The sequence below is a fragment of the Massilia frigida genome (assembly GCF_011682175.1).
Lineage (GTDB): Bacteria > Pseudomonadota > Gammaproteobacteria > Burkholderiales > Burkholderiaceae_D > Telluria_A > Telluria_A frigida.
Genome location: NZ_WHJG01000002.1, coordinates 114,491 through 171,882 on the forward strand (window position 1 = coordinate 114,491; position 57,392 = coordinate 171,882).

Annotated in this window: 53 protein-coding genes (2 of these 53 running past the window's edge); 25 read left to right on the forward strand and 28 right to left on the reverse strand. The window is 62.9% G+C overall.

Going from position 1 to position 57,392, the window contains the following annotated elements:
* The 3 genes from F2P44_RS02845 to apbC form a co-directional block, all read right to left on the reverse strand.
* On the reverse strand, window positions 1–636 hold the 5' portion of the coding sequence (locus F2P44_RS02845; RefSeq protein WP_167084851.1) for a substrate-binding periplasmic protein. The gene continues 141 nt to the left of window position 1, outside the view; 636 of the gene's 777 nt are visible here — the first part of the coding sequence; it begins with the start codon at window positions 634–636; its stop codon lies off the left edge, out of view.
* Between the two features lie 57 nt (window positions 637–693).
* The gene (locus F2P44_RS02850) at window positions 694–1,041 is read right to left on the reverse strand and encodes a DUF4399 domain-containing protein (RefSeq protein WP_167085196.1); all 348 of its coding nucleotides are present in this window, start codon (window positions 1,039–1,041) and stop codon (window positions 694–696) included.
* A gap of 139 nt (window positions 1,042–1,180) precedes the next feature.
* A complete protein-coding gene (gene apbC / locus F2P44_RS02855; RefSeq protein WP_167084852.1) occupies window positions 1,181–2,269 on the reverse strand; it encodes an iron-sulfur cluster carrier protein ApbC in 1,089 nt (362 codons plus the stop codon).
* 173 nt (window positions 2,270–2,442) lie between these two features.
* Between apbC and metG the strand changes: the two genes are divergently transcribed.
* From metG to panC, 6 genes are all read left to right on the forward strand, one after another.
* Window positions 2,443–4,593, forward strand: a complete 2,151-nt coding sequence (gene metG, locus F2P44_RS02860; RefSeq protein ID WP_167084854.1) for a methionine--tRNA ligase — start codon at window positions 2,443–2,445, stop codon at window positions 4,591–4,593.
* Between the two features lie 8 nt (window positions 4,594–4,601).
* A complete protein-coding gene (locus tag F2P44_RS02865; RefSeq protein WP_167084856.1) occupies window positions 4,602–5,081 on the forward strand; it encodes a GNAT family N-acetyltransferase in 480 nt (159 codons plus the stop codon).
* 187 nt (window positions 5,082–5,268) lie between these two features.
* Entirely contained in the window at window positions 5,269–6,585 is a 1,317-nt protein-coding gene (locus tag F2P44_RS02870) for an enoyl ACP reductase FabMG family protein (protein WP_167084858.1), read from the forward strand.
* A 104-nt stretch (window positions 6,586–6,689) separates the two neighbouring features.
* On the forward strand, window positions 6,690–6,899 hold the full coding sequence (locus tag F2P44_RS02875) for a DUF3460 family protein (RefSeq protein ID WP_099876892.1): 210 nt from the start codon (window positions 6,690–6,692) through the stop codon (window positions 6,897–6,899).
* Between the two features lie 17 nt (window positions 6,900–6,916).
* Window positions 6,917–7,840, forward strand: coding sequence for a segregation and condensation protein A (locus tag F2P44_RS02880; RefSeq protein WP_167084860.1), 924 nt, complete (start codon window positions 6,917–6,919; stop codon window positions 7,838–7,840).
* A 35-nt stretch (window positions 7,841–7,875) separates the two neighbouring features.
* A complete protein-coding gene (gene panC / locus F2P44_RS02885) occupies window positions 7,876–8,715 on the forward strand; it encodes a pantoate--beta-alanine ligase (protein ID WP_167084862.1) in 840 nt (279 codons plus the stop codon).
* A 227-nt stretch (window positions 8,716–8,942) separates the two neighbouring features.
* Here the strand turns inward: panC and F2P44_RS02890 are convergent, their stop codons facing one another.
* The 18 genes from F2P44_RS02890 to flhD form a co-directional block, all read right to left on the reverse strand.
* The gene (locus F2P44_RS02890; protein ID WP_167084864.1) at window positions 8,943–9,293 is read right to left on the reverse strand and encodes a hypothetical protein; all 351 of its coding nucleotides are present in this window, start codon (window positions 9,291–9,293) and stop codon (window positions 8,943–8,945) included.
* Window positions 9,294–9,303: 10 nt separating this feature from the next.
* Window positions 9,304–9,609, reverse strand: coding sequence for a cyclic-phosphate processing receiver domain-containing protein (locus tag F2P44_RS02895; protein WP_167084866.1), 306 nt, complete (start codon window positions 9,607–9,609; stop codon window positions 9,304–9,306).
* A gap of 147 nt (window positions 9,610–9,756) precedes the next feature.
* Window positions 9,757–10,965: an EAL and HDOD domain-containing protein gene (locus tag F2P44_RS02900; RefSeq protein WP_167084868.1), complete on the reverse strand. Its 1,209-nt coding sequence runs from the start codon at window positions 10,963–10,965 to the stop codon at window positions 9,757–9,759.
* A 75-nt stretch (window positions 10,966–11,040) separates the two neighbouring features.
* Window positions 11,041–11,706: a protein phosphatase CheZ gene (cheZ, locus tag F2P44_RS02905; protein WP_167084870.1), complete on the reverse strand. Its 666-nt coding sequence runs from the start codon at window positions 11,704–11,706 to the stop codon at window positions 11,041–11,043.
* Window positions 11,707–11,708: 2 nt separating this feature from the next.
* A complete protein-coding gene (gene cheY / locus F2P44_RS02910) occupies window positions 11,709–12,107 on the reverse strand; it encodes a chemotaxis response regulator CheY (RefSeq protein WP_054267179.1) in 399 nt (132 codons plus the stop codon).
* Between the two features lie 149 nt (window positions 12,108–12,256).
* Window positions 12,257–13,321, reverse strand: coding sequence for a protein-glutamate methylesterase/protein-glutamine glutaminase (locus F2P44_RS02915; RefSeq protein ID WP_167084872.1), 1,065 nt, complete (start codon window positions 13,319–13,321; stop codon window positions 12,257–12,259).
* 31 nt (window positions 13,322–13,352) lie between these two features.
* On the reverse strand, window positions 13,353–13,961 hold the full coding sequence (cheD, locus tag F2P44_RS02920) for a chemoreceptor glutamine deamidase CheD (protein WP_181002760.1): 609 nt from the start codon (window positions 13,959–13,961) through the stop codon (window positions 13,353–13,355).
* Window positions 13,962–13,990: 29 nt separating this feature from the next.
* Complete coding sequence (locus tag F2P44_RS02925) at window positions 13,991–14,833, reverse strand: CheR family methyltransferase (protein ID WP_187363223.1); 843 nt, start codon at window positions 14,831–14,833, stop codon at window positions 13,991–13,993.
* Window positions 14,834–14,893: 60 nt separating this feature from the next.
* On the reverse strand, window positions 14,894–16,591 hold the full coding sequence (locus F2P44_RS02930; protein WP_167084876.1) for a methyl-accepting chemotaxis protein: 1,698 nt from the start codon (window positions 16,589–16,591) through the stop codon (window positions 14,894–14,896).
* An 88-nt stretch (window positions 16,592–16,679) separates the two neighbouring features.
* Window positions 16,680–17,180, reverse strand: coding sequence for a chemotaxis protein CheW (locus F2P44_RS02935; RefSeq protein ID WP_167084878.1), 501 nt, complete (start codon window positions 17,178–17,180; stop codon window positions 16,680–16,682).
* A 29-nt stretch (window positions 17,181–17,209) separates the two neighbouring features.
* Complete coding sequence (gene cheA / locus F2P44_RS02940) at window positions 17,210–19,357, reverse strand: chemotaxis protein CheA (protein ID WP_167084880.1); 2,148 nt, start codon at window positions 19,355–19,357, stop codon at window positions 17,210–17,212.
* Window positions 19,358–19,412: 55 nt separating this feature from the next.
* Window positions 19,413–19,778, reverse strand: coding sequence for a response regulator (locus F2P44_RS02945; RefSeq protein WP_054267173.1), 366 nt, complete (start codon window positions 19,776–19,778; stop codon window positions 19,413–19,415).
* A gap of 58 nt (window positions 19,779–19,836) precedes the next feature.
* Window positions 19,837–20,385 (reverse strand): chemotaxis protein, encoded by a 549-nt coding sequence (locus F2P44_RS02950; RefSeq protein ID WP_167084882.1) that lies wholly within the window; start codon window positions 20,383–20,385, stop codon window positions 19,837–19,839.
* 28 nt (window positions 20,386–20,413) lie between these two features.
* The gene (motB, locus tag F2P44_RS02955; protein WP_167084884.1) at window positions 20,414–21,355 is read right to left on the reverse strand and encodes a flagellar motor protein MotB; all 942 of its coding nucleotides are present in this window, start codon (window positions 21,353–21,355) and stop codon (window positions 20,414–20,416) included.
* Window positions 21,356–21,411: 56 nt separating this feature from the next.
* Entirely contained in the window at window positions 21,412–22,272 is an 861-nt protein-coding gene (gene motA, locus F2P44_RS02960; RefSeq protein ID WP_167084886.1) for a flagellar motor stator protein MotA, read from the reverse strand.
* Window positions 22,273–22,458: 186 nt separating this feature from the next.
* The gene (locus F2P44_RS02965) at window positions 22,459–23,277 is read right to left on the reverse strand and encodes a class I SAM-dependent methyltransferase (protein ID WP_370662625.1); all 819 of its coding nucleotides are present in this window, start codon (window positions 23,275–23,277) and stop codon (window positions 22,459–22,461) included.
* Window positions 23,274–23,867, reverse strand: a complete 594-nt coding sequence (gene flhC, locus F2P44_RS02970) for a flagellar transcriptional regulator FlhC (RefSeq protein ID WP_167084889.1) — start codon at window positions 23,865–23,867, stop codon at window positions 23,274–23,276. The genes F2P44_RS02965 and flhC overlap by 4 nt, the downstream gene beginning before the upstream one ends.
* 57 nt (window positions 23,868–23,924) lie before the next feature.
* Window positions 23,925–24,242, reverse strand: coding sequence for a flagellar transcriptional regulator FlhD (gene flhD, locus F2P44_RS02975; RefSeq protein WP_054267168.1), 318 nt, complete (start codon window positions 24,240–24,242; stop codon window positions 23,925–23,927).
* A gap of 653 nt (window positions 24,243–24,895) precedes the next feature.
* Between flhD and kynU the strand changes: the two genes are divergently transcribed.
* Entirely contained in the window at window positions 24,896–26,134 is a 1,239-nt protein-coding gene (gene kynU / locus F2P44_RS02980) for a kynureninase (RefSeq protein WP_167084890.1), read from the forward strand.
* Window positions 26,135–26,157: 23 nt separating this feature from the next.
* Window positions 26,158–27,000, forward strand: coding sequence for a tryptophan 2,3-dioxygenase (gene kynA, locus F2P44_RS02985; RefSeq protein ID WP_167084892.1), 843 nt, complete (start codon window positions 26,158–26,160; stop codon window positions 26,998–27,000).
* 41 nt (window positions 27,001–27,041) lie between these two features.
* On the opposite strand, the gene F2P44_RS02990 is transcribed toward kynA, so the two are convergent.
* Window positions 27,042–27,692 carry an energy transducer TonB gene (locus F2P44_RS02990; RefSeq protein ID WP_167084894.1) on the reverse strand — a complete coding sequence of 217 codons (651 nt, stop codon included), beginning with the start codon at window positions 27,690–27,692 and terminating at the stop codon, window positions 27,042–27,044.
* A 391-nt stretch (window positions 27,693–28,083) separates the two neighbouring features.
* Here F2P44_RS02990 and F2P44_RS02995 point away from each other — a divergent pair, with 391 nt between their 5' ends.
* The 3 genes from F2P44_RS02995 (at window position 28,084) to F2P44_RS03005 (ending at window position 31,132) form a co-directional block, all read left to right on the forward strand.
* The gene (locus F2P44_RS02995) at window positions 28,084–29,892 is read left to right on the forward strand and encodes a cellulase family glycosylhydrolase (protein ID WP_223164988.1); all 1,809 of its coding nucleotides are present in this window, start codon (window positions 28,084–28,086) and stop codon (window positions 29,890–29,892) included.
* Window positions 29,893–30,030: 138 nt separating this feature from the next.
* Window positions 30,031–30,513, forward strand: a complete 483-nt coding sequence (locus F2P44_RS03000; protein ID WP_167084896.1) for a hypothetical protein — start codon at window positions 30,031–30,033, stop codon at window positions 30,511–30,513.
* A 73-nt stretch (window positions 30,514–30,586) separates the two neighbouring features.
* Window positions 30,587–31,132 (forward strand): RBBP9/YdeN family alpha/beta hydrolase, encoded by a 546-nt coding sequence (locus F2P44_RS03005; RefSeq protein ID WP_167084898.1) that lies wholly within the window; start codon window positions 30,587–30,589, stop codon window positions 31,130–31,132.
* Between the two features lie 96 nt (window positions 31,133–31,228).
* Here the strand turns inward: F2P44_RS03005 and htpG are convergent, their stop codons facing one another.
* Window positions 31,229–33,148 carry a molecular chaperone HtpG gene (gene htpG, locus F2P44_RS03010; protein ID WP_167084900.1) on the reverse strand — a complete coding sequence of 640 codons (1,920 nt, stop codon included), beginning with the start codon at window positions 33,146–33,148 and terminating at the stop codon, window positions 31,229–31,231.
* Window positions 33,149–33,226: 78 nt separating this feature from the next.
* Window positions 33,227–34,672, reverse strand: coding sequence for an aminotransferase-like domain-containing protein (locus F2P44_RS03015; protein ID WP_167084902.1), 1,446 nt, complete (start codon window positions 34,670–34,672; stop codon window positions 33,227–33,229).
* 111 nt (window positions 34,673–34,783) lie between these two features.
* On the opposite strand from F2P44_RS03015, the gene F2P44_RS03020 reads away from it, so the two are divergent.
* The 7 genes from F2P44_RS03020 to bluB all read left to right on the forward strand — a co-directional run bounded on the left by F2P44_RS03020 (window position 34,784) and on the right by bluB (window position 42,839).
* Window positions 34,784–35,752 (forward strand): threonine dehydratase, encoded by a 969-nt coding sequence (locus F2P44_RS03020; RefSeq protein ID WP_167084904.1) that lies wholly within the window; start codon window positions 34,784–34,786, stop codon window positions 35,750–35,752.
* Window positions 35,753–35,877: 125 nt separating this feature from the next.
* Window positions 35,878–36,756 (forward strand): DMT family transporter, encoded by an 879-nt coding sequence (locus tag F2P44_RS03025; RefSeq protein WP_229423345.1) that lies wholly within the window; start codon window positions 35,878–35,880, stop codon window positions 36,754–36,756.
* 360 nt (window positions 36,757–37,116) lie between these two features.
* Window positions 37,117–37,578, forward strand: coding sequence for a RidA family protein (locus F2P44_RS03030; RefSeq protein WP_167084906.1), 462 nt, complete (start codon window positions 37,117–37,119; stop codon window positions 37,576–37,578).
* A 114-nt stretch (window positions 37,579–37,692) separates the two neighbouring features.
* On the forward strand, window positions 37,693–38,886 hold the full coding sequence (locus F2P44_RS03035; protein WP_167084908.1) for an aminotransferase-like domain-containing protein: 1,194 nt from the start codon (window positions 37,693–37,695) through the stop codon (window positions 38,884–38,886).
* Between the two features lie 119 nt (window positions 38,887–39,005).
* Complete coding sequence (locus F2P44_RS03040) at window positions 39,006–41,120, forward strand: TonB-dependent receptor plug domain-containing protein (protein ID WP_167084910.1); 2,115 nt, start codon at window positions 39,006–39,008, stop codon at window positions 41,118–41,120.
* Window positions 41,121–41,265: 145 nt separating this feature from the next.
* The gene (locus F2P44_RS03045) at window positions 41,266–42,069 is read left to right on the forward strand and encodes an alpha/beta fold hydrolase (protein WP_167084912.1); all 804 of its coding nucleotides are present in this window, start codon (window positions 41,266–41,268) and stop codon (window positions 42,067–42,069) included.
* A gap of 68 nt (window positions 42,070–42,137) precedes the next feature.
* Entirely contained in the window at window positions 42,138–42,839 is a 702-nt protein-coding gene (gene bluB, locus F2P44_RS03050; RefSeq protein ID WP_167084914.1) for a 5,6-dimethylbenzimidazole synthase, read from the forward strand.
* Here the strand turns inward: bluB and F2P44_RS03055 are convergent.
* From F2P44_RS03055 to F2P44_RS35345, 3 genes are read right to left on the reverse strand one after another with little or no spacing between them, the layout of a single operon-like run.
* Window positions 42,814–44,376, reverse strand: coding sequence for an FGGY-family carbohydrate kinase (locus F2P44_RS03055; protein WP_167084916.1), 1,563 nt, complete (start codon window positions 44,374–44,376; stop codon window positions 42,814–42,816). The two genes, bluB and F2P44_RS03055, sit on opposite strands and share 26 nt — an antisense overlap.
* Before the next feature lie 17 nt (window positions 44,377–44,393).
* Entirely contained in the window at window positions 44,394–45,980 is a 1,587-nt protein-coding gene (locus F2P44_RS03060; RefSeq protein ID WP_370662626.1) for a glycerol-3-phosphate dehydrogenase/oxidase, read from the reverse strand.
* The gene (locus tag F2P44_RS35345) at window positions 45,977–47,572 is read right to left on the reverse strand and encodes an FAD-binding oxidoreductase (RefSeq protein WP_229423346.1); all 1,596 of its coding nucleotides are present in this window, start codon (window positions 47,570–47,572) and stop codon (window positions 45,977–45,979) included. Before F2P44_RS35345 ends, F2P44_RS03060 begins: the two co-directional genes overlap by 4 nt.
* Before the next feature lie 118 nt (window positions 47,573–47,690).
* On the opposite strand from F2P44_RS35345, the gene F2P44_RS03065 reads away from it, so the two are divergent.
* The 4 genes from F2P44_RS03065 (at window position 47,691) to F2P44_RS03080 (ending at window position 52,042) form a co-directional block, all read left to right on the forward strand.
* Window positions 47,691–48,710 carry an AraC family transcriptional regulator gene (locus F2P44_RS03065; RefSeq protein WP_229423347.1) on the forward strand — a complete coding sequence of 340 codons (1,020 nt, stop codon included), beginning with the start codon at window positions 47,691–47,693 and terminating at the stop codon, window positions 48,708–48,710.
* 61 nt (window positions 48,711–48,771) lie between these two features.
* Entirely contained in the window at window positions 48,772–49,992 is a 1,221-nt protein-coding gene (dapC, locus tag F2P44_RS03070; protein WP_167084922.1) for a succinyldiaminopimelate transaminase, read from the forward strand.
* Window positions 49,993–50,037: 45 nt separating this feature from the next.
* Window positions 50,038–50,865 carry a 2,3,4,5-tetrahydropyridine-2,6-dicarboxylate N-succinyltransferase gene (gene dapD / locus F2P44_RS03075; RefSeq protein WP_167084924.1) on the forward strand — a complete coding sequence of 276 codons (828 nt, stop codon included), beginning with the start codon at window positions 50,038–50,040 and terminating at the stop codon, window positions 50,863–50,865.
* A gap of 31 nt (window positions 50,866–50,896) precedes the next feature.
* Window positions 50,897–52,042 (forward strand): PilT/PilU family type 4a pilus ATPase, encoded by a 1,146-nt coding sequence (locus tag F2P44_RS03080; protein ID WP_167084926.1) that lies wholly within the window; start codon window positions 50,897–50,899, stop codon window positions 52,040–52,042.
* Between the two features lie 46 nt (window positions 52,043–52,088).
* Here F2P44_RS03080 and F2P44_RS03085 read toward each other — a convergent pair whose 3' ends face one another.
* Entirely contained in the window at window positions 52,089–54,923 is a 2,835-nt protein-coding gene (locus F2P44_RS03085; RefSeq protein WP_167084928.1) for a P-loop NTPase fold protein, read from the reverse strand.
* 290 nt (window positions 54,924–55,213) lie between these two features.
* On the opposite strand from F2P44_RS03085, the gene F2P44_RS03090 reads away from it, so the two are divergent.
* The 3 genes in view from F2P44_RS03090 to prmB are tightly spaced (at most 19 nt apart) and all read left to right on the forward strand, a layout consistent with a single transcriptional unit that may run on beyond the window.
* Complete coding sequence (locus F2P44_RS03090; protein WP_167084930.1) at window positions 55,214–55,567, forward strand: ArsC family reductase; 354 nt, start codon at window positions 55,214–55,216, stop codon at window positions 55,565–55,567.
* 19 nt (window positions 55,568–55,586) lie between these two features.
* Window positions 55,587–56,738 (forward strand): succinyl-diaminopimelate desuccinylase, encoded by a 1,152-nt coding sequence (gene dapE, locus F2P44_RS03095; protein ID WP_167084932.1) that lies wholly within the window; start codon window positions 55,587–55,589, stop codon window positions 56,736–56,738.
* Between the two features lie 13 nt (window positions 56,739–56,751).
* A protein-coding gene (gene prmB, locus F2P44_RS03100) for a 50S ribosomal protein L3 N(5)-glutamine methyltransferase (RefSeq protein WP_167084934.1) crosses the window boundary here: on the forward strand, window positions 56,752–57,392 show its 5' portion. 250 nt of this gene lie beyond the right edge of the window; 641 of the gene's 891 nt are visible here — the first part of the coding sequence; it begins with the start codon at window positions 56,752–56,754; the stop codon falls past the right edge of the window.

Sequence of the window (57,392 nt, forward strand, 5' to 3'; positions counted from 1 at the left end):
GGAAATCGTGCGTCCCACCGGCACCACCTTGCCTTCCAGCGCCAGCAGCGGGATGACCGGCTCGGTATTGCGCACATTGCTGGCAAACAAATCCACCCGCCCGTGCGCCAGCATGGTCAGCGCCGACTCGACCGAGTTGGTCACGCTCACCGCCAAATCCTTGATCCCGGCATTGAACTCGTCGCCATAGGCCCAGCCGTTGATGATCACGATGCGCTTGCCGCGCAGGGAGGAGAAGGTGCCGTCCCAGGCAAACGGGGCGCTGCTGCGCGAGAAAAACACCATCTGGTCCTGATAGAAAGGACGCTCGGAAAACGTGAACAGTTCGAGCCGTTCGGGCGATTTGTAGGGGCCGACGAGGATGTCGGCCTGCCCCTGCGCCACCATCGATTGCGCGCGCGCCCAGGGATACAGCTCGAAATACACCGGCTGGCCCAGTTCGCCGCCAATGGCGCGGATGATTTCGACCGCCATGCCGGAAAACTCGCCATTGGCGCGCTCGTACACGCGTGCAAAATGGGCGCCCACCACGAGCAGCTCGCGCGGCGCGGCACCAGCCGGCAGGGCCAAGGCCGCGGCCGCGCCCAGCAACAGGGCGCGTCTGGCGGCGTCGACAGGGGAATCGGAGCGCGTCATGGCAAAAATTGTTTTCTCATAAAAACAATTGTACTGCCTACAGCGCTCGCGGGGGAATTACTTGACGGTCACCTTGATCGATTTGCTCATCGGCGTGCCGTAGGACTGGTGCGCACCGTTGGCGAACTGCAGGGTCAGGGTGTACTCGCCCGGCGCCAGCTTGACATCGGATTCGGTCTGGCCTTTGCCGAAATGCAAGTGTTTGTCGTCGAAGGGGATCGATTCGCCTTCCTTGATCGCGGCACCGTTGATGACCAGGTGATGGTGGCCGGAATTGGCGACCAGCGCGCCGGCCGGCTTGACGTCCATGCCTTCGACGGCGAACTTGACCTTGAACGGGCTTTTGACGGTCGCGCCATCCTCGGGCTCGACGAAGGAGACCGATTGTGCCGACGCGGCCGCCATGGCCAGCAGCGATGCGGAGAAGACGATGTGCTTGATGAAGGATTTCAAGTGGATTCCTTTGCGGTTGAAAAAACGACAGTGGAAAAGCAAGCCCTTGGCGCTGCTCGCGCCAACGCTTGCCGGGCTCAATGGTGCGTGGCTAGTCGTTCTTGATGACGATGCTGGGGAACTTGCTGGTCATGTCTTTCGCCTTTTCGGCGATCTTGATGGCCACCTTGCGCGCGATGTCCTTGTAGATCTGCGCCACCGGCCCGTTCGGCTCGGCCACCACGGTCGGACGGCCCGAATCGGTCTGCTCGCGGATCGACATGGTCAGCGGCAAGGCGCCCAGGAATTCCACGCCGAAGTCGGCGCACATCTTGGCCCCGCCGCCGTGGCCGAAAATGGCTTCCGTGTGGCCGCAGTTCGAGCAGATATGCGTGCTCATGTTTTCCACCACGCCGAGGATCGGAATGCCGACTTTCTCGAACATTTTCAAGCCCTTGCGGGCGTCGAGCAGGGCGATGTCCTGCGGCGTGGTGACGATCACCGCGCCCGTGACCGGTACTTTTTGCGACAGGGTCAGCTGGATGTCGCCAGTGCCCGGCGGCATGTCGACGATCAGGTAATCGAGGTCGCGCCAGTTGGTTTGCTCCAGCAACTGCTGCAAGGCTTGCGTGACCATGGGGCCGCGCCACACCATCGGCTCGTCCGGATCGATCATGAAGCCGATCGAGGACACCTGCAAACCGTGGTTTTCCAGCGGTTCCATGGTCTTGCCATCGGAAGTTTCCGGACGGCCGTTAATGCCAAGCATCATCGGCTGCGACGGACCGTAAATATCCGCGTCCAGCACGCCCACGCTGGCGCCCTCGGCCGCCAGGGCCAGCGCCAGGTTGACCGCCGTGGTCGACTTGCCCACGCCGCCCTTGCCGGACGCCACCGCGATGATGTTCTTCACGTTCGGCATGATCTTCAGGCCGCGCTGCACGGTGTGCGACATGATCTTGGAATACACGTTCGGATTGATGCGGCCCGCGCCCGGCAGCGCCTGCAGGGCGGCCACGATGGCGCTGCGGATGCCATCGATCTGGCTCCTGGCCGGATAGCCGAGTTCGACGTCGAGCGCGATATCGTTGCCATCGAGCTTGATATTCTTGATCGTCTTGGACGACACAAAATCTTTCTGGGTGTTCGGATCGATAACCGCCGTCAATGCATTCTTGACGTCTTCTACTGTGATGCTCATGTAAATCTCCAGGGAATAGGATGCCGAAACATGCCGAAGTTTAGCGCAAATCGCCTTGTCAAGCCTTGCCTGAATGGCAAATCCGGGCAAACCCCTGTGCGCAGTCGGGTCATCCGCTGGTAAAATGCTTCTCTGTTTTTCTTGATAAACTTTCCAATAAGCGCATTTCAACCATGACTCGCAAGCTGTTCGTCACCACCGCCCTGCCTTACGCCAACGGCGCCTTTCACATCGGCCACATGATGGAATACATCCAGGCCGATATCTGGGTCCGTTTTCAGCGAATGCAACGCGACGGCGACGCCCAGCGTGAAGTCCACTTCGTCTGCGCCGACGATACCCACGGCACGCCAATCATGATCGCGGCCGAAAAGGAAGGCATCACGCCCCAGGAATTCGTGGCCAAGATCGCGGCCGACCGTCCGCAATACCTGGACGGCTTCCACATTGCCTTCGATAACTGGTATTCGACCGATTCGCCGGAAAACGTGGAGCTGTCGCAAGGCATCTACCGCAAGCTGCGCGATACCGGCCTGATCGTCACCAAGACGGTCGACCGCTTCTTCGACCCGGTGAAAGGCATGTTCCTGGCCGACCGCAACATCAAGGGCGAGTGCCCGAAATGCGGCGCCAAGGACCAGTACGGCGACAATTGCGAAGTCTGCGGCGCGGCTTACCAGCCGACCGAACTGGTGAACCCGTTCTCGGTCTTCACCGGCTCCACGCCGATCCTGAAACCGTCGGAACAGTATTTCTTCGCCCTGTCCGACCCGCGCTGCTACACCTTCCTCAAGGAATGGCTGAACACGCCTGGCCGTTTGCAGTCGGAAATGGTCAACAAGGTCTCCGAATGGCTTGGCGAGGCCGGCGAAAAACTGGCGGACTGGGATATTTCGCGCGATGCGCCCTACTTCGGCATCCCGATCCCCGATGCACCAGGCAAGTTTTTCTATGTCTGGCTGGACGCGCCGGTCGGCTACCTGGCCAGCCTGAAAAATTATTGCAGCAAGAAAGGGATGGATTTCGATGCCCTGCTGAACGACCCTGACACCGAGCAAGTCCACTTCATCGGCAAGGATATCGTGTCCTTCCACCTGCTGTTCTGGCCAGCGATGCTCAATTTCGCCGGCCACCCGGTGATCGACAAGCTCAAAGTCAATGTGCACGGCCACCTGACACTGAACGGTGAAAAAATGGCCAAGTCGCGCGGCACCGGCATTTCGCCGCTGCGCTACCTCGACCTGAAGATGAATCCGGAATGGCTGCGCTACTACATCGCCTTCAAGCTCAATTCGAAGGTCGAAGACCTCGACTTCAATGGCGAAGACTTCATTGCCCGCGTGAATAGCGACCTGATCGGCAAATACGTCAACATCGCCAGCCGCTGCGCCGGTTTCATCGCCAAGAATTTCGAAGGCAAGCTGACCTCCACCCTGTCGCCGCACGCGCAGCAGTGGATCGGCCGCGCGCTGACGGTTGACGGCAACGAACGCCAGGCCAGCATCGCCGCCAACTTCGAGAACCGCGAGTTCGGCAAGGCGCTGCGCGAAATCATGGAAATCGCCGACATCACCAACCAGTATGTCGATGAAAACAAGCCGTGGATCTTGGCCAAGGATCCGGAAAAAACGGCGCAACTGCACGATGTGTGCACCACGGCGCTGATTTTGTTCCGCCAGATCACCATCATGCTCGCTCCGGTGCTGCCGCAGATTGCCGCCAAGGTCGCCGAATTCCTGCGCGACGATGCGTTAAGCTGGAGCGACACGACGGGCGCCGCCGTGTACGAAACCATGCTCGGCCGCGAAATCGGCGCCTACAGCCACCTGATGACCCGCATCGATCCGAAAATGGTCGAAGCGCTGATCGACAAACCGCCCGTGGTCGCTGCGCCCGTGCCGGTACCTGCGGTCGCCGCGCCCGTCCTGGAAGCGCCAGTCGCCGGCGACATCGAAGCGATCGCGCCCACGATCGAATTCGCCGACTTCGGCAAGATCGACATGCGCATCGCCAAAATCGTCAACTGCGAACTGGTGGATGGATCCGAACGCTTGCTGCGCCTGACCCTGGACGTCGGCGAAGGCCGCCTGCGCAACGTACTCTCCGGCATCAAGTCGGCCTACACGCCCGAGCAACTGATCGGCAAGCTGACGGTGATGGTGGCCAACCTGGCACCGCGCAAGATCGGCAAATTCGGCAGCTCCGAAGGCATGGTCCTGTGCGCCTCGGCCGCCGACGAGAAGGCCAACCGTATCGACGGACCGCCTGGCCTCTACGTCCTCGAACCATGGCCGGGCGCGCAGCCTGGCATGCGCATCGGCTAAGGACGCACATGAACCTCGTGGTGCGCCCGGCAAGCGACGACGACGCCCAGCTGATCGCCGACCTGACCCGGGCCTCCTGGGCCGGCACGGTGACGGTGACGTCGAGCGGGCACCGCGAAACCGCCCAGCGCGTGGCCGAACAGCTGCGCTGCGGCGGCGCCTTCATCCTGCTGCAGGACGATGCGCCGGTCGGTTCGGTGCGCTGGGCGCCGCACGACCTTGAACCGGACGTGTGGGAAATCCGGCGCATGGGCGTGCTGCCGCACTGCCGCGGCGGCAATTTGTCCCAGCATCTGCTCGAAGCGGTGATCCATCAAAGCCTGGCCAGCGGCGTGCAGGAACTGCGGCTGGCGGTGCGCAGCGACCAGCCCAAGCTGCTCGACCTGTACGCCGCCTATGAATTCGAACTGGCCGAGGAACTCGACTATTCCCACGCCAATGCGGCGGAACCGCCGCCGCGCGTGATGCGGCGCGTGCTGCGCCATTGACGCCATCGCCATCCTTGCAATGCATCACATGAGTGCCGCTATCGGAACCGCGATATCGAAGGCCGCAAGCGGGCGCTATAATGTCGCGCTTGACGAGAAAAACAACATGCCCCGCACTTGCGCCCTCGTGGCGCCGGCCGGGGTGGTGGGCCCGGGGCCCGAACCTTCTTACTTTTGAGTGGTATCTATGACCGAATTGACTTCCTTGAGGCACATCCCGCACGCCAACCTGTTTCGCAAGGGCGACGTGTTCGTACTGTTCGGCGAACTGTTCGGGCGCGGCTACGCTAACGGCCTGATCGATGAGGCACGCAAGGCCGGCATGACCATCGTCGGCATCACCGTCGGCCGCCGTGACGAAAACAACGCGCTGCGCGCACTCAACGAAGAAGAACTGGCCGAAGCCGAAGCCAAGCTGGGCGGGCGCATCATCAATGTGCCGCTGATGGCCGGCTTCGACCTCGACGCGCCCGCAGGCGAACAAAACCCGACCGAAATGCTGGCCGGCCTGACCCTCAAAGGCTGGCAGGAAGAAAAGCTGGACTGGGCCGCTGTCGAGCGCTGCCGTGAAGTCGGCGTGCGCCGCTTCACCAGCTCCGCCGCCCAAGCCATGGCGGAGATCGACAAACTGATTCCCGACGGCAGCAATGTCTTCTTCGCCCACACCATGGCCGGTGGCATTCCCAAGATCAAGGCCTTCCTGGCCATCGCCAACCGCATCTACAAGGGTCGCGGCGAGCGCTTCATGTCCTCGCGCGAACTGCTCGATAGCGACCTCGGCAAGCTGATCTTGATGAACTTCGACGAAGTCACGGCGAACACCCTGCAACACCTGATTACCGCCAGCGCCGCCATCCGCGACCGCATCGTCGCCAAGGGCGGCCAGGTGCGCTACACGGCCTACGGTTACCACGGCAGCGAGATCCTGATCGACGGCAAGTACCAGTGGCAGACCTACACCAACTACACCCAGGGCTACGCCAAGATGCGCCTCGAAAGCGTCGCGCAGGCAGCCTGGGCGCAAGGGATCAGCGCCACCGTCTTCAACTGCCCGGAAATCCGCACCAACTCGTCCGACATTTTTGCCGGTGTCGAACTGTCGCTGTTCCCGCTTCTGAGCGCGCTGAAACGCGAAGGCGGCGCCGCCTGGGCCGAGCAGCAATGGGCCGCCTGCCAGGAACTGCTGAACGATGGCGTCTCCGTGCAAAGCCTGATCGACCAGATCGAGGCCTACAACAACGACCCGGTCAGCGCCAGCTTCCGCAACTTCGACGCCTGGCCGATGGACAACACGCTGCCGTTGGCCGAGGTCATGATCGGCACCTCGGACGACATGACCAAGCTGCACAAGGACCGCAAGGCCCTGATCACCGACCACCTGAGCGCGCTGGTGCTGGAAAGTGCCGGTCCGCTGATGTTTTATGGCGCATCCGAGAAAATCGCCCCGGTACTGTGGCTCAATCACGACATCATCGCCAGGCAACTGAACCTGCTGCACCCATAAGCGCGCGAGCGCATGTCCTCGTCGGGCTGCCAAGGCGCCCGACGAATTCCCCCTGCCGCCTTGCTCGCGGTAAAATAGCATTGTCCGCTACCCAAGTCCATACCATGAAACTGACCAAACAATTCCAGCTTTACGAATCCGACCACACCAAGTTCATCCGCGAACTCAAGGCCAAGAATCCCGAGATGGAAGCCGGTCAGATTGCCGGCCGCGCGCTGCTGTGGGACAAGGCCCCGACTTCCCTGGCCGAGCAGGATAAAACCAAGGAATCGCGCGTCAGCCAACAGGCCTACGTGTACCAGAACAAACTCTGACATCCCAGGGCGAGACCATGTTGCCAGATGAGGCGGCGACGGAAGAACTCGCCACAGAGCCAGGCGACGCGCTACGCGATGCGCCAGGCGACGCACTACGTGACGCACTGACTGCCGCGCCGGTCGGGTTGCCGACGGTGCTGGAGACGCCGGCCGAGGTACCCGCATTTGCCCGTTTATACGGCGAACCGCTGCTGCGCATGCCGACCGACCTGTTCATCCCGCCCGACGCGCTGGAAATCTTCCTCGACGCCTTCGAGGGTCCGCTCGACTTGCTGCTGTACCTGATCCGCAAGCAAAACTTCAACATCCTCGACATTCCGATGGCGCAGGTCACCCTGCAATATCTCAAGTATGTCGACCAGATCCGCCTGCACAACCTGGAACTGGCCGCCGAGTACCTGCTGATGGCCGCCATGCTGATCGAAATCAAATCGCGCATGCTGCTGCCGCAGCGCGTGGCCGAGGACGACCTGCTCGATACCTACGATCCGCGCGCCGACCTGGTGCGGCGCTTGCTCGACTACGAGCAAATCAAGCTGGCCGCCTATGAAATCAACGCCATTCCCCAGCTCGACCGCGACTTCACCCGGCCGCAATTGTTCGTCGAACAGAGCAACATCCCCAACTGGCCCGATGTCGACCCGCTGGACTTGCAGCGCGCCTGGCTGGACGTGCTCAAGCGCGCCAAGCTGACCCAGCATCACCGCATCAGCCGCCAGGAACTGTCGGTGCGCGAGCACATGACCTCGATTCTGCGGCAACTGCAATCGGCGCGCTTCGTCGAATTTGCCGACTTGTTCCAGGGCCAGGGCGGCGTGCCCATCGTGGTAGTGCACTTCGTGGCCATACTGGAACTGGCCAAGGAAACCCTGATAGAAATTACCCAGGCCGAGCCGTTCGCGCCGATTTACGTGCGCCTCGCCTACTCCCCGGCGTAAGCCGATCCATTTGATACCCGTTTGAGGAAAGCCCCATGAAAATCATCTCTTCCGTTGAAGAACTGCGCGACCAGCTCAGCGGCCAGCTGCGCACGGCCTTCGTGCCGACAATGGGCAACCTGCACGAAGGGCATCTCTCGCTGATGCGCCTGGCGCGCAAGCATGGCGACCCGGTGGTGGCCTCGATTTTCGTGAACCGCCTGCAATTCGGGCCGAACGAAGACTTCGACAAATACCCGCGCACCTTCCAGGCCGACGTCGAGAAGCTGGAAAAGGAAGGCGTGTACGTGCTGTTTGCGCCGACCGAGAAGGATTTGTACCCGGAGCCGCAAGAGTTCCGCGTCAGCCCGCCGCAAGACTTGGGCAACACGCTGGAAGGGGAATTCCGTCCGGGCTTCTTCACGGGCGTGACCACCATCGTGCTGAAACTGTTTTCGTGCGTGCAACCGAAGGTGGCCGTATTCGGCAAGAAGGATTACCAGCAGTTGATGATGGTGCGCAATATGAGCCGTCAATTCGCCCTTCCGACGCAGATTATCGCGGCTGAGACCTGGCGTGCGGACGACGGGCTGGCGCTGTCGTCGCGCAATATGTATTTATCGGAAGCGGAGCGGGCTGAAGCGCCAGCGCTGTACCAGAGCCTGAATGCCGTGGCGAATGAAGTACGATCGGGCCACCTGGATATATTCCAGCTTGAGCACAAGGCGATGGAAGAGTTGGCGCGGCGCGGCTGGAAGCCGGACTACATCTCGATCCGCAAGCAAAACGATTTGCAGCCGCCGACGGCGGGCGACCTGGCGCAAGGCGCGCCGCTGGTTGTGCTCGCTGCGGCCAAGCTCGGCACTACCCGCCTGATCGACAACCTCGAAATCTGACCCACAGCAAAACCGGGGTCAGAGCTCTAATTTGAAACATTGCCGGCTTCCGCCCTCGCCTTGAACGACGTCGGATCCTTTCGTCAATCCGGCCAGGATTGAACCGCAATTTCGCAACCTTACCGCAACATGCCCACACCGGGGTCAGAGCTTTAATTAGAAAGATTTCTGATTAGAGCTCTGACCCCGGTTAGGAAAGTTTTTCTAAGAGGTAAGCTGATCCGGATTTAGAATCTGCCCTTGAATTTGCAGTTGCTGGCACCGCGCCTGCGCGTTTTGCAGCGCTCTACCCGGGTGGTGCCTTGCGCGTCATTGTCGATCTCCACCGCAAACAGCCTGCCATCGACGCAGCGCGCACTCCACAGCGCCGTGTCGCGCTCATCGCTGCCTTGGTAGATCGCGCGCTTGATGCCGATGCAGCGGATACCCGCATCGGTCACCGTCCCTCCCAGCGCCGCCTTGCGCTTGGTTTGCGTCATCTTTGCCAGCTGCATGTGGACCGGATTGGCACAGGCCGCGCCGGACACCGCGGCGATCAGGGCGCCTGCGATCAGGCGTGAGATCAGTTGTTTCCCCACAAAACTTCCTTTATTCAGTGCCAGCACCGCCGGCGTAACGTTCAATTGTTCGGATTCCCGCTTCCATTTTTTCCCGTGCAGAGGCATTGGCCGAGTGCACCCGCATCGCTGGCGGCCGAAAGCCGGCGGTAAATACCTGTTCCTCGATCCACAACACCACATCGTAGCCGGTGCCGCGCGCATCGTCGCCCAGGTCGTGGTCCAGGCTGAGGTGCGTGAGCGCGCCCCCTGCCAGCAAGGCGATGGCCTCGTCCGGCCAGTAGACGCGCACCCAGCCCTCGGGCGTGGCGCGTTCGTCGTCAAGATACACTTTCATCAACACCTGCCGCCTTCCCCGCGAGAGCATACCCGGTCCGCCAAAAAATGGCAAAAAAACAACCGGGGTCAGACCTCCGATCAGAAAGATTTCTAATCAGAGGTCTGACCCCGGTTGTGCAACTAAGTCGTGCGGCAAGGCGGATGGTCAGGTGCTGATGTTTTGCGCCCAGGCCAGCGCCGACAGGTGGGCCTTGTTGACGTCGACCGGCGCAATGTTGATCGACTTGGCCAGCGAGGCCACCAGCTGCGAGTTGAGCTCGCAGGCTTCGGCCAGCGCCAGGTACGGTCCGTACGCGCCGCCACGGGTAAGCAGCGCGCGCACCACTTCGTCCGGCAACTGGATGGTGTCAAGCACTTCTTTCATCGACAGGCCCAGCAGGCGGTCGAGCAGCGAGAACATGCCGGTCATGAACAGGTTTTCACTCTCGCTGCGCGGCAAGCCTTTGTTGCCGAGCAGCTCGGTCAGGCGCCCGCGCACGACCGCCGTTTCCATCAGGACCGGCGAGTAGCCACTGGTGCTGGCCGTGGCCAGCAACAGGGTCAGCCAGCGGTACATCGGCGAGTAGCCGAGCATGGTGATGGCCTGGCGCAGCGATTGAATTTCGCGCCCGACCCCGAAACCGGCCGAGTTGATGAAACGCAGCAGCTTGTACGAGAGCGCCGGATCGCGCTTGAGCACGCTTTCGATCTTGGGGATGTCTTCGTTCTTTTGCACCATCTGCATCAGTTGCAGGATGATGGTCTGGGCCGGGTTCATGCCCTTGACGGGAATGCCGGGACGCGGGGTCAGGTGCAGCTTGCCGACAAAGGCGTCCAGGCCGAGCGCGGCGCAGGCGTCGAAGTCGGACCAGGTGGCGACCGGACGGCCGACCATGCGCACCGACGATTGCTTGGCGGCCGCGTAGGTGCGCGCCTGGGCCGCCACGTCGGCGCCCGAAAAACGCACTTCGATGTAGGAAGCGCTCATGCCGAGGTTCTTGCCCAGGTGGGCCAGGTCGCCGTCGCGCACCGAAATGCCGACGCCGCCGGCGCGCAAGCCCTGCACCGCGGCCAGGGTGTCCGGGTCGGCCAGGTCGCTCGCCTTCATGGTCAGCACGGTGCGCTCGGGCGGCATGGCGAACAGGGCGTCGGTCGAGAGCATGTTCGGGACCGCGTCCAGGAACAGGATCTTGTCTTTCAGCAGCCAGCCATGCTCGTCGTCATTGACGTTCTCGGCGACGAAGCCGATCAGCGCTTCGAGCTCTTCGTCGGTGACGGGCTGGTCTTCTTGATGCTGCCAGGATAATTCATAACCGATCACGCGCTGCTTGGGATCGAGCAGGGGTTCGCGGACGATAAAGTTTGATTCGTGCATTGTATGGGTCGTTAAGGTGTTGCCGATGCGAAAGCGGGGCAATGCGCCCCGCCGCTGACTGAAAATCTCAGACGCTTAAAAGCCCAGACTGTCCAACAGATCGTCGACCTGGCCCTGGTTCGAGACCACGTCGTGCCGGGTCGGATCGATCTGCGGGCCATTGAGCAGTCCATTGTCGTATTCGCGCTTGACCTCGGCCGGCGCGAAATCGACCAGCATTTGCACCAGTTGCTGTTCCAGGTTGCGGGTAATGGTGGTCACCTTGGTGATCACTTGCCCGGTCAGGTCCTGGAAGTCCTGGGCCATCATGATGTCCATCAGGTAGCCCTTGGTGGCGCTGCTGGCCGTGCGTGCCTGGGCCATGGCCGCCACGCTGCGCCCGGCCAGCGCGCGCCATTCGGCGTCGCTGGTGGCCGGTGCGTCGAGCAGCGTTTGCCACGAGGCCGACAGGCCGGCCGCGCCGCTGTCGATCTGGTCCTGCAGCGGCCCGGCCGCTTCGGTCGCGGTGAGCACCTTCTGGGCGGCCTGTTCGGACAGGCGCGCCACGTAGTCGAGGCGGTCGCGCGCATCCGGAATGTCGCTGGCGGCTTTTTCGATCAGCTTGTCCAAGCCCAGGCCGCGCAGGCTGTCGTGCAGCGCGCGCGTCATGTGCCCGATGCGGCTGAGGAACTCGTCGTGCACGCCCGGCTCGTCCGATCCACCGACCGCCTGGCCTGCGCCTCCGGTGAGGTGCTCGCTCATGGTCACGCTCCGCTTTTTTCGAGCTTCTCGAAAATCTTGTTCAGCTTTTCATCCAGGGTGGCAGCCGTGAACGGCTTGACCACGTAGCCATTCGCGCCCGCCTGGGCGGCGGCAATGATGTTCTCTTTCTTGGCTTCGGCCGTCACCATCAGCACCGGCAGCTTGGCCAGCGCGGGGTCGGCGCGGATGTTCTGCAGCATGGTCAGGCCATCCATGTTGGGCATGTTCCAGTCCGAGACCACGAAGTCGAAGGTTTCGCTACGCAGCTTGGCCAGCGCCATGACGCCGTCTTCCGCTTCGTCGACATTGGCATAACCCAGTTCTTTCAACAGATTACGCACGATGCGGCGCATCGTGGAGAAATCGTCAACAACTAAAAAACGCATCTTTGGATCAGCCATTAAATTACTCCGTTGATTCTCTTACTTTGGTTATTGACAGACTTCCCCCTACTGGCGAAGCAGACTAAAGGATAGCAGTTTTGTTGCTGTGAAGCGAATAAACGAGCAGCAAAAAGACAGTAATTCGGACCAAACCAGACCAAACCGGATCAAACGCGCAACGCGCGGCTGCCATGCGTTGCCAGATAGCCAAGGACCATGCCCGGCAGCGCGCTCAGGGCCCCCACTTCGTGGGTGCCGCCCATGGCGATCGCTTCGCGCGGCATGCCGAAAACGACGCACGATGCCTCGTCCTGGGCGAAGTTGTAGGCGCCCGCCGTCTTCATTTCCAGCATGCCGGCGGCGCCGTCCTTGCCCATCCCGGTCAGGATCACCCCGACCGCATTTTTACCGGCCGCCTGCGCCGCCGAGCGGAACAGCACGTCGACCGAGGGGCGGTGCCGGTTGACCGGTTCGCTCTGCTCGATGCGGGTCACATAGTTGGCGCCCGAGCGCGCCAGCAGCAGGTGCGAGTGGCCCGGCGCGATGTAGGCGTGGCCGGGCAGCACGCGCTCGTCGCCGGCCGCTTCGCGCACGCTGATCTTGCACAGGGTGTCGAGACGGCGCGCGAACGAGGTGGTGAACCCTTCCGGCATATGCTGGGCGATCAGGATGCCGGGGCAGTCGGACGGCATCTGCATCAGGAATTCGCGGATCGCTTCGGTGCCGCCGGTCGAGGCGCCTATGATGATCAGCTTTTCCGACGAGGTGAGCGGATTGCGCAGGGCCGGCAGTGCGCCGACCGCCTTTTCGCCGGTGACGGTGCGCGGCTTGATGCGCGCCTTGGACGCGGCGCGGATTTTGTCCGAGATCAGTTCCGTGTATTCGCGCATCCCGCTCTGGATCGAGATCTTCGGCTTGGTCACGAAATCGACCGCGCCCAGTTCCAGCGCGCGCATCGTGATTTCGGATCCGCGCTCGGTCAGCGAGGACACCATCACCACCGGCATCGGTCGCAGGCGCATCAGCTTCTCGAGGAAATCGAGGCCGTCCATCTTGGGCATCTCGACGTCGAGCGTGAGCACGTCCGGGTTGGTCTGCTTGATCAGTTCACGCGCCACCAGCGGATCGGGCGCCACGCCCACCACTTCCATGTCGGGCTGGCTCGAAATGATCTCGCTCATGACGCTGCGGATCAGCGCCGAATCGTCCACGATCAGTACTTTGATCTTCATATAGGGCTTTCAGGATTGACGGGGCAGTCGGCTAGAACAGATCGATCGCGCCGCCCACCGGTTCGACCTTGAGGCGGCTGGCGTAATCGAGTTCGCGCCGCGCCAGGGTATCGTTATGGGTCTGCATCAGCTTCTTGACCAGGACCTTGCCGGTGCGCGGAAAAAAATACACCTTGCGCGGCCAGATGTCGTTCAGGTCTTCGGCCACCACGCGCATCTTTTCGGTCTTCAGGAAGTTCATCACAAACGCCGCATTGCGCTCGCCCACGTTGATCGCGGTGAAGCCGCGCAGCACCGCGCCGCCGCCGAACACTTTGGCTTCCATGTTCTCGCGCCGCGCGCCAGCCTTGAGCAAGTCGTTGATCAGCACTTCCATCGCGTATGTCCCGTAGCGCATCGAGGCCGAAATCGGGCTGTTCGGGTCACTGCCGCCGTCCGGCAGCATGAAGTGGTTCATGCCGCCCAGGCCCGTGACCTTGTCGCGGATGCAGGCCGAGACACAGGAACCGAGAACCGTCACGATCAGCATGTCCTTGGGCGTGTAGTAGTACTCGCCCGGCAGGATCTTGGCCGCATCGCAGTCGAAGGTGCGGTCGTAGTACACGTTGGTTGCGAATTGTTCTTTGATTTCGATAGCCATGTTCAGTTCTCAGTTCACTGCGGGTCGCATCAGCTCCGGCGACCATCGAGTTCGTACACGGTTTTGCCACGCAGTTTGAGCGACTCCGACACGTACAGGAAATTCTCGGAGTGGCCGGCAAACAGCAGTGCATCGGGCTTCATCAGCGGCACGAAGCGCGAGAGAATCTTGCGCTGGGTCGCCTTGTCGAAATAGATCATCACATTGCGGCAGAAAATGACGTCGAACGGGCCTTTCACGGGCCAGCCGTCGCCCAGCAGGTTGAGCTGCTTGAAGGTGACCAGCTGGCGCAGTTCGGGACGCACGCGCACCATGCCTTCCTGGTCGCCCTTGCCGCGCAAGAAAAAGCGCCGCGCGCGTTCCGGTTCGAGCTTTTCGATGCGGTCGATCCCGTACACGCCGTTGGCGCCCGTGGCCAGCACATTGGTGTCGATGTCGGTGGCGATGATCTGCACCGGCGGGGTGAGCGTGTTGAACGCTTCGCACACGGTCATGGCGATCGAATACGGTTCCTCGCCGGTGGACGCGGCCGAGCACCAGATCTGGATCGGATGGTCGCGCAGCTTTTTCACATGCTCGGCCAGCAGCGGAAAGTGGTGCGACTCGCGGAAGAACGAGGTCAGGTTGGTGGTGAGTGCGTTGGTGAACGATTCCCACTCCTCGCCCAGGCGCCCCGCTTCCAGGTCGTCCAGATAGCGCCCGAACGAGACGATGCCGGTGGCGCGCAGGCGCCGCGCCAGGCGGCTGTAGACCATTTCCTGCTTGCTGTCGGCCAGCGAAATGCCGGCGCGCTGGTAAATCAGTGCGCGCACGCGCTCAAAATCACTTTTGGTGAAGTCGAATTCCTTGACGGTTTCCATTTTCGTTTGCATCACCTTGCTTCACCCTGTTTCCATTTGTATGCGCGTCGGGCCGGACGGCCCGCTGGCAGCTTAAAACTCTTCCCAGTCGTCTCCCGGTGCCGCCGCGGCCAGCTTGCGCGGCTTGGCCGCCGGCTTGGCCACGGTGGCCACCGCGCGCGTCGGAGCGCGCTGCGCCACCGGAGCGGCGCGCAGCGGCGCATGCACGGCTACCTTGCGCTCGTCGCCATTGAGCTTGAAGATGCTCACCGCGGCGGCCAGCAACTGGGCCTGCTCCTGCATGCTCTCGGCCGCCGCCGCGGCTTGCTCGACCAGGGCCGCGTTCTGCTGCGTCATTTCATCCATCTGGGTGATGGCCTGGTTGACTTCTTCGATGCCGTTGCTCTGTTCCTGGGTGGCCGCCGTGATCTCGCCCATGATGTCGGCCACCTGCTTGATCGACGTCACGATCAGGTCCATGGTCTGGCCGGCTTCATCGACCAGCTTGCTGCCAGCATCGACCTTGTCGACCGAGTCGCCGATCAGCGATTTGATTTCCTTGGCCGCGCCGGCCGAGCGCTGCGCCAGGTTGCGCACTTCCGAAGCCACCACCGCGAAGCCGCGACCCTGTTCGCCGGCGCGCGCCGCTTCCACCGCGGCGTTCAGCGCCAGGATGTTGGTCTGGAAGGCGATGCCGTCGATGACGCCGATGATGTCGACGATCTTGCGCGAGCTTTCCTTGATCGAGCCCATGGTATCAACAACCTGCGATACCACGGCGCCCCCCTTGACCGCCACCGACGACGCCGACACGGCCAGCTGGTTGGCCTGGCGCGCGTTGTCGGCATTTTGCTTGACGGTGCTGGTCAGTTCTTCCATCGAGCTGGCGGTTTCTTCGAGCGAACTGGCTTGCGATTCGGTGCGCGAGGACAGGTCGGCATTGCCCGAGGCGATTTCCTGCGAGGCCACCGTGATCATGTCGGTCCCGGAGCGCACGTCGCCCACGGTCTTCGACAGGCTGTCGTTCATGTCCTTGAGCGCCTGCAGCAGTTCGCTCGTTTCATCCTTGCCCTCGACCCGGATTTCCGAGGTCAGCTCGCCCGCGGCGACCTTCTTGGCCACCCGTACGGCGCCCAGCAGGGGCGAAGTGATCGAACGCGTGATGACCAGCGCGCACACCACGCCCAGCGCCACGGCCAGGGCGCACACCACGAACATGATCATGCCCACGCGCTGGTCGGCTTCCACCGATTTCTTGAGGAAGTCGTCCGCTTCGAGCTGCTGCTTGTCGACCAGCTTGTTGAGGAGATCGAGCGTCTTCTGGTTCAGCGGATCGATACGCTGGGCGATCACCTTGGCCGCGCCTTCGCTGTTAAAGGCCAGCACCTGGCCGATGGCTTCCTTGAAGGCGACGTCGACTTCCTTGTCAAGCGCGGCGATGTCGGACAGCATTTTGGTTTCGGCTTCGTCCAGGCCCGTGGCCTGCAGCCTGGTACGCGCCTCTTCATAGCGCTTGCTCTGCGTCTTGACCTTGTCCTGCTCTTTCTGCATCAGCGCGACGTCGGCCTGCAGGCCGATATTGCGCATGGCGATGCCGGTTTCCAGCATCGCGCCCTTCATGCCTGCGGCATGCAGGTTCTGGGCGCTGGAACTGGCCAGGCCCGTCATCAGGCTGTTCTTGTTGCGCGAATTGAGAAAACTCGCCGTCAATGCCATCGCCACCAGAATCAGCAGAATGCTGCCGAAACCGAACGCCAGACGCGTACCAATTTTAAAATCGCGCAGATTCATCGTTCTCTCCTCGATACTTCATATGATGTGGCGTGGGGCTTCTGTCGAGCTCCTCGCACCGGCGTCGCGCTTGCTGATCCGGCGCGTCTCAGGCGGCCAGTTTTTCGATCAGGCCCATTTCGCTGGACGACATCAGCTTGTCGATGTCGATCAGGATCAGCATGCGCTCGTCGACCGTGCCCAGGCCGACCAGGTAGTCGGAACCGAAGGCGGTGCCCATTTCCGGGGCCGGCTTGATCTGCTCGGGCGTGAGGGTGGTCACGTCGGAGACGCTGTCGACCACCACGCCCATGATGCGCCCGCCGATGTTGAGGATGATGACCACCGTGAACTGGTCGTACACCGGGGTGCCGAGGTTGAACTTGATGCGCATGTCCACCACCGGAATGATGATGCCGCGCAGGTTGATCACGCCCTTGATGAACTCCGGCGCGTTGGCGATGCGGGTCACCACTTCGTAGCCGCGGATTTCCTGCACTTTCAGGATGTCGATCCCGTATTCTTCGGAACCGAGCGTGAAAGCCAGGAATTCGCTTCCGGCGCCATCCTTGACGTCGCCATTCTTGGAGGAGCTTGAGGTCGTTGACATGGTAAATCCCTATCTGGTTGCTGTATTGGTTAAGAGAAGATGGTGTCGTCGGCCAGTTGGCGCGATGAGCGCATCAGCGCCGAGACATCGAGGATCAGCGACACACCACCATCGCCCAGGATGGTGGCACCGGAAATCCCGGTCACCTTGCGATAATTCGATTCGAGGTTCTTGACCACGACCTGCTGCTGGCCGACCAGGTCGTCGACAAACAGCCCGGCCTTGCGCCCGTCCGACTCCAGGATCACCACGATGCCTTCGCACGGATTGGTAAAGCGCGGCACGATGTCGAACATCTGGTACAGCGGGATCAGGGGCAGGTATTCGCCGCGCACCTTGATCACCGGGCCGCGTCCGGAAATTTCCTTGATGTCTTCCGGGGACGGCTGCAGCGACTCGACCACGAAGCCGAGCGGCAGGATGTAGACTTCCTCGCCGCAGCGGATCGACATGCCGTCCAGGATCGCCAGCGTGAGCGGCAGCGAGATCGAGATGGTGGTGCCGAAGCCCTTGGCCGAGCGGATGTCGACCGAGCCGCCCATGGCCATGATGTTGCGCTTGACGACATCCATGCCCACCCCGCGCCCCGACACGTCGGTCACCGTTTCGGCGGTCGAAAAGCCCGGCGCGAAGATCAGCTGCCACACATCCGCGTCGCTCATGTTGTCGTTCACCGGCAGCCCGTTCTGGACGGCCTTGGCCAGGATCCGTGCGCGGTTCAGGCCAGCGCCGTCGTCCGACACTTCGATGACGATATTGCCGCCCTGGTGGCCGGCCGAGAGGAACAGGCGCCCCGCTTCGGTCTTGCCGGCGGCGGCGCGCGCTTCCGGCATTTCGATGCCGTGGTCGATGCTGTTGCGTACCAGGTGGGTGAGCGGATCGACGATGCGCTCGATCAGGCCCTTGTCCAGTTCGGTGGCGGCGCCGTTGGTGATGAAGTCGACCTTCTTGCCCAATTTGGCCGCCAGGTCGCGCACCATGCGCGGAAAGCGCGAGAACACGAAATCCATCGGCATCATGCGGATCGACATGACCGCTTCCTGCAGGTCGCGCGTATTGCGCGTGAGCTGGCTGACGCTGTTCAACAGGCGCTCGTGCAGCATCGGGTCGAGCGCGTCGCTGCGCTGCTCGATCATGGCCTGGGTGATCACCAGTTCGCCGATCAGGTTGATCAGCTGGTCGACCTTTTCGATCGAGACGCGGATCGACGACGATTCGGCGGCAGCGTGCTTGTCGTCTTTTTTGACGACCTTTTTCTCGGCCGTCTCGGTGACGTCGAGCGGCTCGGCGCGCGCGGCGGCCGGCGCGGCACTGGCCGGCGGCGGCGCCACAATGCCGGCCGTGGCGCGGATATGTTCGATCGGCTGGAAGAAGCCGTAGCCGCGCTCTTCGTCGGTCTTGTCCTGGCTGGCGGCGTCGATCGGGTCGAAGAAGCCGTAGCCCATGTCGTCTTCGACCTTGGCCCGTTCGCGGTCTTCGATGATCTGCTGCTCGGGCGTGAGCGCGGGCGCCTCGAAGATCTTCAGGTCGTCGGGATTGAGCACGAACGAGCAGATCGCGATGATGTCATCGAGCGACTCGTGGGTGGTGACGGTGATCGCATGGCGCTCGCCCGGCAGCGGCATGACCGACACCCGCCCGAGCAGTCCCAGTTCGGCGGTCAGCGCATTGACGTCGCGCTGCTCCACGTGCGGCATCTCGATGCGGAACCGGCGTCCGCCGCTGCTCACATTGGCCTTGATCGAACTCTGGATGAACGAGGGCGCGGGCGGCGCGGCCACCGGCACCACGTCTTGCGAGAGCTCCTGCAGCATCATGCGCACGTCGGCCACGGCATCCTGGTCGACGTGGGCGCCGTTGCGGTGGCCGTCGAGCTGCATCTTGAGGATATCCTTGGCCGCCAAAAACGCGTCCACATGCTCGGCGGTGAGCGCCATTTCACCCTTGCGGATGCGGTCGAGCAGCGACTCCAGGATGTGCGTCACTTCGGTCATGTCGTTCAGGCCGAACGTCGACGAACCGCCCTTGATCGAGTGGGCGGTGCGGAAAATGGCGTTCAGGTCTTCCGGATCCGGCGACGCAATGTCGACGGCCAGCAGCAGACGCTCTTTTTCGGCCAGCAATTCTTCGGCTTCATCGAAGAAGACCTGGAAAAACTGGCTTATGTCGATGGTCATGTTCAGACTCCGTGAATTTCGCGATGCATCATTGCGCCTACTCCCACCCCGGTCATCAGCCGATGACTTTTTTGACCACTTCGATCAGGCGCTGCGGGTCGAACGGCTTGACCAGCCAGCCGTTGGCGCCGGCCGCGCGTCCCTTGGTCTTCATTTCGTCGGACGATTCGGTGGTCAGCATCAGGATCGGCACCTTCTGGTACGCGGGCAGGCCGCGCAGCAGCTTGATCAGGGACAGGCCGTCCATGCGCGGCATGTTCTGGTCGGTCAGCACCAGGTCGACCGTCTGCTGCTTGGCTTTTTCGAGCCCGTCCTGGCCGTCGACCGCTTCCACCACGAGGTAGCCCGCGGCCTTGAGACTGAATGCCACCATCTGGCGCAGCGAACTGGAATCATCGACTGCGAGTATTGTTTTAGCCATTTTTGCTCCTGCTTTTTTTAAATCGGGGCACAGCGCCCCTAATCATCGAGAGTGAACCTTAAAACAGTTCTATGTCGCCACTTTCCAGATGCTGCTGATTGACTGCTTTTCTTAGTACACTGCGTAATTCGAGCGACTGGATCGCCAGCGCCATGCTGACCTTGCCGAGCAGTTCGACGATTTCCTCGCTGCCCGCTTCCGGCACGATGTCGGCGCCATGCGAGCCCAGGGTGCCGAGAAATTCGCGCAGGCCGGTCACGCGTTTCAGGGTACGGTCGATCAGCTGGCTGGTCATGTCCTGGAACTGCATGCTGGTGATGGCCGTGTTCACGTAGGCACCGATTTCGTCGGACATGGCACTCAGGCGCGCGCCATCCTCCGCGCTCGGGGTGCCGCCGGCCAGCAGCAGGTTGATGGTGTCCTGCTGGGCCCCGACCGCGGTGTGGATCGCCATGAAGCTGCTGGTGAGCTTGTCGATGGCTTCCTCCAGCAGCAGCTCGGTCTGGATCAGATCGGTCTCGACTTCCGTCAGGTGCTTCTTGCCGTGATCCGACACGCCAGACAGCAAGCGCTTCACGTGCGAGCCCAGTATTTTCTTTCTTGTCATTCGCCCTCTCCCCTGTCTTTCCTGTCCATCATGGCGCTGCCTTCGGTGCCGCTGTTTGCCCTGCCGCCGGCGTAGCGATGCCCGGCTGCTCCGGCACCTCCAGCGAGGCGCCATCGCGCATCACCGCTTCTTCGGTCCGCTTGTTCATGACGATAATGCTGATCCGCCGGTTCATCGCGGAAAACGGGTCCTGGCGGTCCAGCGGCGCGGCCGCGGCCAGCCCCACCACGCGCAGGATCTTGGCGTCGCTCATACCGCCGATGACCAGTTCGCGGCGCGAGGCGTTGGCCCGGTCGGCCGACAATTCCCAGTTGCTGTAGCCGGTGTCGCTCATGTAGGGCGTCGAATCGGTGTGGCCCGACAGGCCGATCCGGTTCGGTACGTCGTTCAGGACAATGCCGATCACGTGCAGGATGTCGCGCGTGTACGGCTGCAGTTCGGCCTTGGCCAGGTTGAACATGGGCCGGTTCAATTCATCCACGATCTGGATCCGCAAGCCTTCGCTGGTGATATCGAGCAGCAGCTGGTTCTTGTACTTTTTCAGCAGCGGATTGGCATCGATGGTCGCTTCCAGCTTGGCCTTGAGCGTTTTCAGGCGGTCCGCCTCGGCCGCTTCGAGGATCGCCTTGGCGGTCTTCAGATCCACGGTTTTCTTGCCCGGATCGTTGCTGCCACGCTTGACCTGGCCGTTGCGGCGCGACAGGTCTTGCCCGCCGCCCTGCACGATCGAGGAACTGTCGCCGCTGCCCGAGCCGCCCGCCAGCGCCACCTTCAGCGGGGTCTGGAAAAAATCGGAAATGCCATTCAGGTCACCCTTGCTGGTCGAGCCCAGCAGCCACATGAGCAGGAAGAAGGCCATCATCGCTGTCACGAAGTCGGCGTAGGCAATCTTCCAGGCGCCGCCGTGGTGGCCGCCGGCGGTCTTCTTGATGCGTTTGACGATAATCGGGCGCAGGCCTTCATCGGACATAAGCGCTCCGTGCGGTCGGCATCATGCAAAAAGAAGGGGCGCTGTGCATGATGGGCTTATTTGGTCTTCGATTTCTTGATGTGCTCTTCCAGCTCGGCAAAGGTCGGGCGCTCGGTCGAATACAGCACCTTGCGGCCGAATTCGACCGCCAGCGCCGGCGCGTAACCGTTCAGGCTAGCCAGCAGGGTCACTTTCACGCACTGGAACATCTTGGTCGACTCTTCCAGCTTCTGTTCGAGCAGGCTGGCCAGCGGGCCGACGAAGCCGTACGCCAGCAAAATGCCCAGAAACGTACCGACCAGCGCCTTGGCGATCAGGATGCCCAGCTCGGCCGGCGGAATGCCGACCGATTCCATCGTGTGCACCACGCCCATCACCGCGGCCACGATGCCGAACGCCGGCAAGCCATCGCCCAGCTTGGCGATGCAATGAGCCGGCACCGCGCCTTCATGGTGGTGCGTTTCAATTTCGTTATCCATCAGATTTTCAATCTGGAAAGCGTCCATATTTCCCGATACCATCAGCCGTAGATAATCGGTCATGAATTCAACAATATGGTGATCGGACAGCACGCCGGGATACTTTGAAAATACCGGGCTTTGTTCCGGGTTTTCGATATCGCCTTCGATCGACATCAAGCCTTCCTTGCGCACTTTGGAAAGGACGTCGAACAGCAGCGACATCATTTCCATATACAGGTCCTTGGTATAACGCGAGCCCTTGAACAGGGCGGGCACCGCCTTGAGCGTGGCCTTGATCGATTTGCCATTATTGCCGACAAAGAAAGCGCCCAAAGCCGCACCGCCGATCATCACCAGTTCGAGCGGCTGGAACAGCGACGCGAGGTGGCCGCCACTGGCGGCAAAGCCACCGAAGACCGACCCGCAAACGATGATGTATCCGAGTATGACTAACAAAGTGCGCTGACTCCCAAGGTGGAAAGAGCTCGGGCAGCGCCCGACGTTTTAAAGATAACAACGCCAGTATATGAATGGCAATTTATGCTGGCGGATCTTTAAAAAGCTCGATTCATTTAATTTACATACGGAACTACAATAGCGTGAGACGGCCCGAGCGGCAAGGAAAACCCTCCCGGTTGTCTCCTAAAAGTGCCATCCGTACAGAGGCGCGCCACGCCCTGTAGGCATAAGAATAATATCCGGTGTTTTTTCCGTTATCAGAAACTCATAACTGAGCAACATGGCGCCCGGGCGCATCTCGCGCGAGGCCTTGTTCCATAGGGCGCTCATGGCCGCCGGCGACAGATAAGCGAACACCGCGTCGTAGTTACTCAGATCAAGATTGTCGTAATCGCCACGCACGAAACGGGCACGGCTGCCGCTCAGGCGCGCGCGCAGCCAGCTGAGCAGCCACGGCAGCGGCGCCAGTTCGATGCCCACGAATTGCGAGGCCGGGCGGCGCCGCGCCATCTCCATCGTAAAACCGCCCAGGCCGCTGCCGATATCGACCACCAGCAGCGGCTTGTCGTTCGGCAGCAGTTTGTCGACTTCATTCCACACCCATTTGCCGGACGGGTAATACGGCACCTGGGTGCGGAAGGTCGACCAGTACAGCGCCAGCAGGAACAGGAAGAAGCCGAGAAACAGCAGCGGCGGAATTTGCAGGCGGTGGGTGCCCATCAGTGCCAGGGGAAACACCAGCTGGATGCCGAGCCACCACACGGCCAGGCCGCGCAGGCGCGTGAGGGCGCAAGCCAGGATGCCCTGGACCAGGGCCGCGTCGGCATACGACACGCTGGCGCCGGCGCGCGCCAGCAGGAATACCACGACCAGGGTCAGCGGACAGGCGGCGCATTGCAGCACCAGTGCCTGCACCGCGGGCGCGCGCCAGATGCGGCGAAGGGCAAGACTTGCGCCCTGCCCTTCGGCCTTGCCGCGCACAACGTGGCCGGGGCCGGTCACGCGTTCAGGAGCGCGGCAGCGGCGTGCGCGTCCCTGGCATCGCTCGCGTCCTTGGCATCCTTGGCATCCTTGACCTTCTTGGTCTTGCCGGCGCGCGAAGGCATATTGCACAGGCCGCACTGGTAAGCGTGGTTCAGGTCGAGGCAATCGACCACGAACTTGCCCTGGCACTTGTCGCACGGGGCCATGGCCAGCATTTTGCTCTGGAAAAAGCGCACCAGGGTCCACGCGCGCGTCAGCGACAGCAGCGGTTCGACCCCGGGCTCGGGCGGCATTTGTTCGAGGTACAGCTTGTACGCCTTCATGACCGCTTCGATGCCGCTGGCGCCGGCGTGGTCGGTGAGGAATTTATGGATATTGATGAACAGCGAGGAGTGGATATTCGGCTGCCAGGTGAGGAACCAGTCGGTCGAAAAAGGCAGCATGCCCTTCGGCGGCGAGACGCCCTTGAGTTCCTTGTACAGCTTGAGCAAGCGTTCGCGCGAGAGCGAGACCTCGGTTTCGAGCAGTTGCAGGCGGGCGCCAAGGTGAATCAATTCGATCGCCAGCTGGATTTCCTGGGCTTCCGATACGACGCTTTTCTTGGACATGAAGACTCCCGGCGTTGCTGTTTTCAGCGACGATGGCTGCAAAAAAGCCAACGAGCGTTAAACGATTTCTTCGACAGCCTGGCCGGCCATCAGGATGGCGGCGTGGGACTGGGCGAGAACACGGTCTTTGCTGTTGTTGGTCAACATCGACAGAATAGCACTGTCGTCGAAACGGAAGCGCGCGAGCATCATGTTGCCGCCGGCCAGCTTCAGGATCTGGGAATTGCTCATGTTTTCGATCAGCTCGGCGATATCCGCCGAAATCCCGAGACGGAAGATCGCGGTCACTTTGTCGGCGCGGATCATCTGCTGGGCGAGCATCAGGTAGCTCAGGTTCGCATCACGAATTTCAGCCATCATGTCGTTCGCAGTCATTTTCCGTCTCCTTCAATCCGTTGAAATCTGGCGCTGTGTTCGTATTGCCAGTGAGATAGATTCTGACTGTACAGCAACAATACGAGAATAGGCGCGCGCCTGTATTTTGGGTGAGGTACAGATGAGGCGAGTCCGTAGGTGTTCGTCCTACGAACCCTGCCGGATCATGGTCGCGCCCCTATGAAACCGGGGCGGAAAAGCGAATTGCGGGGCGCGGTACAGCAGACCCGTCGACGTTGTATTTCTGTCGTCTTGTACCGGTTACGTCAAACTTTTGGAGAACTTGAGGGTTTTTTGAAAAAAATTTCGAAAAATCTGAAAATATTTTTAAAGTCCCGCGTGTCTGAGTCTTTTACGGCGGGTGGACGGGGAACTTGAGGGTAAATCTGAAAAATATTTTCGCTGCCGGCCGGGCACCGCCTGCGAAGTCCCGCTCGCTTCGTCGCTGCCCCCGTCGTTGCCGCGTCGTTCCCGCGTCCTTCCCGCGCCAAGGCGGCACTCGGCGGGAACGACGGGGTTGACCGGAACGACGGGGCTGGCGCAAGCGACGAAGCTGGCAACAGTGACAGCCCGCTCCTCCCCCCTTAATTTTCTTGCTACACTCCCGCATTGGCTCAAATTAGATGAAGCCTAAAGCATTTTTAAGGTGAACGATGAACCGTAACGACTGCCTTGCCCTCGACACCGGCGACGCCCTGGCCCCCTTGCGCCAGCATTTCGACCTGCCGGACGGCGTGATCTACCTCGACGGCAACTCGCTGGGCGCCCGTCCGCGCGCGGCGCTCTCGCGCGCCCAGGACGTCATCGCGCGCGAATGGGGCCAGGACCTGATCCGCAGCTGGAACACGGCCGGCTGGTTCGACCTGCCCAAGCGCTTGGGCGACCGCCTGGCCCCGCTGATCGGCGCGCGCGCCGGTGAAGTGGTGGTCAACGACACCACCTCGCTCAACCTGTTCAAGGCGCTCGCTGCCGCCCTCCACATGCAGTCGGGCGCGCCGCAGCGCAAGATCATCGTCACCGAGCGCGGCAACTTCCCCACCGACCTGTATATGGCCCAGGGCCTGACCAGCTGGCTCGACCGCGGCTACCAGCTGCACCTGGTCGACTCGGTGGACCAGCTGCCCGCCGCCATTGGCGCCGACTGCGCCGTGGTCATGCTCACCCACGTCAATTACCGCACCGGCTACCAGCACGACATGGCCGCCATGAGCCGCCACGCGCACGAACAAGGCGCGCTGATCCTGTGGGACCTGGCCCACTCGGCCGGCGCCGTGCCCGTCGACCTGCAACGCGACGGCGCCGACCTGGCCGTCGGCTGCACCTATAAGTACCTCAACGGCGGCCCCGGCGCGCCAGCCTTCATCTGGGTGCCCGAACGCCACCAGCAAGCCTTCACCCAGCCGCTGTCGGGCTGGTGGGGCCACGCCAATCCCTTCGCCATGGTGCCCGAATTCGCGCCGGCCGCCGGCATCGGGCGCGCGCTGTGCGGCACCCAGCCGATCGTCTCGCTTACCCTGGTCGAATGCGGGCTGGAGATCTTCGAGCAAACCGACATGCAAGCCATCCGCGCCAAGTCGCTGGCCCTGACCGATGCCTTCATCGCCCTGGTGGAAGCGCGCTGCGCCAGCCATCCGCTGGGCCTTGCCACCCCGCGCGAGCACGCCCGGCGCGGCAGCCAGGTCAGCTTCACCCACCCGCACGGCTACGCGGTGATGCAGGCGCTGATCGCGCGCGGCGTGATCGGCGACTACCGCGAGCCGGCCATCATGCGCTTCGGCTTCACGCCGCTGTACACCAGCTTCGCCGATGTGTGGGATGCGGTCGAGATCCTGCGCCAGATCCTCGACCACCAAGCCTACGATATTGGCGCCAGCCGCGGCGCAGTTACCTGACCCAGTTACCTGAAAGCGCAATCATGTCCGATGAAGCAAAATGCCCGGCCCAATGGCACGGGGCCAAGATGGATTTCAGCGAAGCGATGAGCTACGGCGATTACCTGGGGCTCGACCAGATCCTCAATGCCCAGCATCCGCGCTCGCCCAACCACAATGAAATGCTGTTCATCGTGCAGCACCAGACCAGCGAACTATGGCTCAAGCTGATGCTGCACGAACTGCAGGCCGTGCGCGTGAACCTGCGCGCCGGCGAACTGGCGCCCGCCTTCAAGATGCTGGCGCGGGTGGCGCGCATCATGGACCAGCTGGTGCACGCCTGGGATGTGCTGGCCACCATGACGCCGCCCGAATACACCGCCATCCGCCCGTTTCTGGGCGCATCCTCGGGCTTCCAGTCGCACCAGTACCGCGAACTCGAATTCCTGCTCGGGAACAAGAACGCCGCCCTGCTGGGCGTCCACGACACCGCACCACAAGCCCACGCCGTGCTCGAGCGCGAACTGCGCGCACCGTCGGTGTACGACGAAGCGGTCATGCTGCTGGCGCGCAGCGGCTTTGCCATCGCGCCCGAACGCCTGAACGCCGACTGGACCCTGCCGACCACGCCCGACGAATCGGTCAAGGCGGCCTGGCTGGCCGTGTACCAGGAACCGTCGCAGCACTGGGCCTTGTACGAACTGGCCGAGAAGCTGGTCGACCTGGAGACGGCGTTCCGCTTCTGGCGCTTCCGCCACGTGACGACGGTCGAGCGCATCATCGGCTTCAAGACCGGCACTGGCGGCACGGCCGGCGTGAGCTACCTGCGCAAGATGCTCGATGTGGTACTGTTTCCCGAGCTGTTTTCCCTGCGCACGGCCCTGTAAGTCGCTCACGCGCGGCGGGCAGGTCCCCCTCCCCCATACGGCTATTTCAGGATGAGCCAGCCGTACAAATTGCCGCGTGTCGGCTTGCCATCGAGCGTGGCTGGCGTAAAGCGGCAAGATTGTATGAATGCGCTTGCCGCGCTCACGGCGGCAGGGTCGGTTTCCTCGGTTTTCATACCGAAGGTATTGCCTGCTTCATCAAGAAGAAAGCGCACCGCAATGCCATCAGCCCGACGAACGAGCTTGCCTGTGACGGGCACGAAGGCGCCAAAATACGGCGACTTCGACGCCTGGCAGCTGCCAGCCACCAGCGCGGCCGGTTCTGGCGTTTGCCCATTGTCGGCCAGCTTCCACTCATAAGCCACCATCAATCCGGCACGGACGACTTGCGGGTCGGCGCTCCGCTCGAAGCGACAGCTTTCGAGGTCACGGATGGCCATGTGATCGAGGGCTTTCCAGCCACTGCCGCGCGCTACGCGAACGGATGAAGGCCGCCCGTCGTCGCCGACGTCGTACTTCAGCACTGTCGTTCCCTCCAGCTCATAGCGCCGGGCTTCATCGGTCCACCCGGGTGCATCGCAGGCGATCATGGCCACCCGACGGAATCCGCCGCCCGCGTCCTGGGCCCAGCCAGTGACGGCGGCGAGTGAAGTCAGCAGCACTACGCCGACTTGAAACAATTTTTTAATCACGCTCAACCTTTCTAATGTTTGATCCCGGCACCCTGCGGTCTGCGGAATGTGAGCTGCTCAAGCTGAACGGTGGGATTTTTCCAATTCACAATTCTAGTCTAAAAATTTGCCTGAAAGCATTCATTGTGCCTGCCGCCGGCAGGAAATCCCAATACTTGCGGTAAGTCAGTGTTTCTTCCAGGCCGCACAACGGAAAGGTTTCCATTGACTTCGCCAAGGGCGTGATGTCAAATGCTACACAGTTACCTGAAAACGATTTCACCTATATTCGGGGACGCCAGGCGCCAGCGCGCGCCGCACGCAGCACGCAGCACCGAGATGGCAGCAAGCCCGAACCCGCCACTGGCGCGTCGCCCCTCGCTCACAGACATCCACTCAGGAGACAACAGCGATGAGCATGACCCTTAGCAACGCAGCAGCATCCCGTCCGACTTTCCGCACCACCCTCATCGCCCTGGCCTTGTCGCTGTGCGCCGGCGCCGCGCTGGCCGACGTGCCGGCCCTCTCGGTCAGCGGCAACCAGGTGCTGGTCGGCGGCAAACCAGGCAGCATCAGCGGCAGCAGCCTGTACTGGTCCAACACCGGCTGGCCCGGAGAGCGCTTCTACAACGCCGGCGCGGTGGGCTGGCTCAAGGACGACTGGAAGGCCAAACTGGTGCGCGCCGCCATGGGCGTGGAAGACCAAGGGGGCTACCTCCAGTTCCCGGCCGCGAACAAGGCGCGCGTCAAGGCCGTGGTGGACGCCGCCATCGCCAAGGACATGTACGTCATCATCGATTGGCACTCGCACTACGCCTTCCGCCACCAAAACGAAGCGATCGCCTTTTTCCAGGAGATGGCGCGCACCTATGGCCACAACAAGCACGTCATCTACGAGATCTACAACGAACCGAAGGACGACGTGACCTGGGACGCCAACGTCAAGCCGTACGCGCAAGCCGTGATCGCGGCGATCCGCGCGATCGACCCGGACAACCTGATCATCGTCGGCTCGCCGCACTGGTCGCAGGACGCCGACATTGCCTCGCGCAACCCGATCACCGGCTTTTCCAACATCGCCTACACCCTGCACTTCTACGCCGGCACCCACACCCAGTACCTGCGCGACAAGGCCAGCACCGCCATGAACAACGGCCTGGCCCTGTTCGTGACCGAATGGGGTTCGGTCAACGCCGACGGCAACGGCGGCGTGAACTATGCCGAAACCAATGCCTGGATCGACTTCATGAAGAAGCACAACATCAGCAACGCCAACTGGGCGCTGGACGACGCCAAAGAGGGCTCGGCCAGCCTGGTGCCCGGCGCCAGCTCCACCGGCGGCTGGGCCAACTGGGACCTGACCGAATCGGGCAAGCAAGCCCGTGAAACGGTGCGCAACTGGCCGTCGTCGTCCGACACCGGCTGCACCACGGCCACGGTACCGGCCACGATCCAGGCCGAAGCCTATTGCCAGATGAGCGGCGTGCAGCTTGAAACCACCAGCGATGCCGGCGGCGGCCAGAATGTCGGCTACATCGACAGCGGCGACTGGATGAACTACACGGTCGACGTGCCATCGGCAGGCCTGTACACGGTTTCCTACCGCGTGGCCAGCGCCAACGGTGGCGGCAACATCAGCCTGGAACGGGCCGGCGGCAGCCCGGTATTCGCTACCAAAGCGGTGTCGGCGACCGGCGGCTGGCAGACCTGGAACACCATTTCGCACGACGTGCAGCTCCCCGCCGGCAAGCAATCGATCGGCATCGCGGCCAAGGCTGGCGGCTTTAACCTGAACTGGATCAGCATCGCCGCGGCCGGCTCGGGCGGGCAGATCGCGCTGATCCAGGCCGAGGACCATGCGGCCATGAGCGGCGTGGAGTCGGAGCAGACCACCGACGCCGGCGGCGGCAGGAACGCGAGCCATATCGACACCGGCGACTGGATGTCCTACACCAACGCGCCGGTCACGATTCCAGAAACCGGCACCTACACCATCGAATTCCGGGTCGCCAGCGTGGGTGGCGGTGAACTGAGTTTCGAGGAAGCCGGCGGCAAGCCGACCTACGCGACAGTCGCGGTTCCGGCCACGGGCGGCTGGCAAACCTGGGCATCGGTCAAGAAAACCGTCACGCTCAATGCCGGCAGCCATTCGTTCGGCGTCTACGCCAAACAAGGCGGCTGGAACCTGAACTGGATCAAGGTGAGCAAGGGCGCGCAGTAATCCGGACAGGCGCGCGCTAGCGCATGCTTGCGGCGGCACATTGCAATACGTGTAAATTATTGTGCCGTTGCAAGCAATCAACTGCTACCATTGTCGACTTCACTGCGCCCGAAGCAGGTACGACTTGCGCGTTTAACGATGCAACTGATTGCGGAAAAACTCGGCAAATCCGACAAACTCGACCGCTTGCGCTACCTGTGCGACGACGGCAGCAATACCCAGACCGCGATGCCGCGCCAGGGCATCTTGCCGCATGATTTGGTCCACTATGTGGTGGAGTCCACGCTTGGCCTGCGCAACGGCTTCACCGGCTTGGTGGCGCGCGGTGCCGAAGCCAGCTTCGCCATGGAGATGGCGCACGACCCGGCCGGCCTGCAAGTCGACACCGAGGCGATCCAGGTCGAAGCGGTGCTCGAAGCGCTCCAGACCCAGCTCTGGAGCGGCCAGTTCGATGACGCCGATTTCGCCGAAGCGGTGCGCGTCGCTTGCCTGGGACGCGAGCGCGCGCCCTTCGACCTGGCCGGCATCGATGCCGAGCGCCTGCTGTACCAAGGCGCGCTGGACTTGGGCGCGCGCTGGATGGCCGTGCCGTTCCATGGAACGCTGACCCTCACCTTCTGACGCATCGCACGCCGCAGGCGGAACTCACTTTAGTCGTACAATCGTCTATCGACTTGTTAACGACGGAGGGGTAATGGATTGCGATGTACTGACTTTGGCGGGGATCTGGAACTCGGGTCCGTCGCACTGGCAAACGCACTGGGAGAAGCGCAACCCGGCATGGAAGCGTGTCGCACACCGCGACTGGAATAACCCCGACCGTCAGGAATGGGTCGATGAAGTCGATGCGGCGATCGCCATGAGCGAAGGTCCGCCGATCCTGGTGGCGCACAGTTTGTCGTGCGGGCTGGTGGCGCATTGGGCGCGCTCGGAGTCGGCGCTCAGTATCAGCGGCGCGTTCCTGGTGGCGCCGGCCGATGCGGAAGGCGCTGCGTTTCCGTCCGAAGCGGTGGGGTTTGCGCCGATGCAGCTGCACAAGCTGCCTTTTCCGAGCATTGTGGTGGCCAGTACCAACGATCCTTATGTGTCGATCGAACGCGCACGCGCGTTTGCCGAGGCGTGGGGCAGCCGCTTCGTCGAGATTGGCGACGCGGGACATATCAATGGGGATAGCGGGTACGGCGACTGGCCGGAGGGGGAAAAGCTGCTGGGGGAGTTGTGCAGGCAGGTGTCGGCATAAGCTCCACTTCCAGCTGCTTGGACGTTGCCCTTGAGACCGTCATTCCCGCGCAGGCGGGAATGATGGATATCGGACTAGTGGTGCTATTTACGACACTTATTTAGCCCCAGCCAGCAGCATCTCATTCAAGCGCTTCACGAACGTAGCCGGGTCGCTCAGCGAACCGCCTTCGGCCAGCAAAGCCTGATCGAACAAGATGTGCGCCCAGTCGCCGAACTGGGTGCTGGCCGCGTCTTCGTTCTTCAAACGCGTCACCAGCGGGTGGTTCGGGTTGATCTCCAGGATCGGCTTCGATTCCGGCGCACTCTGCCCCGCCGCCTTCAACATGCGCAGAAGATTCCCAGACAGCTCGTTCTCGTCGGCCACCAGGCAGGCTGGCGAATCAGTCAGGCGGAACGTCACGCGCACATCCTTGGCCTTCTCGCCCAGCGCCGCCTTCATGCGCTCGACCAGTTCCTTGTACGAGGTCTCGGTCTGTTCGTGTTCCTTCTTCTCGGCTTCATCTTCCAGGCCGCCCAGATCCAGGCCACCCTTGGCCACCGACACCAGCTCCTTGCCTTCGAACTCGGTCAGGAACGACAGCATCCATTCGTCGACGCGGTCCGTCATCAACAGCACTTCAACGCCCTTCTTGCGGAAGATTTCGAGATGCGGGCTGTTCTTGGCAGCGGTATGGCTGTCGCCTGCCACGTAATACATCTTCTCCTGGCCTTCCTTCATGCGCGCGATGTAGTCGGCCAGCGAGGTATTCTGGTCGGCGTTGTCGTTGGCGGTCGAAGCGAAGCGCAGCAGCTTGGCGATGCGGTCCTTGTTGCCGGCGTCCTCGCCGATGCCTTCCTTGAGCACCTGGCCGAATTCGGCCCAGAAGGTCGTGTACTTGTCCTTCTTTTCCTGCTCGTCGGCATTGGCCAGTTCTTCCAGCATGCCCAGCACGCGCTTGGTCGAGCCTTCGCGGATCACCTTCACGTCGCGCGACTCCTGCAGGATCTCGCGCGAGACGTTCAGCGGCAGGTCGTTCGAGTCGATCACGCCCTTGATGAAGCGCAGGTAGGCCGGCATCAGCTGCTCGGCATCGTCCATGATGAACACGCGCTTGACGTACAGCTTGATGCCGCCACGCTTGTTGCGGTCCCACAGGTCGAACGGGGCGTGGCTCGGCACGTACAGCAGCTGCGTGTACTCGCTGCGGCCCTCGACCCGGTTGTGGGTGTGCGTCAGCGGGGACTGGAAGTCGTGCGAGACGTGCTTGTAGAATTCCTCGTACTGCTCGGGCGTGATGTCAGCCTTGTTGCGGGCCCACAGCGCGCTGGCCTGGTTGACCGTTTCGACTTCATCCTTGAGCACCGTCTCGCTTTTTTCGGCATCCCACTCGTCCTTTTGCATCACGATCGGCAGCGAAATATGGTCCGAGTACTTGCGGATGATCGATTTCAGCTTCCAGCTCGACAGCAGCTCGTCCTCGCCTTCGCGCAGGTGCAGGATGATGTCGGTGCCGCGCGCCGTTTTCTCGATCGCTTCGACGCTGTAATCGCCCTCGCCCGCCGACTCCCAGCGCACGCCTTCGGATGCGTCGGCGCCGGCGCGGCGGGTTTCGACCGTGATCTTGTCGGCCACGATGAAGCCCGAGTAAAAGCCCACGCCGAACTGGCCGATCAGGGCCGCGTCGGCCTGCTGGTCGCCGGAGAGCTTGCCGAAGAATTCCTTGGTGCCCGACTTGGCGATGGTGCCCAGGTGCGAAATGACTTCTTCTCGGCTCATGCCGATGCCGTTGTCGGAAATGGTGACCGTGCGCGCTTCCTTGTTGAAGGCGACACGGATTTTCAGTTCGTGGTCGTTACCGTACAAAGCATCGTTATTGATCGCCTCGAAGCGCAGCTTGTCGGCCGCGTCGGACGCGTTCGAAATGAGCTCGCGCAGGAAGATCTCCTTGTTCGAATACAGGGAGTGGATCATCAATTGCAGTAACTGTTTTACTTCTGCTTGAAAACCAAGGGTTTCTTTTTCGGCGACAGCCATTTTTAGTCCTCGTGTATGACGGGTTGAACGGATTGGAGAGAAATGGGGGTGTTTTAAGCGATTTCAAGGCCCGCAAGCTCAGCGCCCGAGCTCCCGGGCCAGGAACTCCCACACGCCCGGTTCCTGCGAGGTCGATACGTTCATGCGCATCCGGGTCGAGGGCAACTGGCTGGGCGAAAACAGGGCGCCCGGGGCCAGCAGCAAGCCGTCGGCCATGGCGCGTTCGGCCAGGGCGCTGGTGTCGATGCCGGTGTCGGTCCAGACGAACAGGCCGGCCGGCGGCGCCACGTCGACCTTCAAGCCCACTTTTTCCATCTGGCGCACCGTGCGTGCGCGCACCGCGTCGAGCCGTCCGCGCAGGCGGTCCACGTGCTTGCGGTACAAGCCCTCCGAGAGCACCTTGTACACCACCCGTTCGCCGATGTCGCTGGTGGTGAGGGTGGCCAGCATCTTGCGGTCGCACAGGCGCTGGGCCCACTCGGGAGAGGTAGCGATGAAGCCGACCCGCAGGTTGGCCGCCAGCGACTTGGAAAAGCCGCCAAGGTAAATCACCCTGTCGAGCTGGTCGAGCGCCGCCATGCGCGTGGCCGGCTGCACCGCGCTGCCGGGATGCAGGTCGCAGTAGATATCGTCTTCGACGATGGTAAAGCCGTGTTCCCCGGCGATGCGCAGCACCTGGAACGCCTTGGCCGCCGACAGCGAGGTGGAAGTGGGGTTGTGCAGCAGCGAATTGATCACATACAGCTTGGGCTTGTGCAGCGCCGCCATCGCGGCCAGGCGGGCGATGTCGGGACCGTCGGCCAGGCGCGGGATGCCGACCACTTTCAGGCCCATCGCCGCGAACGCGCCGAACATCAGGAACCAGGCCGGATCGTCCACGAAAATGGTGTCGCCCGGGCGGGTGAATTCGCGCGCCACCAGGTCCAGCGCCTGGGTCACGCCGACCGTGGTGACGATCTGCTCGGGGGCGGCGTCGATTTCCAGTTCGGCCAGTTTCAGCTGGAGCTGCTGGCGCAGCGGCAGGAAGCCCTGCGGCACGCCGTAATTGACCAGCAGCGCGCCGCTCTGGCGGCTGACCGCGCGCAGGGCGTTGGCGATCATCGGGCCATCGAGCCATTCGAGTGGCAGCACGCCGGAACCGGGCACGCGCTGCGATGGCGCGGGGCGGAACATGTTCCGGATCAGCCAGACCACGTCGAGCGGCTTGGCTTCCAGCGGCGCTGGCGGCGCATCAGGCATGGAGCGTTCGCCGGCGTTCAGGGGCGAGCGTTCGCGCACGAAAAAGCCGGCGCCGCGGCGCGACTCCACGTAGCCCTTGGCCACCAGTTTATCGTAGCTGGCCACCACCGTGAAGCACGACACCCCGTGGGAGGCGGCGAACTGGCGGATTGACGGCATGCGCGCGCCGCTGCGCAGCAGCTTGTCGTCGATCCGGCTCGATACCGAGCGCACGATCTGGTCGATCAGGGTTTCGCCCGAGCCGCGCGTGAGCAGGCCGATGGCGGGATTGCTTGTATTGGTCATGACACCGTCACAGTATGCGTAATTAATTGGTAAAGTGTATTTGTACTGTACTGGTTTTCTCGTCTAGGATACACCCATCGACCTTCCAGTTCCACTCCTTGAAAGCCAGCCATGTACCTGCCCGACCTCGCCGAACTTGATGCCGCCGCCGCCCTCGTCTACCGCGCCATGCCGCCCACGCCGCAGTATTCGTGGCCGTTATTGAATGAAGCGGTCGGCACCGAAGTCTGGGTCAAGCACGAAAACCACACGCCGCTGGGCACCTTCAAGGCGCGCGGCGCGGTGGTCTACCTCGACGCGCTGGTGCGGCGCGCGCCCGAGGTGCGCGGCATCATCGCCCCGACCCGCGGCAATCACGGCCAGGCGATCGCCTTCAGCGGCGCGCGCGAGGGGCTGCAGGTGACGGTGGTGGTCCCGCACGGGAACAGCGTGGAAAAGAATGCCTGCATGCGCGGACTGGGCGCGCGGGTCATCGAACATGGCGACGACTTCCAGGCAAGCCGCGAACATGCGCTGGCACTGATGCGTGAAGAAGGGCTGCACATGGTGCCCTCGTATCACGAGGATCTGGTGGCGGGCGTGGCCAGCGGCTGGCTCGAACTGTTCCGCGCCCAGCCCGACCTGGACCTGGTGCTGGTACCGATCGGCCAGGGCTCGGGCATCTGCGGCGCGATCGCGGCGCGCCACGCGCTGGGCGTCAAGACCCGGATTATCGGCGTGGTGTCGAGCCATGCGCCGGCCTACCAGCTCTCGTTCCGGGCCGGGCGCAGCATCGAAGCGGCGGTCAGCACCGTGGTGGCCGACGGGCTGGCCTGCCGCGTGCCCGATGCGGCCTCGCTGGTGGCGGTGCTCGAATGCGCCGACGACGTGCTGGCCGTGACCGACGATGAAGTGGCGCGCGCCATGCGCCTGTACTACCGCTGCACCCATAACCTGGCCGAAGGCGCCGGTGCGGCGGCGCTGGCGGCGGCCATGCAGATCAAGGACAGCGCCTTAATCCGTGGCAAGAAGATCGGGCTGCCATTGACCGGCGGCAATGTCGACGCCGAGCTGTTCCGTCACATCCTGCAAGGGCCTTGAACATGGCGACGATAACGACGAGTGCGGTGACCGGTGCGGTGCGGCCGGGCCTATCCCGGCGGGGCCTATCCCGGCCGGGCCTATCCCGGCGGGGCCTATCCCGGCGGGGCCTATCCCGGCGGGGCATGTCCGACGAGAGCGCCGGCATGCTGCTGGGGCTGGTTGGGGTGGCCATGTTCAGCCTGACCTTGCCGTTCACGCGGATGGCGGTGGCCGGGCTGGAACCGGTGTTCGTGGCGCTGGGGCGGGCCTTGGTGGCGGCGCTGCTGGCGGGCATCTGGCTGATATGGAAGCGCGCGGCGCTGCCGCCGAGGTCGGCGCTGTGGCCGCTGGCGATGGTCTCGCTCGGCTGCGTGATCGGCTTCCCGTGGCTGACCTCGATTGCCTTGCGCAGCCTGCCGGCTTCGCACGGCGCGGTACTGGTAGGCATTTTGCCGCTGGCCACCGCGCTCGTCTCCGCGCTGCGCGGCAACGAAAAGCCGTCGCTGGGTTTCTGGCTGACCGCGCTGGCGGGCTCGGGCATCGTCATCGGCTTCGCGCTGCGCCAGAGCGGCGGCAGCTTCCATCAGGCCGACCTGCTGATGTTTGGCGCCGTGGCGGCGGCGGCGGTGGGCTACGCCGAGGGTGGAAAGCTGGCGCGCAGCATGGGCGGACAACAAGTGATCAGCTGGGCGCTGGTCTTGTCGGTGCCGCTGGTGTTGCCGCTGGTGGTTTGGCTGGCATGGCCGCACCTGGACCGAATGGCTGAGGCTGGCGCGCGGGCGTGGATTGGCTTTGCGTACGTGTCCGTGTTCTCGATGTTCATCGGCTTTTTCTTTTGGTATCGAGGCATGGCGCGCGGCGGCATTGCCCGGGTGGGGCAAGTGCAACTACTGCAACCGTTCATGACATTGGCGGGCGCCTGGGTGCTGCTGGGCGAACCGCTGGCAGCGGCCAACATCGGCTTCGCGCTGGCAGTGATCGCCGTGGTTGCCATCGGCCGCCGCATGCCAATCAAGCGCTAACCCCGCCAACCGGGGTCTGACCTCTGATTCGAAATTTTTTTATTGCTTAACTGGGGTCAGAGCTCTGACTCGCAACTTTTTCGTTGCTTAACCGGGGTTAAGCAAGTTTTTTTGGGCGAACAGGGTCGAGATGCCCGGGATGCGTCAAAATTGATTCCGGCCGAAAACGATTTATGTTGATTAAAAGAAAATGTTTCAAGTCAGAGCTCTGACCCCGGCTGTAGGGGTTTTAGACGTTCGTTTATCGGAGTCTGCCCCGCACTCTGACAAGTTGTCGGCAGGGCGCGATTCCGGTGGGCAGCCGGTCGTGCCCGACGTACAATACTGCCTTGTTCTTTCTACCCGCCTCGAGGATCCGCCATGACCGTCTACGACAAACTGAAATCGCTCAATATCACCCTCAGCCCACCCGCCGCTCCCGTCGCCGCGTATGTGATGTACGTGCAAACAGGGAATCTGGTGTTTATTTCCGGACACATCGCGAAGAACGCCGATGGCTCCGTGAACGCCGGACAGCTGGGCAAGGAAATCACCACCGAACAGGGCACCGCCGCCGCGCGCGCGATTGCCATCGATCTGATGGGCACGCTCCAGGAAGCCTGCGGCGGCGACCTGGGCAAGGTCAAGCGCGTGGTTAAACTGATGAGCCTGGTCAATTCGACGCCCGGCTTCACCGACCAGCACATCGTCACCAATGGCGCGTCGGAACTGCTGGGCGAGGTATTCGGCGATGCTGGCAAGCATGCCCGCTCGGCCTTCGGCGTGGCCCAGAACCCGCGCGGCGCCTGCGTGGAAATTGAAATGATTGTCGAAGTCGCTTAAAGCTTCATCAACATCCCGGACGCTGCTTATCCGGCGGCGTCTTTCCAGCCGCTTACCCAGCGTGCTCTATAATCGGCCCAGTGCGAACCCGGCCGCCTTGACTGTGAGACCAGTATGAAAATCGAAAATCCAAACCCCATCGAGTGGCGTTTTTCCGAGCGCGCCAGCCAGCTGCAGAGTTCGTTCATCCGCGAAATCCTGAAGATCACCCAGCGTCCGGAGATCATCTCCTTCGCCGGCGGCCTGCCCTCGCCTGCCACTTTCCCGGTCGAACACATGAAGGCGGCCTTCGACAAGGTCCTGTCCGAAAACGGTAAAGTGGCGCTGCAATACGGCCCGACCGATGGCTACCCGCTGCTGCGCGAGTGGATCGCCAATTCGCTGTCCACCGCCACCTGCAAGATTCTGCCGGAACAGGTCTTGATGACTTCCGGCTCGCAGCAGGCGCTCGACCTGCTGGGCAAGGTGCTGATCGACGAAGGCAGCCGCGTGCTGGTCGAAACGCCGAGCTACCTGGGCGCGCTGCAGGCGTTCTCGGTCTACCGTCCCGAATTCAAGTCGGTCGCCACCGATGAGCATGGCCTGGTGCCGTCCTCGATCGCGGCCGTGGCCGAAGGCGCGCGCCTGCTGTACGCGCTGCCGAACTTCCAGAACCCGACCGGCCGCAGCCTGTCCATCGAGCGCCGCCAGGAACTGGTCGAAACCTGCGCCCGCCTCGGCCTGCCGCTGATCGAAGATGATCCGTACGGCGCGCTGAGCTACAAGGGCGAGCCGTTCCCGAAGATGCTGAACATGAACCCGGACGGCGTCATCTACATGGGCTCGTTCTCGAAAGTGCTCACGCCGGGCATCCGCCTGGGTTACGTGGTCGCGCCGCTGCCGCTGGTGCGCCGCCTGGAACTGGCCAAGCAAGCCGCCGACCTGCACACCGCGCAGCTGACCCAGATGGTGGTCTACGAAGTGGTCAAGGATGGCTTCCTCGACCAGCACATCCCGACCATCCGCGCGCTGTACGCCAACCAGTGCCAGGCGATGCTGGACGCGATCGCCGAATTCTTCCCGGCCAGCGTGACCTGGACCAAGCCCGAAGGCGGCATGTTCATCTGGGTGACCCTGCCCAAGCATATCGATGCCATGAAGCTGCTCGACCAGGCCATCGCGGCCAAGGTGGCATTCGTGCCGGGCGCGCCGTTCTACGCCAACGAAGCCGAAACGAACACCCTGCGCCTGTCCTTCGTGACCGTGCCGCCGGAGCGTATCCGTGAAGGCGTCGCCATCCTGGGCAAGCTGATCGCCGCGCAGCTGTAAGCCTCGCCGCGCCAGTCCGACGCCGCCCCCCAGCTCACTGGCGGGCGGCGTTTTTGCATTTGTATGCGGCATGGGTCCCATGTTATCTTGAGAGTCATTTAACAGCGGCGGGGAAGCGGATGGCCAATCGGATCGCGAACGCACAACTGGTGGCCTTGTCCATCGCGCTGGCCTGGCCCGGCGCGGCCATCGCCCAGAGCGCCGATGAAGAAGAACTGGCGCTGACCTACGGCGAGCGCGCCGTGCTCACCATCGCCACCGGCAGCCAGCAGCCGCTGGCGCGCGCGCCGGCCGTGGCCTCGGTCATCTCGGCCGCCGACATCGCGGCCATGGGCGCGAGCGACCTCGATCAGGTGCTGGAAAGCGTGCCTGGCCTGCACGTATCGAGCTTCTCGGCGCCGTTCAATCCGATCTACAGCATCCGTGGCATCCACACCGGCTACAACCCGCAAGTGCTGATGCTGGTGAACGGCTTGCCGATCACCTCCGTCTTTGCCGGCAACCGTGGCCAGGCCTGGGGCGGCATGCCGCTCGAGAACGTGGCGCGCATTGAGGTCATTCGCGGCCCCGGCTCGGCCCTGTATGGCGCCGATGCCTTTTCGGGCGTGATCAACGTCGTCACCAAGAGCGCGGCCGACATCCGCGGCGTCGAATCGGGCGTGCGCCTGGGGAGCTTCAAGAGCCGCGACGCCTGGGTCCAGTCCAGCCACGCCTGGGGGCCGCTGCGTGCCGCGCTGTATCTGCGCGGCGGCAGCACCGACGGCGCCAGGCGCGCCGTCGTGCAGGATCTGCAGAGCGGCCTCGATACCGTCTTCGGCACGCGCGCCTCGCGCGCACCCGGCACGGTCAGCGCCGGGCGGCGCGCACTCGACACGCGCGCCGATCTCGAATGGGGCAACTGGCGCCTGCGCGGCGCCTACCAGAAGCGCGAGATGGGCGTCGGCGTGGGCCTGGCCGATGCGCTCGACCCCGAGGCGCGCGTACCGGAAACCCGCACCTACCTCGACCTGGGCTACCACCAGGCGGGCTTCATGCCGCACTGGGACTTGTCGGCGGCGCTGGCTTACCATGCGCTCAACAACCGCCCCGGCGAGCCGGCCTACCACCTGTTCCCGGCCGGCGCCTTCGGCGGCGCCTGGCCCGGCGGCGTGGTGGGCAATCCCGGCCACGCCGAACGCCATTACAACGCCAGCGTGTCGGCCTTCTACGCCGGCTTCGATGCGCACCGTATCCGCATCGGCGCCGGCTACCGCGTCGACGATCTGTACAGCGCCACCGAGACCAAGAACTTCAGCTTCGTGCTGGTGCCGGGCGTGGGCGCCACCATCAGCCCCCTGCCGGCGCTGGTGGACGCCACCGGCAATCCGGCGCTGGTGTACCTGACGCCGCACCAGCGCGACATCCAGTATGCCTTCGCCCAGGACGAGTGGCGCATCGCCAACGACTGGACCCTGACCGCCGGCGTGCGCCACGACCGCTATTCGGACTTCGGCGGCACCACCAATCCGCGCGCGGCGCTGGTGTGGGACGCGGCGTACAACGTCATCGTCAAGGCGATCTACGGACGCGCCTTCCGCGCGCCGCATTTCGTCGAGCAGTACACGATCAATAATCCGGTCAACGTGGGCAATCCGAACCTCAATCCGGAAACCATCGAGACGGGCGAACTGGCCGTGTCGTGGCAGCCGGCCAGCGACTGGCGCACCAGCCTCAATCTGTTCCGCTACCGCATGCGCGACATCATCGTGGCCGCGCCCAATGCCGATCCGGGCACCGGCAAGACCTTCCGCAACATGGGCGACCAGAGCGGACGCGGATTCGAGTTCGAGACCGCCTGGACACCGGTGCGCGCCCTGCGCCTCGCCGCCAGCATCTCGTACCAGCGCAGCATCGATGAAGCCAGCGGCAGGGATGCCGGGCTTGCGCCGCAGCGGCGCCTGTTCGCGCGCGCCGACTGGCGCCCGGCGCCGTCGTGGCAGATCGGCGCCACCGTCAACCACGTGGCCGACCGGCGCCGCGAGCCGGGCGACGCGCGCCCGCCCATCGCCGACTACACCACGACCGACGTGAGCGTGCTGCGCGAACGCCTGTCCGGCAACTGGCAGCTGCGCGCCTCGGTGACGAACCTGTTCGACCGCGATGTGCGCGAGCCGAGCGCCGCTCCCGGGAATATCCGTTTCGACCTGCCGATGCCGGGACGCGCGTTCACGCTTGAGCTGCGCCACACCCTGTGACGGACCGGCGCCCCTACCCGTCCCGCATAAGTGCACGCGTGGCATACAAAAGACACAGCCGTTGCATTAACAGGATTAGAATGGGCTGACGACAGCGTGCTCTGATAGGTTTCGGAGCGTAGGCTGGCTCACTGGTGGATGCGCTATGGATATTGAGCACCGCAACAACGTGAACTGTTCCGGGAATGGTCCCTCGACCCTGGTATTCGGTCACGGCTTCGGCTGCGACCAGGGCATGTGGCGCAAGATGCTGCCCGCCTTCACCGAACGCCACAAGACGATCCTCTACGACCTCGTTGGCAGCGGCAAGTCGGACCTGTCGGCCTACAACGAATTCGACTACGGCAGCTTGCACCGCCACGCGGAAGACCTGCTCGAGATCATCCACGTATTTTCCAACGCGCCGGTGGTCTTCATCGGCCACTCGGTCAGCGCCATGATCGGCATGCTGGCCGCGATCCGCGAGCCGGCCATGTTCGCCGGCCAGGTCATGGTCGCCCCGTCGCCCTGCTTCATCAACGATGGCGACTACATCGGCGGCTTTAACCGCGAAGATATCGACACCCTGCTGAACCTCATGCACGACAACTACCTGAAGTGGGCCGCCAACATGGGCCCGATGATCATGGGCGCGCCGGACCGGCCTGAGTTGCAGCAGGAGCTGACCGCCAGCTTTTGCCGCAACGATCCCGAGATCGCCCGCCACTTCGCGCGCGTCACCTTCTTGTCGGACCACCGCGCCGACGTGCCGCGTTCGCACACGCCGACGCTGATCCTGCAAAGCACCGACGACATGATCGCCCCGCGTGAAGTGGGCGAATACATGCGCAAGCACTTGCCGGTGAGCTGGCTGGCCTATGTCGACAATATCGGGCACTGCCCGCATATGAGCGCGACCAGCGAAAGCACGGAACTGATCCAGACCTTCATCGCGCGTTTGCTCAAGTAAGCGCGCTTGCCGGATAATGCGGGTCGAAGCGGCGCACCCTGGCGCCGCCGCGAACCTGCGAGAACACCTTGACCGACCAATTCATCCAGAGCGATATCGACGCCGTCTACCGCGCCATCGCCGCGCGGCGCGACGTGCGCCACTTCGTGCCGGGCGCCATCGACGAGGCGCTGTTCGCCAGGCTGATTGGCGCGGCGCACCAGGCGCCCAGCGTGGGGCTGATGCAGCCGTGGCGCTTCATCCGCATCCGCAGCGACGCGGTGCGCGAGGCCATCGTGAAGCTGGTCGACGATGAGCGCCTGGCCACGGCCGACGCGCTGGGCGAGCGCGGCTCGGAATTCATGCGGCTGAAAGTCGAAGGCATCCGCGAATGCGGCGAACTGCTGGTGGCCGCGCTCATGGACCGGCGCGAGGATTATGTGTTCGGCCGCCGCACCCTGCCCGAGATGGACCTGGCGTCGGTCGCCTGCGCGCTGCAAAACATGTGGCTGGCCTCGCGCGCGGAGGGGCTGGGCATGGGCTGGGTGTCGCTGTTCGACCCCGCCAGTCTGGCCACGCTGCTGTCGATGCCCGAGGGGGCCAAGCCGGTGGCGGTGGTCTGCCTCGGGCATGTGGAACAGTTTTATCCGATGCCGATGCTGGAGATGGAGGGCTGGGAAAAGCGCCGCAAGCTCGACGACCTGGTGTTTGTCGACCGCTGGGAGCAAAAGGACTCACCCCTCGCCGATGGCGCGGATGACGGCATCAAGGCTTTTCCGGATACCCCGTAATCTCCGCAATCTGCGCATACATCGGCTGCAAGCGCGCGTACATCTTGCGGTACACCTGCTTGTACAAGCGGTCGTACATCACCCGGTTCGCCGCAATCGGCTCGAATACCCGCCCGATGCGCGTCATCCCCGCAATCGCCGCCGCGAAGTCCGGATACAAACCCAGCCCCACCGCCGCCGCGATCGCCGCCCCCAGCCCCGACGTTTCATACACATGCGGACGCGCGGTGGGCAGCCCGAAAATATCCGCCGTCAGCTGCATCGCCGCGTCGCTCTGCGAACCGCCGCCCGAGACGCGCAACTCGGTAATCGGCACCCCGCTGCGTTTTTCAGTGCGTTCCTTCCCCTCGCGCAGCGCATACGCCAGCCCTTCCAGGATCGCGCGGTACACGTGCGCACGCGTGTGAACGTCGCCAAAGCCGATAATCGCGCCCTTCGCCTCCGGCCCCGGCACGCGAATGCCCGGACTCCAGTAAGGCTGCAGCATGAGCCCCATGGCCCCGGCCGGAACCGCGTTGACCAGTTCATCGAACAGCTGCTCCGGCGCCACATCCTCTTCCAGCGCGCGCGCGCGCTCGTGGTGGCCAAACTGCTCCTTGAACCAGTTGACCATCCAGTAGCCCCGGAAAATCTGCACCTCGGTGCTGTAGGTGTCGGGAATGGCTGCCGGATACGGTGGAATGAAGGGCGTCACTTCCACGTAGCGGCGGCTGGTGGTGTTGATGGTGGCGGTGGTGCCGTAACTGAGGCAGCCGATATGCGGCGCCTGGCAGCCCGCCCCGATCACTTCGCACGCCTTGTCGGCCGCCGCCGCCAGCAAGGGCGTGCCGGCCGGGATGCCGGTCACTGCGGCCACCGCGTCGTCGATCAGCCCGATCACGGTGCCCGGCGCCACCAGCTCGGGCAGCATCTGCGGCGTGATCGCGAGCGCCTGCCACTTCCAGTCGCGCGGCCCGGCCCAGCGCTGGCGCTTGTAGTCGAACGGCAGATACGCCACCTGCGAGCCGGTCGAATCGACGTAGCGTCCGCACAGCCGGTAATTCAGGTAGCCCGACAGCAGCAGCACCTTGTGCGTGCGGTCCCAGATGTCCGGCTGGTGCGCCTTGATCCAGTTGACCTCGGCCTCGCCGCGAAAATAGTCGATCGTGCCCTTCACACGCGCCAGCCGGAACGCGGCGTTCCACCACATGCCGACGCGCGGCGCCAGGTCGGTGCGGCGCTGGTCCAGCCAGGTGATGGCCGGCCGCAAAGCCTTGCCATCCTGGCCGACGTTGATCACCGTGCCGCGCTGGGTGGTGACCGCCACGCCCTGCACTAGCGCCTTGTCGGCGCCAGGCTGCTCCCACAATTGATTGCAGGCGCGGCACAGCGACTGCCAGTAGTCTTCCGGGTCGTGCTCGGCCCAGCCGGGATATTCGGAAAAATAGCTCTCGAAGTGCACCTGCGATTTGGCGACGATATTACCCTGCAGGTCGAACAGGATCGCGCGCACGCTCTGGGTGCCGTTGTCGATGGCGAGGATGGTTTTATCATTCATGGCTGTTGATTCTCTCGTCACGCGGGAAGGCCATAGTGCGCCTGCCATAATGCCAGATAGGCCGCTTCGCTCGCGTTCCAGCGCGCGTCGTCCCATTCCAGCTCGCCCTGGCAGATCGCGCGGATGCGCGCCATGTGCCGCACGCTGCCGCCATGCAGCTGCAATCCGAGCCGCGTGCGGCGCAGCAGCAGGTCTTCCAGGTGCTGCACCGCTTCGGTACGCGCGGCCCAGCGCAGTTCGGCCCACAGCGATTCGGTGCCGGGGATGGCTTCCAGCTCGCCCGCTTGGGCCGCGTCGATCAATGCCTGCGCGTGCGCGCCGTAGCGTCCGCGCAGGCGCCGCACCACCGCCGCGCGCAGCGGGGCGACCAGCGACGGCGATGGCGCGAACACGGGGCACGGCGCCAGGTCGTCGCGCCAGCCGGCCAGCAAGGGCATGGCGTGGCGCAGCGCGTCGAGGGCGATCACGCGGAAGGTGGTCAGCTTGCCGCCGGTGACGGTCAGCATGCCGTCTTCCAGCCACACCGCATGGTCACGCGAGGCCTTGGACGGGTCGCCCGCGCCGCTGTCGATCACCGGGCGCACGCCGGCATACGTCGCAATCACGTCCGACTCTTGCAACGCCAGTTGCGGAAATTGCGCGTGCAGCGCCGCCATCAGGTAGTCCAGTTCCGCCCGCGTGATGGCCGCTTCGCTGGCCAGGCCATCGCCGTGATCGACATCGGTGGTGCCGACCAGGGTGATGCCTTCCCACGGAAAGGCGAACACCGGGCGGCCGTCTGCCGGGTGCATCAGGCTGACCGCCTGCGCCAGCGGCAGGCGCCAGGCCGGCAGCACCAGGTGGCTGCCGCGCAGTGGCCGCAGGCGTGGGGCGGCGCCGGCATGGCCGCGCAGTTCGTCGGCCCAGGCGCCGGTGGCGTTGATGACAACGCGCGCGCGCACCTCGTGGGTGGCGCCATCGCGCCCGTCATGCAGCAGCGCGCCGTTGACGGTGCTGCCGCTGCGCAGCAGCGAACGCGCGGCCATGTAGTTGAGCGCCACCCCGCCATGAGTCTGGGCTTCCTGCAGCACGCGCAGCACCAGGCGCGCGTCGTCGGTCTTGGCATCGGTGTAGAGCATGCCGCCTTGCAGTCCGGCGCGCGCCGCGTTGGGTGTCATCATCGCGAATTCGCCGCCATCGACGTAGTGGCGCTCGCGCTTTCCGGCCATCAGGTCGTAGATCGCCAGCCCAAGCAGGAAGGTCTTGCGGCCAGGTTTGCGGCCCACGTAGTCGCCGAAGGCGAAACTTTGCGGTTCCACCAGGCCGGCAGCCCCGGCAAGCAGCGCGTCACGCTCGTGCACCGATTCGCGCGTCAGGGCGAAGCGGCCCTCTTTCAGGTAGCGCAGGCCGCCGTGCACCAGTTTCGATGAGCGGCTCGATGTGCCCCAGGCGAAGTCGCGCTGCTCGACCAGCAGCGCTTTCAGGCCTCGGCGCGACGCTTCCAGCAGGATGCCGGCGCCGGTGATGCCGCCGCCAATGATCAACAGGTCCCATTCGCGCGCCAGCAGCAGCGGCAGCGTATCTTGCCAACCGCTATGCCAGCCCTTCTGCCAGTGGCTGCTCACGGCGACACCAGCTTGCCCGGGTTCATGCGCCCGTCCGGGTCGAAGTGGCGGAACAGCGTGCGCATGGCGCCCATGCCCAGCAAGCCTTTTTCGGACGCGAGGTAGGGCGCGTGGTCGGTGCCGACGCCATGCTGGTGGCTGATGGTGCCGCCGTTGACGACGACCGCTTCCGATACGGTGCTCTTCAAACGGCGCCAGCGCTGCAAGTCTTCCTCGTAATTGCCGGAGAGGCGGTACACAAAGGTCGAGTAGACGCTGGCGCCCTGCGCATACAGGTGCGACAGGTGGGTGTAGGCGTGCACCCGCTCCCCGCAGGAGGCCATGGCCTGGGTGGCGGCATCCTCCAACGCGTGCATCATCGGGGTGACGCCCGGCCAGTCGACCGCCGTCTCCACCGTGTCGATGGCGTAGCCCTGCTCCCATGCGGCGTTGCGCAGGTAGACGTTGCGGAAGCGGTTTTGCTTCCATTTGTCGCCCATGGTGCGGCCCACGTGCACGCCGCCGCCGCCGCGCGCGACCGACAGCGCGGCGCGCAGCGCGTGTTTCGCGTTGGCGGCCGTGCCGCTGGCGCCGATCATCAGCATGCATTTGCCGACGGCGCAGCCGCGCCAGCGCAGCCAGGTTTCCAGCGCGCCGATCAGGCGCTTGTGGCCGGCCAGGGTCAGCATGGTCAGCGTTTCGAGGGGATTCGACAGGCGCAGCATCGATAGCGGCAGCTTGGCCTGCGCCAGTTCGCGCGTGGCGGCGGCCGCCGATTCCCAGTCGGGGAAGAACACGGCGTGGAAGGCTTCATACTGCGGCAGGCGGCTGACGCGCACTGTCGCTTCGGTCAGGATGCCCAAGCGCCCTTCGGAGCCGAGCACGATTTCGCGCAGGTCGGTTCCGGCGGCGGATGCGGGAAAGGTCGGCAGGTCGAGCGTGCCGGCCGGCGTTTCGACCCGCCCGCCGGCGAACAGCTGTTCGATGCGTCCGTAACGCAGCGACTGCTGGCCGGAGGACCGCGTGACCACCCAGCCGCCCAGGGTCGAATACTCGAACGATTGGGGAAAGTGGCCGAGCGTGTAGCCGAAGGCGCGCAGTTGCGCTTCCAGGTCCGGCCCCAGCACGCCGGCCCCGAACGTAGCCAGTTGCGCTTCCTTGTCCAGGTCGATCATGGCGCGCATGCGTGTCAGGTTGATGGTGAGGACCGGCGCCGCTCCCGCTTCCACGCCAACGTGGCCGGCCACGCTGGTGCCGCCGCCGTAGGGAATGACGATGGCGCCGCTGCGGGCCGCAAAATCGAGCAGCTCGCGCACTTCTTCCCCGCTTTCCGGCCAGGCCACGCCATCCGGGGCGGTGTCGATTTTGCCGTAGCGAAGGCGCAGCCAGTCAGGCAGGCTCTGGCCCAGTGCATTGGCCAGGCGCGCCGCGGCCGAGGTGTCCACCAGCGGATGCGGCGGCAGGCGGCGGCCACCGATGCGCGCGCAGGCGTCCGCGTGGCTGGTCTCCGCCCCCGGGGTCCCTGGCCCGAGACGCTCGCCCAGAAACGCCAGCGCGTCCGCGTTCAGCGCAAATTCAATGGCATCGTCGCCCCATCCGTTCCACCGCTTCATCGTTTTTTCCCGTTATACTTGGCTGTTCATCCACGGCCGCCAGCGTATGCGAAGGCGGGCTTCACGTATTGCGCTTTTATGACAACCGCTTTGTTCAAACATGCCAGGGGTTCCGCCAATGCGGCCTGACGCGCGCCGCGTCACCGGCTCTTATCTGCAGCCGCTGCTCGACGCGGCCCAGGCGCGCGGCGTCGATCCGGCCGCTTTGGCCTGCGCCGCCGGCCTGCCCGCGACGGCGCTCGAGCGCCTGCCCGATTCGCTCGGCGCGGCCGATTATGTGCGCCTGCTGGGCGCCGGCGCCGAACTGGCGGACGACCCGCATTTCGGCCTGCACGTCGGCGAACGGGTAAAACTGGGCACTTACAGCGTGTATGGACTGATTTTGCTGTCCTGCCGCGATTTTGGCCAGGCTTTCCAGCAGACCTTGCGTTACGAGCAGCTGGCGCACGACCTGGGACGCTCGGTGCTGCATCTGGATGGCCAGCAGGCGCACTACGAATGGGTCAGCAATTACCCCGAGGGCAGCCGCCATCTGGTCGAAAGCGTATTTGCCGGGATCCGCACCTTCAGCACCTGGCTGGCCGGGGCCGCGCTGCCGGCGCCGCAACTGGGCTTCACGCATGCACAGGCGGCCGACGGCGCCGAGTACGAGCGCATTTTCGGCACCCTGCCGCGCTTTGGCGCGCCGGTCAACGCGGCCGGTTTCGACGCCCAGCTGCTTGGCTGGCCGGTGCCGAATGCCGACGTGGGCCTGTATCCGGTGCTGCAGCAGCATGCCGAACAGCTGCTGCGCGAGCGCAGCCGGCGCGACGACGGGGTGGTGGCCCAGGTGCATGCGGCCATCATCCGCAACCTGGCGCACGACCGGGTACGGCTGGCCAGCATCGCCGAGGAACTCAAGCTCTCGCCGCGCACCCTGCAACGCAAACTGAGCGAGGCCGGGGCCAGCTTCCAGCAGGTGCTCGACCAGGCACGCTACGCGCTGGCCACCGATTACCTGCGCCAGGGCAGCCTGTCGCTGGTCGATATCGCGTTTTTGCTGGGTTATCAAGAGCAAAGCGCGTTCTCCCACGCGTTCAAGGAATGGTCCGGCGTAAATCCCGGAGCATGGCGCGACAGCGGCCATTTGCGCCTATAATACGTCGCTGTCCCGATCTACGCTAACCCTGCGCTTCCCCTGCGCCAAACCTGGCAACGCCGTGAATCCACATCTCGACAAACTGCACCCCTACCCTTTTGAAAAACTGCGCCAGTTGTTCGCGGGCGTGACCCCGAACCCGGACTACGCGGCCATCAGCCTTGGCATCGGCGAGCCCAAACACCCGACGCCCGCCTTCATCCAGAAGGCGCTGGCGCACGGCGTGGCGGGACTGTCCACCTATCCGACCACGGCCGGCAGCGATGCCCTGCGCGCTGCCATCGCCGGCTGGCTGGAACGGCGCTATGGCGTGCCGACGCTCAATCCGGCCACCCAGGTGCTGCCGGTGAACGGCTCGCGCGAAGCCCTGTTCGGGATCGCCCATTGCGTCGTCGACGCCTCCCGGCCGGCGCCGCTGATCGTCTGCCCCAATCCGTTCTACCAGATTTACGAGGGCGCGGCCTACCTGGCCGGGGCCGTGCCGTACTTCGTCAATTCGGAACCGGGCCGCAATTTCGGCTGCGATTACGCCAGCGTGCCGGACGATATCTGGCCGCGCGTGCAACTGCTGTACCTGTGCACCCCGGGCAACCCGACCGGTGCCACCCTGTCGCTGGAAGACTGGAAGCAGCTGTTCGCGCTGTCCGACCGCCACGGCTTCGTGATCGCCGCCGACGAATGCTATTCCGAGATTTACCATACCAGCGTAGCGCCGCTGGGCGCGCTGGAAGCGGCGCACCAGCTGGGACGCAGCGGCGGCGAGACCCCGTACGCGAACCTGATCGTGTTTTCCAGCCTGTCCAAGCGTTCCAACGTGCCGGGCATGCGCTCCGGCTTCGTGGCGGGCGATCCGGCCGTGATCAAGAAGTTCCTGCTGTACCGCACCTACTGCGGCGGCGCCATGTCGCCACCGGTGCAGGCGGCGTCCATCGCGGCCTGGGGCGACGAAACCCACGTCCAGGAAAACCGCGTCAAGTACCGCGAAAAGTTCGCCCTCGTCACCCCGCTGCTCAAGGAAGTGATGGATGTGGAACTGCCCGACGCCGGTTTTTACCTGTGGGCCGATGTGCGCCGCAGCGGCCTGTCGGACACCGAATTCGCGCGCCGTCTTTACGCGGAATATAATGTCACGGTCCTGCCGGGCAGCTACCTGGCGCGCGACGCCCACGGGCTCAACCCGGGCAGCGGCCGTATCCGCATGGCCCTGGTCGCCGAAGTCGACGAGGGCGTCGAAGCGGCCCTGCGCATCGTCCAGTTTTGCAAAGTCCTGAAGTCGCAATGAATCTGTCGCACCGAATCCGCCATACCACCTAATAAGATACCGATCATGACCCAACAACTTCAAAACCTCATCGACACCGCCTGGGAACAGCGCGCCGAAATCACCCCGGCCAACGGCACGGCGGAACTGCGCGAGGCAGTGGCCCACGTGATCGCAGGCCTGGACGACGGCAGCATGCGCGTGGCGCAAAAAACCGGTGCCGACTGGGTGGTCAACCAGTGGATCAAGAAAGCGGTGCTGCTCTCCTTCCGCCTCGAAAACAACAGCGTCATGACGTCCGACGGCACCATGCAGTTCTACGACAAGGTACCGACCAAGTTCGCCAGCTACACGGCCGACGATTTCGCGCGTGGCGGTTTCCGCGTGGTGCCGCCGGCGGTGGCCCGGCGCGGCAGCTTCATCGCCAAGAACGTGGTCTTGATGCCGTCCTACGTCAATATCGGCGCCTACGTCGATGAAGGCGCCATGGTCGACACCTGGGCCACGGTCGGTTCGTGCGCGCAGATCGGCAAGAACGTGCACCTGTCCGGCGGCGTCGGCATCGGCGGCGTGCTCGAACCGATGCAGGCCAATCCGACCATCATCGAAGACAACTGCTTCATCGGCGCCCGTTCGGAGATCGTCGAAGGCGTCATCGTCGAGGAAAATTCGGTCATTTCGATGGGCGTGTACATCGGCCAGTCGACCAAGATCTACGACCGCGCCACCGGCGAAGTGAGCTACGGCCGCGTGCCGGCCGGTTCGGTGGTGGTGTCGGGCAACCTGCCGTCGGAAGATGGCAGCTACAGCCTGTACTGCGCCGTGATCGTGAAACGTGTGGACGCCAAGACACGCGCGAAAACCGGTATCAACGAATTGCTGCGCGGTATCTGATACAGTAAAAGTCCAAACCAGGAGAAAAAAAATGGCAATGGACCGCTTGTTCCATCTGATGAAAGAAAAAAACGCGTCGGACATGTTCTTCGCGGTCAATTCGCCCGTCCACATCAAAATCAACGGCAACCTGATTCCCATCAATCAGCAAAAGCTGGAGCCGGAAAACATTTCCGCCCTGCTCGCGGAAATCTGCACCCAGGCACAGATGGATGAGCTGATGCGCGAAAACGAGCTGAACATGGGTATTTCGGTCGCCAATCTGGGCCGCTTCCGTTTGTCGGCCTTCCGCCAGCGCGGCACGATTTCGGCCGTGTTCCGGTTTGTGCCGGCCGTGATTCCGGCGCTGGAAGACCTGGGCCTGCCGCACGTGCTGGCCGACCTGATCATGGAAAAGCGCGGCTTGCTGCTGCTGGTCGGCGCGACCGGTTCGGGCAAGTCGACCACCATCGCCTCGATGCTGGACCACCGCAACGAGTTGCGCGCCGGCCACATCCTGACCCTGGAAGACCCGATCGAATACCTGTTCAAGAACAAGAAATCGATCGTCAACCAGCGTGAAATCGGCAGCGATGCCAGCAGTTTCTACACGGCACTGCGCAATTCGATGCGCCAGGCGCCCGATTGCATCCTGATCGGCGAGATCCGCGACAAGGAAACCATGGCTGCGGCCCTGGCCTACGCCCAGTCGGGCCATTTGGTGCTGGCAACTTTGCACGCAAACAACTCGTACAACGCGCTGAACCGGATCATCAGTTTTTACCCGATCGAAAACCGGCCCGCGCTGCTGCAGGATTTGTCGTCGGCGGTCAAGGCGATCGTGTCGCAGCGCCTGGTGCGCTCGGCGGCCGGCGGCACGCGCCAGGCGGCCGTCGAAATCATGGTCAATACGCGCTATATTGCCGACCTGATCGACAATGGCGAGATCGGCCAGATCAAGGAAGCGATGGAAAACAGCCTCTCGCCGGGCTCGCAGACCTTCGAATCGGCCTTGTACGAACTGGTCAAGAGCGGCCTGATCACCCAGGAAGAAGGCTTGGCCAATGCGGACTCGGCCACCAACCTGTTGTGGCTTCTTAACAACGGTCCGGAAGTGCGCGCGGCCAGCACCCAGGAGGCGGCGCCAAAGCCGGTCGAGGAATCGTCCTCGTTTACCGAGTTCACGCTCAATAGCTGATTCGGGAAAGAAGAACACCGCCGCGCCCCCAGTCGCGGCGATGTTTTTAGCCGGGCATTTCGTCGGCGGTTTTACCTGCCTCCTTGCCATCCGCCTCTTCACTATCTTCCTTCTGCTCATCTTCATGATCCGAATCGAACATGGAGCCTGGTGGAAGGGTTCCGGTTGCGAGGAAGGACATCATTTGTTTGACGTTGCGGCCCTTGAACTGATCAAGGAAGTGATCCAGGTCGTGCATGTCGATGACCGCGTTACGGAATGCGATCAGTATCCCACTATATTCTTTTGGATCAGTAAGCATTGTCTGCAGATATACCCGTCCAAGATTCACCGAGCCACTATACGAAGGCAAGGTCGGATAGGTATATAACAGCAAATAGAGCAGGTACCCGCAAAGCAGCTCCTTCTCAGCCTCGGACAACGGCCGCATGTCGCTCAACAGGAGCTGGACATCGGGTTCAGGATTTCGCTTCAATACGCGAAGGTACTCGTAGAGCGACGGGGACGACATGAGGCTTTGAAGGACGATTTTTGCCTCGTTATGCGCACACGCCACCTCAAAAAGATAGGGTAGCGTCACTGCTAAATCATCGACCCGCACCGGTGAATTTTCTTCTACCAAGAGCTCGATCAGCTTTTCCAGCAATGCCGCCTCCACTTTGCCTGACCGGGCATTGAGGAATCTGAGGCTAGTGACTTTCGCCTCTGCGGTACGGTGATGAAAAGTCGCATTCAATTCAGCTCTCAATGTTGCTTCTACTTCGTCCAAGTTGAATGCGTCAAGCAGCTCTTCGCGTCCATGCTCCTTCAGGCGACTGTAGAAGGGGATAAGCTCTGCGACAGATAAAGGAAAGCTATACGACGTCAGCGCGTCCGCGTCCGCGTCGCCAAGATACTTCCTCAGTGTCGGACTAGACCAGAGCCGGTACACTGACTGAAGCGGCCCGGCGTCTCCCGACACCGTAATACTGAACAGCAATTTGCTTTCGATATTCGTAAAGAACATCTTCGACCTGCGCAGCGCTAATCCGATGCATTCCTTTAATGCCCTGCTCTCGTCCTGATTGACAAGAGCTTCAATAGCACCAGCCAGTTTGGGGGAACCCATTGGCAACATAGTCACTACCGCGATTGCCTTTCCAATGTTGCCGATCAGCAGTGCACGTTTATGAGCGCTATTTTTTTCAATAAATGCCTTTTCGAGCAGAACTAATAAAGCATCGATAAACCCGATCGGGTCGCGTGCCCGACCAACAAGAGTGTCGCCAATAACGCTATCGAACAGATCGGCGAACTGGCGCTCATCATAGCGCTCGGCCAGTCCGCGCCCGGCTGCGCGGGAAGATAGCAAATCTTCGATCAACTGGCGATCCAGGATCTGCGCTGCCGATTCCTTCGGCAGGCTCGATTCGAGAGCCAGCAGAGAAATTTCGATGTCGTTTCCCAGCAAGTCTTCGTGCAGTGTGATTCGCTTCTCCAATATTTCCCTTCTCAAGTCATGAATTTTCTTGCTTCGCTTGAGAATGGAAAAATAGGCGTAATGTGGCAGGATAATTTCATCTCCCCACTGGAGGTTGATGATAACCATATTATTGACAATACTGATTAACTCCCGCGGCCCAGGCGGATGAGACACGCCAAAACATCGGGCAAACAGGACATAAATGGTGTGCAGTACGTCCGGCGTCGCTTTTTCGCAAAACACCTTTCGAATCTGCTCATCCATATAGATCCTCCAGTTCGACAACACCGGCGCCGGAACAAACACATTCAGCTGAAAAATCTTGTCGAGAAAATGCGACCCGGACTCAACGATGCCTCCTGCGGCATCTTGGCCACTAGCCTGGCTTATTGCTTGCTGCGAAGCGTCTTCCTTTTCGGCGGCGGGAACCACCAGCGCATCCCGCGCATAGGGAACGATCACCCATAATCGTTTAAACCATTCGGCTCCAATAAATTGCGGGTTATCGATGAAGGCGCGTAGCACCGGCCAGACGGCGCTTGCCTCGTCTTCGGAAAGACGATCAAGATTATCAAGAACGATCACCAGCTTCCACTGATCTTTATCCAGCAAATCAACCATCAACTCGTTGAAAATGGCCTGAAACTCGATGGTCGACGGCTCCAGCGACTCGGATGTTTGCGAGCGCTCACTAGTCGGACCTTTTTGAAAAAATATCGTCCATAGTTGGCCGCGTTCGCCATCGCCATCGCCATCGCCATGCTTGCGCAGAAGATGGGCCATCAGCAAATACGGCGTGACGACGCAGGTCACCGCGACGACCAGCAACCCTTCTCCAAATGCCAGCGGCCATGCGTCGAACTTCAGGCTGTCGGCATATTTAGTCAATGTGAGCACCAACACCGACAGCGCGATCGGCAACAATGACAGCGACACTAGCAGCGCCTTCCCAACACCCGAGATGATCGGCTCGACACGTTTTTCATGCTGCTTGATGCGCCGGGACAGATCGGATTTCTTTTTCATCCACTTCGCGCAGACGGCCGTTGCCTTGGCGGCAGCGTTCTCTTTGCCAGACTCGGGCGCGACCGTCGCATGCAGGCGGAAAAATCCCTTTTCTCCCGCACTTGCCTCGATCAAGGCCTCAAGGAAAGCACGCCTGAGCGGATCGCCAGCATGGACCCAAGCGTCGAAATTGAAAAAGAACACCTTTTCCTGGACAGAGCATGCTTTCTGCAACAGCCTGATAATACTGGACTTGCCCGCCCCCCATTTTCCTTCGAGGCCGATGGTCTTCCCGCCCTTCCCTTCGCAGATGATACGCTTCATGGCTTTGGCGATGCCCTCGTGCGAGTTCAGTTGATCTTTGTCTGAGGGTACGTCTTCAAGAAACAGAGAATTTTCGGACATTTTTGCCATTGGAAAAGTTAATCGTACGAACAGAGTTGCAGTCAATCAAATTGTAACCATGTGTAGATATTGTCGATATTAATCGATTGGCAAATCGGTGCTTACCGAAATCGAAATATTCACTACGCATATTCCGCGTTGCTTATTGTGCGGGCCAAAGTAGCCTTCGGTCTGGCGATGATTGCCTCCATCGCCCCGCTATCAATGGTGCGCCTGTGGTATCCTCCCGGGTTCCCCAAGAATACTATGGCAACCGCGCCCGCATGCCGGGCGACGGCTGGCCGCGCTCCTGATCGACCATGAAAAAAACCCTGTACGGCATTCCCAACTGCGACACCGTCAAAAAAGCCCGCACCTGGCTGACCGGCCACGCGCAGGCTTTCGACTTCCACGACTTTAAAAAGCAGGGGCTCGAACGCGCCACCGTGGCCGCCTGGCTAGACCAGATCGACTGGGAAGTGCTGGTCAACCGCAAGGGCACGACCTGGCGCAAGCTGCCCGACGAACGGCGCGCGGCCATCGTCGACAAGGCCAGCGCGCTCGAACTGATGCTCGAACAGCCGTCCGTCATCAAGCGCCCCGTCCTCGCGGGCGCCGGCAAGCTGTCGGTCGGCTTTTCCGACGACCGGTACCGCCAGATCTTTTCACTGTAATGTCCTGCCAAAGACCACAATGACCTTTTCCCGTACCCTCGCGCTGACCGAAAAACTGATTGCGCTGTCCTCGATCACGCCCGATGACAAAGGCTGCCAGCAGCACCTGATCGACCTGCTCTCGCCGCTCGGCTTCGTGTGCGAGACCATCGAATCGAATGGCGTGACCAATCTGTGGGCGCGCAAGGGCAGCGCCTCCCCGGTATTCGTGTTCGCCGGCCATACCGACGTGGTGCCGACCGGCCCCGTCGAACAATGGCAATCGCAGCCCTTCATTCCGACCCAGCGCGACGGCAAGCTGTATGGGCGCGGCGCGGCCGACATGAAGACCTCGATCGCGGCCATGGTCGTGGCCTGCGAAGAATTCATCGCCGAGCACCCGGACCACACTGGCTCGATCGCCTTTCTCATCACCAGCGACGAGGAAGGCCCGGCCACCGACGGCACCGTGGTGGTGTGCCGCCTGCTGGAACAACGCGGCGAAAAGATCGATTACTGCCTGGTGGGCGAACCGACATCGGCCCACGTATTGGGCGACATGATCAAGAATGGCCGCCGTGGTTCGCTGTCGGGCAAGCTGGTGATCAAGGGCATCCAGGGCCACATCGCCTACCCGCAGCTGGCGCGCAACCCGATCCACCAGAGTGCGCCGGCGCTGGCCGAACTGGCCGCCGAGCAGTGGGACGCGGGCAATGAATACTATCTGCCGACGTCGTGGCAGATGTCCAACATCCACGCCGGCACGGGCGCCAATAATGTGATCCCGGGCGACGTGACGATCGACTTCAACTTCCGCTTTTCGACCGCCAGCAGCGCCGACGGCCTCGAGGCGCGCGTGCATGCGATCCTCGACAAGCACGGCCTGGAATACGATTTGGCGTGGACCTTGTCCGGCCTGCCCTTCCTGACCCCGCGCGGCACGCTGTCCGATGCCTTGTCGGCCGCCATCCTCACCGAGACCGGCGTGCAGACCGAATTGTCGACCACGGGCGGGACCTCGGACGGGCGCTTCATCGCCCGCATCTGCCCGCAGGTGATAGAATTCGGCCCTCCAAATGCCAGCATCCACAAGATCGACGAGCACATCGACGTGCGTTTCATCGATCCGCTCAAGAATATCTATCGCCGCACGCTCGACAACCTGCTGGCGCCTGCGCCGCACAACACATGACCCGAGAACAGCCATGACCACTACCCTGTTTACTACCCCGCGCGACCTGCTGCGCTACGCAATCACCCGTTTCAACGGCGCCAAGCTGTTTTTCGGCCACGGCAGCGCCGAAGCGCTGGACGAAGCGGCTTACCTGATCCTGCATACGCTCAAGCTCCCGCTCGACAAGCTCGATCCCTTCCTCGACGCGCGCCTGCTGCCCGACGAAGTGCTGCAAGTGCTGGCCGTGATCGAACGCCGCGCCAACGAGCGCGTGCCGGCCGCCTACATCACCAACGAAGCGTGGCTGGGCACCTACGCCTTCTACGTCGACGAGCGCGTGATCGTGCCGCGTTCCTTCATCCATGAACTGATTCCGCACCAGTTCAGCCCCTGGGTGGAAGATCCGTACGCGGTCGAGAACATCCTCGAACTGTGCACCGGGTCGGGCTGCCTGGCGATCATGATGGCCGACGCCTTCCCCGACAGCGTGGTCGATGCGGTCGATATCTCCAACGATGCGCTGGCCGTGGCCGAGCACAATATCCGCGAATACAAGCTCGAAGGCCGGGTCAATCCGATCGCCTCGGACCTGTACCAGAATGTCCCGTTCAAAAAATACGACCTGATTATCTCGAACCCGCCCTACGTCAATTCGGCGTCGATGGCGTCGCT

Coding starts and splice junctions, on each gene's coding strand:
- F2P44_RS02850 (WP_167085196.1), bottom strand. CDS start 1,041: ATGGCGGCCGCGTCGGCACAATCGGTCTCCTTCGTCGAGCCCGAGGAT.
- apbC (WP_167084852.1), bottom strand. CDS start 2,269: ATGAGCATCACAGTAGAAGACGTCAAGAATGCATTGACGGCGGTTATC.
- metG (WP_167084854.1), top strand. CDS start 2,443: ATGACTCGCAAGCTGTTCGTCACCACCGCCCTGCCTTACGCCAACGGC.
- F2P44_RS02865 (WP_167084856.1), top strand. CDS start 4,602: ATGAACCTCGTGGTGCGCCCGGCAAGCGACGACGACGCCCAGCTGATC.
- F2P44_RS02870 (WP_167084858.1), top strand. CDS start 5,269: ATGACCGAATTGACTTCCTTGAGGCACATCCCGCACGCCAACCTGTTT.
- F2P44_RS02875 (WP_099876892.1), top strand. CDS start 6,690: ATGAAACTGACCAAACAATTCCAGCTTTACGAATCCGACCACACCAAG.
- F2P44_RS02880 (WP_167084860.1), top strand. CDS start 6,917: ATGTTGCCAGATGAGGCGGCGACGGAAGAACTCGCCACAGAGCCAGGC.
- panC (WP_167084862.1), top strand. CDS start 7,876: ATGAAAATCATCTCTTCCGTTGAAGAACTGCGCGACCAGCTCAGCGGC.
- F2P44_RS02895 (WP_167084866.1), bottom strand. CDS start 9,609: ATGAAAGTGTATCTTGACGACGAACGCGCCACGCCCGAGGGCTGGGTG.
- F2P44_RS02900 (WP_167084868.1), bottom strand. CDS start 10,965: ATGCACGAATCAAACTTTATCGTCCGCGAACCCCTGCTCGATCCCAAG.
- cheZ (WP_167084870.1), bottom strand. CDS start 11,706: ATGAGCGAGCACCTCACCGGAGGCGCAGGCCAGGCGGTCGGTGGATCG.
- cheY (WP_054267179.1), bottom strand. CDS start 12,107: ATGGCTGATCCAAAGATGCGTTTTTTAGTTGTTGACGATTTCTCCACG.
- F2P44_RS02915 (WP_167084872.1), bottom strand. CDS start 13,321: ATGAAGATCAAAGTACTGATCGTGGACGATTCGGCGCTGATCCGCAGC.
- cheD (WP_181002760.1), bottom strand. CDS start 13,961: ATGGCTATCGAAATCAAAGAACAATTCGCAACCAACGTGTACTACGAC.
- F2P44_RS02925 (WP_187363223.1), bottom strand. CDS start 14,833: ATGCAAACGAAAATGGAAACCGTCAAGGAATTCGACTTCACCAAAAGT.
- F2P44_RS02930 (WP_167084876.1), bottom strand. CDS start 16,591: ATGAATCTGCGCGATTTTAAAATTGGTACGCGTCTGGCGTTCGGTTTC.
- F2P44_RS02935 (WP_167084878.1), bottom strand. CDS start 17,180: ATGTCAACGACCTCAAGCTCCTCCAAGAATGGCGACGTCAAGGATGGC.
- cheA (WP_167084880.1), bottom strand. CDS start 19,357: ATGACCATCGACATAAGCCAGTTTTTCCAGGTCTTCTTCGATGAAGCC.
- F2P44_RS02945 (WP_054267173.1), bottom strand. CDS start 19,778: ATGGCTAAAACAATACTCGCAGTCGATGATTCCAGTTCGCTGCGCCAG.
- F2P44_RS02950 (WP_167084882.1), bottom strand. CDS start 20,385: ATGACAAGAAAGAAAATACTGGGCTCGCACGTGAAGCGCTTGCTGTCT.
- motB (WP_167084884.1), bottom strand. CDS start 21,355: ATGTCCGATGAAGGCCTGCGCCCGATTATCGTCAAACGCATCAAGAAG.
- flhC (WP_167084889.1), bottom strand. CDS start 23,867: ATGTCCAAGAAAAGCGTCGTATCGGAAGCCCAGGAAATCCAGCTGGCG.
- flhD (WP_054267168.1), bottom strand. CDS start 24,242: ATGACTGCGAACGACATGATGGCTGAAATTCGTGATGCGAACCTGAGC.
- kynU (WP_167084890.1), top strand. CDS start 24,896: ATGAACCGTAACGACTGCCTTGCCCTCGACACCGGCGACGCCCTGGCC.
- kynA (WP_167084892.1), top strand. CDS start 26,158: ATGTCCGATGAAGCAAAATGCCCGGCCCAATGGCACGGGGCCAAGATG.
- F2P44_RS02995 (WP_223164988.1), top strand. CDS start 28,084: ATGAGCATGACCCTTAGCAACGCAGCAGCATCCCGTCCGACTTTCCGC.
- F2P44_RS03000 (WP_167084896.1), top strand. CDS start 30,031: ATGCAACTGATTGCGGAAAAACTCGGCAAATCCGACAAACTCGACCGC.
- F2P44_RS03005 (WP_167084898.1), top strand. CDS start 30,587: ATGGATTGCGATGTACTGACTTTGGCGGGGATCTGGAACTCGGGTCCG.
- htpG (WP_167084900.1), bottom strand. CDS start 33,148: ATGGCTGTCGCCGAAAAAGAAACCCTTGGTTTTCAAGCAGAAGTAAAA.
- F2P44_RS03015 (WP_167084902.1), bottom strand. CDS start 34,672: ATGACCAATACAAGCAATCCCGCCATCGGCCTGCTCACGCGCGGCTCG.
- F2P44_RS03020 (WP_167084904.1), top strand. CDS start 34,784: ATGTACCTGCCCGACCTCGCCGAACTTGATGCCGCCGCCGCCCTCGTC.
- F2P44_RS03025 (WP_229423345.1), top strand. CDS start 35,878: ATGTCCGACGAGAGCGCCGGCATGCTGCTGGGGCTGGTTGGGGTGGCC.
- F2P44_RS03030 (WP_167084906.1), top strand. CDS start 37,117: ATGACCGTCTACGACAAACTGAAATCGCTCAATATCACCCTCAGCCCA.
- F2P44_RS03035 (WP_167084908.1), top strand. CDS start 37,693: ATGAAAATCGAAAATCCAAACCCCATCGAGTGGCGTTTTTCCGAGCGC.
- F2P44_RS03040 (WP_167084910.1), top strand. CDS start 39,006: ATGGCCAATCGGATCGCGAACGCACAACTGGTGGCCTTGTCCATCGCG.
- F2P44_RS03045 (WP_167084912.1), top strand. CDS start 41,266: ATGGATATTGAGCACCGCAACAACGTGAACTGTTCCGGGAATGGTCCC.
- F2P44_RS03055 (WP_167084916.1), bottom strand. CDS start 44,376: ATGAATGATAAAACCATCCTCGCCATCGACAACGGCACCCAGAGCGTG.
- F2P44_RS35345 (WP_229423346.1), bottom strand. CDS start 47,572: ATGAAGCGGTGGAACGGATGGGGCGACGATGCCATTGAATTTGCGCTG.
- F2P44_RS03065 (WP_229423347.1), top strand. CDS start 47,691: ATGCGGCCTGACGCGCGCCGCGTCACCGGCTCTTATCTGCAGCCGCTG.
- dapD (WP_167084924.1), top strand. CDS start 50,038: ATGACCCAACAACTTCAAAACCTCATCGACACCGCCTGGGAACAGCGC.
- F2P44_RS03080 (WP_167084926.1), top strand. CDS start 50,897: ATGGCAATGGACCGCTTGTTCCATCTGATGAAAGAAAAAAACGCGTCG.
- F2P44_RS03085 (WP_167084928.1), bottom strand. CDS start 54,923: ATGGCAAAAATGTCCGAAAATTCTCTGTTTCTTGAAGACGTACCCTCA.
- F2P44_RS03090 (WP_167084930.1), top strand. CDS start 55,214: ATGAAAAAAACCCTGTACGGCATTCCCAACTGCGACACCGTCAAAAAA.
- dapE (WP_167084932.1), top strand. CDS start 55,587: ATGACCTTTTCCCGTACCCTCGCGCTGACCGAAAAACTGATTGCGCTG.